This window comes from Brevundimonas sp. FV1ye28 (assembly GCF_058681135.1).
Genome location: NZ_CM178731.1, coordinates 1,688,035 through 1,745,705 on the forward strand (window position 1 = coordinate 1,688,035; position 57,671 = coordinate 1,745,705).

Consider the following 57,671-nt stretch of genomic DNA (forward strand, 5'->3'; position numbering starts at 1 on the left):
ACGACGGCGGCCTGTTCACGGGCGGCGGCCTCGGCGGCGCGCTGGTTGCGGGCGCGCTCCTCGTCCGACTGGCCGCGCAGGGCGGCGCCCTCGGCTTCCAGACGGGTCTTGTCGATGGCGGCGTCACGGAAGGCCAGAACCGCGCGGCCCATCTCGCCGAACTCGTCCTTGCGAACACTCTCTGCGACTTCGAAGGCGGTGTCTCCTCCGATCAGCCGACGCATGTGGCCGATCAGGACGTTGGTCGGGCCGACGATGCCCCGGGTCAGGGTGAAGGCGGCGCCGATCGCGATCAGCAGGGCCGCGACCAGCCCGACCACCAGGGCGATCAGGGCGTTCTGGGCCGCAGCCGCCTGGGCATCCCTAGTCTGGGTCAGACTGGCCGCCTCCTCAACCTTCAGTTCCTCCAGGGGCGCCTCGACCTGGCCCATCAGGGTATCGGACAGGCTGTCGGGTCCGACCATCGTTCTCGCCTGGGCAAGGGTCGCCGGATCCGCGGCCAAGGCGGGAACCTTCGCGGCGATCTCCTCGAACCATTTGTCGCCGGCGGCTTCGATCGTCTGGACATGAGCGTCGACCGCCGGCCCGCCCGTTTCGCGGATGTCGGCCAGGCCGGACTTGAAGTCCGCGCGGTGAGCGTTCAGCCGTTCGATGTAGAAGTCGTCCAGAGAGATCAGGTAGCCTCGAAGGGAGTTCTCCTGTTTCGCCAGCTTGAGTTCGACCTGGGCGGTGTCACGCACGATCTGGTTCGCGGCGCTGCGCGCCTCACCCGCCTTCGCCATCGCCTGCAGATTGAGGAAGATCGTAGCCCCCATGGCGCCGATCGCCAGCAAGACGGCGGCGAAGGCGATCGCCAGTTTTTTGCCGATGGGAAGATTGGTGAAGAACACTGCGGGATTCCTTGGGGTATCGGACAGGAAGTATGGCGAGAGAGTTAGAAGCTAATGCTTAACGAACCGACCAATCGGCCTTCATAGGGCTCGCCGAAATCGTGGCTGTCGGTGTCGTACCAACGCAGGTCCGCAGAGACGTTGTCGGTCAGCTTGCGCTTCACGCCGGCGTTCCAGGCGACGTATTCCGCGCCGCCGTCAGCCGAGCGATCGGCGACCGCGATACTGGCCTTGGTCTTGGCGTCCAGCGCCACCGTGCCTTGCAGCTCGATCCACCAGGCTTCGCGCGTCGCGGCGAAACCGTCGGGCGTGTAGTTGACGCGAAGACGGGTGGTGACGGGGCCGAAGGCGCGGGTCGCGTCCGCCTGGTACTCGAAATAGTTGTTGTCGACGCCGGCGCGAGTGCCGGGCAGGTCGCGGTTCAGAACGGCGAGGTCGAACTTGACCGTGCCGACGGTCGGCCGCCAGCCGATCTGTGAGACGGTTTCGGAATCGGCGCCGGACGAAATTTCCGCCGTCGAGACGAAGACGCTGGCGTAGACCTGGCCGGTGCTGACTTCGACCGAGCCGTAGGGGGCGACTTCGCCGTTCGACTTGCCGAGGCCTTTGCCCGTGTATTGGCTGGCGACGCCGACGGTCCAGCTGATGTCCTGCGCGGAGGCGGCGGCCGGGGCGACCACTGCTACGGCGGCCAGTAGGGTCGATGCGAACCGGGCATTCTGCACGCGGTTGCGGATGGAAGAGGTCATGGAAAGGGTTCCTTGGATGATGATCCAAGGATGGCCAGCGTCACCGTATTATTGGTGAATCTTCACCTAGGTAGGACTACTTATCACCGGAAAGGCCCGCCGGGCGGGGATCCAGGCCCTTGTCCGGTCGCCGATTTTCATTCTGGAATGAAATTTAACGTCCAATATTGACGTTGATTACACACCGATGACGGTGCGAATCATCACAAGACCGACGAACTGGGCACTTCGACCCAGGCTGATTGAGGCGGCTTGATGTCGCGAGGGGACGCATCCGCGACGATCCGGGAGAAGGCGGCCAGGCTGCTGCGATCGCCGTGGGCGGGCTATCCGGTGGCCTTGATCGCAGTTCTGGCCGCCCTCGGAATCCGGGCGGCGCTGGAGGGCTTCGGCAGCTTCTACTATCTGCCGATGTTGCCTGCTGTGATGGCGACCGCCTTCCTTGCCGGACGGCGCGAGACCGTCTTCGCCATCGTCCTGGCCATCGGTGCCAACGTGGCCCTCGTCCCTCGGGACCACAGCATCGACACCATAGCCAATGCGGTTCTGTTCGCCGTCGTCGCCTGGACGGTGGCGGAAGGCTTCCGTCGTCTGCGCGACTACCGGACAAACGCAGGCGAACTGGCGCGACGGCTGGCCCGTCGGGATCACATGCTGAAGACCATTCTGGCGTCGGTGCCGGTCGTGACGCTGGACCGGCAAGGGATGGTGCGGTCGTTGACCCCGTCGGCGTCCTGCATTCTCGCCGCCCCAGAGAGCCTGGCGATCGGCGAGCCGTTCAATCTGTTCGTCGATGATTTCGATCTGGCCGAAATGACCGCCCAGGACGGTCATCTCAATGCGCAGAGGACATGGGGCGGGCGCAGGGGCGACGGCCGGCGGCTGGACCTCAACATTCAGCTGGGGCTGAACGAGGACGAGACCGATCCGGATCATGCCATTCTGTGCCTGACGGACCTGACGGATTCCCACGCCGCCGAAGCTCATGCCCGCGACATGCACGCCCAGTTGAACCGGGTCTGGCGCCTGAACTCCCTGGGCGAGATGGCGGCGTCGCTGTCGCACGAGTTGAACCAGCCCCTGAGCGCGGCGGTCACCTATCTGCATGCCGCTCAGAGCGACATGAAAACGGCGGGCCCGGCGGCGGAGAGCGCCAGTCGGACGACCGATCTGGCCAAGGCGCAGCTGCTGCGGGCGGGCCAGATCATCCGGCGCATGCGCGAGCTTCTGGCCCACGAGAGCCGGGGTCTGGACGTCGAGAGCGCCCGTTCGATGATGGCCGATATCGACGGGGTCCTGGCGATGATCGGGCGCGCGGCCGGCGTATCGATCGAGTTGAACATCGAGGCCGGTAGCGACGCCGTCTGGGCCGAACGGATCCAGTTTCAGCAGGCGATGGTCAATCTGATCCGGAATGCGGTCGAGGCGCTGGAGGGCAAGTCCGATCCGCGGGTGGTCGTCACCGGCCGGGCGATCTCGCCCGAGGCCTATGAGATCCGCGTCGAGGACAACGGCGTCGGGATCGCGACGGCCGATATGGAATCGATCTTCCGCCCGATGATGAGTACGAAGTCCGGGGGAATGGGCCTGGGCCTGTCGGTGACGCGTACGATCATCGACAGCCACGGCGGGACGCTGAAGGTGGAGGCCAGCCCACTGGGCGGGGCCGCCTTCTCGTTCTGTCTGATGCGTGAGAGGGAGCTTGTGGAGGCATGAATTCAATCACCGTCCTGATCGCCGAAGATGACGAGGACGTCCGCGATTCGCTGCTGATGCTTTTGCGCGCCGAGGGCGTTCGCGCCCGCGCTTTCGCGAGCGGCACCGAACTGCTGGCCAATCTGCCCGAGGTCGATTCGGCCTGCGTCATCACCGACGTCCGCATGCCCGACATGGACGGGACGGAGGTCGTGCGTCGCCTGACCGAGTTGAAAGGCCACGCCTGGCCGGTCATCGTCATCACCGGCCACGCCGATGTGCCGATGGCCGTGCAGATGATGAAGGCGGGCGTCGTCGACTTCATCGAGAAGCCCTTCGATCCCAATCGACTGCTGGAGGCCGTGCGCGGCTGCCTGGGGCATCTGTCCGCACAGAAGACCGCGCTTCAGACGCGCGCCGAGGTCGCCGAGCGCATCGCCCTGTTGAGCCAGCGCGAAAACCAGGTCTTCCGCGCCTTGGTCGAGGGACGATCGAACAAGGAGATCGCCGCCGAGCTGGCCATCAGCCCGCGCACGGTCGAGATCTTCCGGGCCAAGGTCATGAGCAAGATGCAGGCGACCAGCCTCTCGGCCCTGGTTCGAATGGGACTGGCCTCCCCCGCCGAATAGGCCCGGATCAGGGGGCGACTGCGGCCAAGGCCGACACCGATCCTCAATACCTGATGTGCAACCTATGAGTGCGAACCGTGAAAGGCGCACCCATGACTGCATCTCCCGTCGCAGCTCCGCATCGCACCGAACTGGTCTCCATCCAGTACCTCCGCGCGGCCGCCGCGCTCGGGGTCGTGGTCTGGCACGCCCAGGGTCAGGCGGGACTTGCCGAGACCCAGGTCCTGCAGGCCGGGATCGAGGTCTTCTTCATCATCTCCGGCTATGTGATGTGGCTGATCCTCAGCGAACGTCCGACCTCGCCCTGGGTGTTTCTGCGCAAGCGGCTGGCGCGGGTCGTGCCGCTCTACTGGCTCTTGACCACGGTCATGGTGATCCTGCTGCTGGTCGCGCCGCAGCTGTTGCAGAGCACCCGGTTCGACCTGCCCCATGTGGTCGCCTCCTACCTGTTCGTCGCCTGGCCCAACCCGGTCGAGGCGGCGGGTCTGAAGCCGGTGATGATCCCCGGTTGGACGCTGAACTACGAGATGGCCTTCTACCTGCTGCTGACCGTCGGCCTGGCTCTGAGCGCCAGGTCGCGGGGTGCCTTCGTGATCGGTGCGCTTCTGGTGCTGGCGGCGATTTCTCCCCTGCCCCTGCCTGAAATCGCCCGCTTCTACGCCTCGCCCTTCATGGCTGAAATGGCGCTGGGCGTGGGGCTGGCGATGGTGATCCCGCGTCTGCCGAAGGCCTGGCTGAAGCATGGGGGCGCGGTCTTCGGCCTGGGCGTCGCGCTGCTGCTCGCGGGCGGCGCCGTGATCGATGCGCAGGCCAGTGGAAGACTGATCCTGCTGGCCCTGCCGGCCGCGCTGATCGTGGCCGGTCTGGTCGCGATCGAACAGACCGGCCGGCTGGCGTCCATCCCGGTGCTGAAGGCGATCGGGGATGCGTCCTACCCTCTCTACATGATCCATCCGGTCCTGCTGTCGGCCATGGCTCAGGGCCTCGTTCTGGCGGGCGTCGAAGTCTCACCCTGGCTCTATGTCGCGAGCGCCGTCGTGGTCACCTCCGTCGTCGGATGGTTCGCTCATCTTTGGCTGGAGCGCCCCCTGATCGCCGCCTTCAAGCCCCGCCCGCGCGTGCCGGATTCCATCGCCCCCGCCCTGACCACCGTCCCGAACGAAGTGCGCCCGTGACCACTTCAGATTGCATTCGGGTGTTCCGGCCGTGACGCTCCAGATCCTCTCCGATCCGTCCGTGTCGGACGGTTCCCGAAACCGGCCAGTCCCCGATCGCCGTCGTCGGCCCCGCCGTCAGGCGGCGACCACCACGCCCTTCGTCCGCGTCTCCATGGGAATGATGAACCGGATGGTCGGAGCCGTGGACGCGGCGGTGATCTTCGGCGTCGCCCTGATCTTCCATTATCTCGACATCGCGGGCCCGCCGCCGCTCTCGATCTGGCAGACGGTGATCGCCGGGCTGGTCGGCGCCGTGGTCTTCGTGGCGTCGCTCGCGACCTGGGGCGGGTATCGGGTCGAGCGGTATCGTCGGGTGCGCGGCCAGGCGCTCGACCTCATCGTGGGCGTGACCCTGGCGGCGCTGTCGAACCGCGCGGTCGTCTGGGCCTTCGAGCCCGATGTGCTGGCCGCCAACCTGTGGCTCTCATTGTGGCTGCTGGCGGTGTTGCTCGGACTGGGGATGGGCCGCCTGGCCTGCGCCCTGGTCGTCGACGCCCTGTGGACACGCGGGTCGCTCCGGCGGCGTGTCGCAGTGGTCGGCGCGACCCTGATGGCGGGCGACCTGATCCGTCGCATCCGCCAGGACGCGTGGCATAGAGACCTCGAACTGGTCGGCCTGTTCGACGATCGGTCTCCCGGCGTCACCGGCACGGTCGAGGATCTGCGGCGTCTGGCCCAGACGCGGCGGGTGGACTTGATCGTCCTGGCCCTGCCGTGGAGCCGGTCGGAAGATGTCTTCGCGCTCGGCGACCGGCTGCAGTGGATCTCCGCCGACGTCGTGACCCCACTGGAGCGGCCCGGCTTCCTGTCGCGCTCGAACGCCCTGACTCAGGTCGCCGGCATCCCCGCCCTGCAGCTGACCCGCCACCCGTTCCGGGGCACGCAAGGGCTGGTCAAGCAGGCTCAGGACTATGTCGTCGCCGCCTGCGCCGTCGTGCTGACGGCCCCGATCGTCGCCGTCGCCGCTGCGGCCGTCGCCCTGTCGGGTGGGGGGCCGGTGCTGTTCCGCCAGGACCGGATCGGCTTCAACGGTCGCCCGTTCTCGATCTACAAGCTGCGCACCATGACCGTCGATCTGACCGACGACGGCGCGGGTGGACAGATGCGCGGCAATCCCCGCATTACGAAGATCGGCGCCCTGCTGCGGCGCACCTCCATCGACGAACTGCCGCAGTTGCTGAACGTCCTGCGCGGAGAAATGTCCATCGTCGGGCCACGCCCGCACGTCGCCGGAATGCGCATCGGGTCGGACGCCTATGCCGAGGCGGTGCGGACCTATGCGGCGCGTCACCAGATCAAGCCCGGCATCACCGGCTGGGCCCAGATCAACGGCATGCGCGGCGGCATCGACACGCTGGAAAAGGCCCAGAGAGGGGTCGAGCTCGACCTGGATTACATGCGCAACTGGTCGCTGCAGCTCGATCTCAGCATCATGGCGCAGACCCTGACGCGGCACCTGATGGGGCCGGAGGTCTTCTGACCAACCACCAGGACAGGGCCAGGACCGTCGCCAGCTCTCCCGGCGACAGCACCACCGATACCACGGGCGACACGGCCAGCAGGAAGATCGCATAGTCGAACACGGCGGCGCCGATCAGGAGCCCGCGTTGCATCGCCTCCCACGCCATCCGGATCGCGAGTAGGTGGAGCGCCAGCATCAGTCCGGCGCCGATCACCCCGTACTCGAACACCACACCCAGCCAGCCGAGATCGGACGGGAAGAAGAAGGGGGTGCCGACGATGTCGCCGAGCGTGACATTGCCGACGCGTGTCGCACTGCCGACGCCCGTGATCCAGCGCCAGGGCTCGTCGTTGAGGAAGGCGAGCGCGTGTTCCGCCTCGATCTGTCGCATCGAGAGCGAGCCGCCGAGACTGTCGACCGCATCCTGACCCAGCCACAGCACCACCGGAAGCGCCGCCGCGATCACGATCGCCGTCGCCATCATCATCGCCGGCCCCTGCCAGCGGCGCAGGCCGAGAAGGGCGCCGAGGCCTAGACCGACGATCGTTCCACCGATCTGGGCGCGCTGCTTGTAACCCAGGATCATGGCGACGAGGCCGAGGCCGATCAGCAGGGCCTTCCAGATCGCCGGCCTTCGCCAGAACGAGCGGTTGATCAGGAACAAGGCCAGGATCCCGAACATCATCGGTGCATTGATGCGACGGCCACGCTCGGCATCGCTGAGGAAGACCTTGGTGTCCTCGATCCCCTGCTGGAACAGGGCGTCGGGCGCGAACAGCCAGGCCCCGACCAGAAAACCGAAGGTGACGACCGCGAGGACGACGATCCCCTTCGTCAGGTCACGCGAACCCGGACGGATGAGCCAAAGGCAGGCAGCGGCCCCCAGGGCGCCGGTCAGGGGCCAGATCTTGGCGGTAGAGGCCAGTGCGCCGAAGACGTCGTTGCCCAGCTGGGTCACGCTGATGAAGGGCGTTACGCCCAGGAGCCAGGCGCAGGCGGCCAGCACAAGCGGCTGATAAGGCGGGTTCAGCCTCCAGATCGCGAACAGGGCCAGAGGGGCCGTCAGGACCGGCCAGGCCTTGGCCAGCAGGTAAAGCGGCAGCGCGTCGACGACATAGGCGAAGACCCCGCCGAACATCGGCAGGGCGAGGGTCACAAGGGCCGCGGGCCAGATCGGCTCAGCCGTCCCGACGATTGCCGACGGGGTCGGTCCAGCCCGAAGGACCCGACCCCTGCGCGCCGCCGTCATGCCGGACGCCGGGCCGTCCGCAGTCGCTCGACCAGGGCGATCCAGAGGATGGGGGCGGACTCGATGAAGACCCGGCGGAAATGGCCTCTCGGGTTCAGCGCCAGCCGCCAGGCCCATTCCAGCCCCCCCTCCCGCATCCATCGGGGTGCGCGACGGATGCGGCCGGTGAGGAAGTTGAGCGCGCTGCCGACGCACAGGCCGATACCGGTGACGTCGGGCGTCTCCGTCAGGCGTCGGGCCAGGTCCTCCGACTGGGGCGCGCCGGCGATCAGGAAGACGTAGCGGGCCGGATGGGCGCGAACGAAGGCGAGGCATTGTTCGACCTCCACCGGGTCGCGCCAGAAGCCGAACGATGGGGTCAGGCGGGCGACGTGGCGAAGGCCGAACCGGCGCCGGAGGGCGGCCTCCACCTCGGCGTCTCCGCCGATCAGGGTCACGGTCGCCTCGGCCGGAACCCCGATCTCGAACAGGCGGGCGACGAGATCGCTGCCCGCCGCGACGGGCAGGTCGCGGCCGAACAGAACCCGCGACAGGAGGCGCAGGATGCGGCTGTCGTTCAGCACCATCCACGCCCTTTCCTGTGGGCCTGCGAACCGGTCGTCGCCGGAGCGGGCGGCGACCACATGCTGGGCGTTGGGGGTGACGACGAAGGCGAAGGCGGCGGCGGGGTCGCGGGCGACGATCTTTGCGACGGCCGTCTCCAGAGCCAGAGGCGTGAACTCGACGCCGAGGAAACAGCGACGCGCGAAGACGCTCATGGCACGGCACCGAAGGTGTTGGCGTAGGAGACCGATCGGCTGAACGGCAGCAGCCGATTGACGTACTGGTCGATCCACAGATCAAGCTCGGCGATGCGGCTACGGGGCACGAAGACGATATCCTCCGAGGCCAGGGCGATGCCGTCGCCCGCCTCGCCGCGCTCGACGAAACGGCGCAGGTCGACGGTGCGGAGCATGGCGTCGGCGCCCGGCCTCTGGCGGATGACCACGACCTGGTCCATCCGGCTTTCGGGCGAGAAGCCGCCCGCCAGCATGACGGCCTCCAGCGTCGAGGCGCGGGCCGGGAGGGGATAGACGCCGGGCCTCTGAACCGCTCCGCCGACGATGATCCGCGCGGCGCGGGCCTCGGCGACCGAGAGGCTGACGATCGGCTGCCGCAGGCGTCGGGCGGAGGCGATCTGGATCGCCGTTTCCAGCTCGCTCGGCGTCAGGTTCTGGGCCGGGAGGCGTCCCGCCACGCGCAGGCTGACGAAGCCGTCCGGTTCGACCACGACGTCCTGGGTGAGCTCCGGCGTCAGCAGATAGTCCACCTTCAGGCGATCGCCGACGCCGAGGCGGTAGGCGGGCGCAGCGTCGCTCCAGGGCGCGAAGCGACGGGGCTCGCGCTCATGCGGACGCAGCGACTGGGTCGTGCCGCAGCCGGTCGCCATCAGCGCCAGGCCGATGACGGCGAGGCGGCGAGAGGAGATCATAGCCATCGGTAGATCGCCCCCGGGACATGATGTTTGCGGCCAGTGAAGACGAAGCCCAGCAGGTCGCCGCCGGAGGCCAGAACGACCTCACGCATGCGTCGCGCGGTCGGGGCGCGGGTGGCCTCCGCCTGGACGATCAGGAGGCTGGCGTCGGCCAGGGCATGGAGACGGCGCGCCTCGGGCATATCGAAGTCACGGGCCCCGACCAGCACGATCCGGCTGAAAGCGCCACGCATCAGGTCCAGGAAGGCGCGAGCTTCGTCCCCCGTCGCGCCAGGCGAGCCGAGCGGCGTCTGGAGCGGGTTGAGGGCGGCCCAGAGACCGGCGGAGGCGGAACGGGCGACATCGAGGCGCGACGCACCGGCGGACAAGGTCTGCACCGCCTCCCCGGCCTTGCGGCGATAGTGATCGGCGGCGTCGAGGTCGATCAGCAGGACCGGGCCGTCGGCGCGCGCGGCCATGGCCTGGGCGACGCCGAGAGCCAGCCGACATTTGGCGCCCGCGTCATCGCCGACGAACTGGAAGACCTGCAAGGAACGGCCGTCGATCTCGAGATCGAGAAGAAGACCGGCCAGCCGCGCCATGGCCGTCAGCCCGGCGTCGGAGCGAAGGTTCGAGGCGGTGGCGTCGAGGGTCATGACCGCTTCGAGGCCGAGCGAAGTTTCCGCCTCTCCCGGCGCGATGAAGACCTGTCGCAGGACGATGCCGACCGCCGTCGCAGCGATGGCTAAGGCGACCCCCAGGGCGAGGCCGGCGAGGATGAGGGTGGGGCGCAGGTCACGTCCCGTCAGGGGCGCGGTCGGCGGCTGGACGACGCGGACCGTGGTGTTGCGATCGTCGACGGCCTGATCCTCGAGCGCGGCGCCGGCGCGGCCGATCAGCAGGCTGCGATGAATAGTCTCGGAGGCGGAGCGGCTGCGCTCCAGATCGTGCAGCCTCATCTCGGCGATGCGCAGGTCGGCGACGCGGGCGCGGGCGGCGGCCAGCTGCGTCGCCAGTTCGGCCGACTGACGCTGCAGGGACGCAAGCTCGATGCCGAGCGAGGCGCGGCGCTGGACCAGCAGGTCGGCGACGGGGTTGCGGACGGTGCGGTCGCTCGATCGGATGTCCTGGGCGTTCTCGACGATCTGGGCCTGGGCGGCGGCGATCCGGGCGTCGATCTCGGCCAGTCCCGGCCAGTCCTCATTGTACTGTTCGACGATGTGGGCGCGGTCCTGACGCAGGCGCAACAGGGTGTTGCGCGCCTCGTCATTGGGGGTCGAGTTGGTCCGCTCCTGACTGTCCAGAACGCGCTCCGGCGCCGTCGCCAGCTGACGGGTCACGGCGGCCAGTTCGGCGGAGACGGCGCCGCTCCGTTCCTGCGCCTGACCCAGGCGCTGGGTCAGGGCCTCGTGCCGATCCGAGGCCAGGGCGATATCCTTATCGATGTCGAGCACGTCGTGATCGAGGCGGATCTGCTGTATCTCCCCTTCGGTCTGGCCCAGCGCGGTGTCGTAGCGGGCGATCTCGCGGTTCTGACGGTCCCGCGAAGCGTTGACGTAGAGTTCGGCGCGGCGGTCGATGTAGGCGTCGATCACGGCCTGGACCGCCGCCAGCGCCTGCTCACGATCCCCGCTGACGAAGGCGATGCGAAGGACGTTCGAGCCGTCCTCGATCTCGACCTTCAGGGCTTTGGCGAACTTCCCCATGGCCGCCGGTTCGACGTCGGGATCGCGGCCGCTCGCCTCCGCCAGTTTCATCATCGCGGCCTGGATCACCGGGTCGCTGCGGACGATCTGAACCTCGGACTGAAGCGCGCGCAGTATGGCTTCGCCGCCCTGATAGGTCTGGGGTCCGTTCAGTCCTTCCTGAGCAGCCTCGGTCGCCCCGATGCGGAGGAGAACCAGGCTGGCGGCCGTGAACTTCGGCGGGGTCAGGACCGCCGCGCCGACGCCCAGCGCCAGACCGATCAACAGACAGACCAGGATCGCCTTCAGATTGTAGAAGACATGGATCAGGGCGTCGCGCGGAGACAACAGGCCCCTCGGCGTGGCGGGCGGCTCGTCTATGGTCTGGACCAGTTGGCTCAACGCCCGACCTCAAAACATCGCCTGCGGTCCGGCGACCTCAATACACGTTTGGGTAGCATGTGATTGGTAAACGAGATGCGACCACGATCCGGAGTCCGCATGTCGCCCGCGACGCTATTCGCCCGTCTGAGAACCGCCATGCCCGTGGCCCGGATCGTCGGCTTGCTGGCCGGAGCTCGGCCGGCCGTGATCGTTTCGCTGGGCTCGCGCGGACTGGAGGCGGCCGCCAAGTTCGCCCTCTATGCTCTCGCCGCACGGGCGCTGGGCGGGCATGACGCGGGGCGGTTCTTTCTGGCGCTGGGCGTCATCCAGATCGTCTCGACACTGGCCCGGCTCGGCCTGGAGAAGCCGGTGACGCGACATGTCGCGGCCGAGCTGGCGGTGGGCGATGTCGATGCCGCGCGGCGAGCGGCGATGACGGCGGGCGGGGCAATCCTGATGGCCAGCACGGCGGCGGGGCTGGCGCTCGCGGGCGCGGCGCCGGTCATCGCCGAGCACTGGACGGGCCAGGCGGACATGGCGTCGGTCCTGATGCTCGCGGCCCTGATCATCCCGGTGCAGAACCTGGCCTTCGCCGTGGCCCATGTGCTCATCGGCCTGGAGCGGGGCGCGGCGGGGCAGATGGTGATGAACGCGCTGCCACCGGTGCTGTCCCTCGTCGCCCTCAGCCTGGGGGCGGACACCCTCAATGGGCTGCTGCTCGCCTATGCCGGGTCGTTCGGAGCTTGCGCCCTGCTGGGTCTGGGGCTGGTTGTCGCGACGCGCTGGTCGCGGCGATCTCCGCAGGTGTCGTCGGCCAGGACCCTGGACAGCCTGTGGAGCGGCGCGCGACGACTGGTCGTGGTCGATGTCTGCCAGGCGATGCTGATCACCCTCCCGGTCCTGATCCTGGGTGCGTTCGCCGCGCCGGAGGCGGTCAGCACATTCTCTCTGTGCAGCCGGCTGGCCATGCTGGTGACCATCGTGGTGCTGAGCCTGGGCGCGATGTCGGCGCCGCATTTCGCGCGGCATCATCGGCTGGGCGACTGGGCGGCGCTGAAGGCGTCGGCGGTCGAGAACCGCAGAGCGACGATCGCCCTGTGTCTGCCTCTGATCGCGGCGTTGGCCCTGGGGTCGGAGCCGTTGCTGGGCCTGCTCAGCGTGCCCGTGACGCAGGGTTTGCCGGTGCTGTTGATCCTGCTGGCGGGACAGCTGGCCTATTGTCTGTTTCCGTCGCGCGACCTGTTGCTGGCGATGGCGGGCGAGGAGCGGGTCTTGCGCCGGAACAGCCTGTGGCAACTGGCCTTCTGCATCGCCCTGTGCTTCGCGCTGACGCCCCCGTTCGGCGCGGTCGGGGCGGCCCTGGCCAGCGCCATGATCTGGATCGGCGGCGCGCTGGCGATCGCCTCGGCCGCGCGCCGGAAACTGCCTCAGCTAGACCTGTGACACAAAAGGCGGGCGACGCGCCGCATGGACGGCGATGAGGTTGCAGAAATCGTTCGGCGGTTCGGCGATCAGGACGAAGGTCTGGTCAATCAGTCGGTGGAACCGATAGCCGGCCTCGGCCAGCCGCCTCCAGGTCTCGGTCGCCGCCGCGTCCGTGCCGCCGCCAGCATTGATGTGGGCGTTGCATTCGAAGATCACGGCCGGCTTGAACCGTGCCAGAAGTCCGCGCGCACCGGCGACGACCATAGGCTCGGCGCCCTCCACGTCGATCTTGATCAGGTCGACGCGTGTGAGGTCGCAGCGCGCGATCAGGCTGTCCAGCGTCAGGGTCTCGACCGTCTCGCCCGCCTTCGCGCGGTCGTTGGCGATCAGGGAAAAGGCCTGGGGGTCGTTGCCGAGCGGGACGTGGTGCAGGATCGCCTCGCCGGCCCGGTCGGAGGCGGCGACCTTCATCGCCTCGGCCCAGCCGAAATCGTTCAGGGCGAGGTTTGCGGTCAGATGGCCATAGGCCTCGACGCCCGGCTCCAGGGCCAGAACTCGGCCGGTCGGGCCGACCAAACGCGCGGCCTTCAACGCGTAGAGGCCGATGTTGGCGCCGACGTCGATGAAGACGTCGCCCGGCGACAGCAGACGCTCCAACTGGCGCAACTCCGGCTCGACCCAGTCGCGCAGCAAAAAGGCGGTGATGGTGGTGTAGCGCAGATCCGCCGGCGCACGCATCCGCTCGCGCCCGTCGCGGGTCAGATGGAAGGTCGGATTGCGACCGCTCGCACCGGCGACCGCAAGGTGAGCGGCGCGCGACAGGACGCTGACGGGCTCGGCCCGGAAGGCGGGCTGGCTCGTCAGTTTGCGGATACGGCGGATCAAGGTCATCGGCGCTCACCATGCGGGTCGCGACCGGTTCTACAGCCCGTCGATTAACTTTAGGTTGTGTTGCAACTTCTCTTACGGCGCGAAACCGATCCGCCACGACAGGCTGGCGTGGTCCGTGATCTCGGCGCGGCAGCGGATCAGGGTGCGGAAGGCGCCGATCGGGCTGGCGTAGATGGCGGCGTCGAAATTCTCGGTCGGGGCGCAGGTCATGCCGGTCGCCTCGAAGGACGCGACCTCGCCCTGAGCGAAGCGGATGACCTGGCCGTCCGTCGTCGCGCCGCGCGAGAAGACGGGGAACTCCAGATCGATCACGGCGGCGCCCGTTACTGCGATCTCGTCGCTTCGGGTGATGGCGCCGGGCTCGAGGACATAGCGGGTCCGGATCTGCGCGCGCGCGTCGGGCCGCGGGGCCTCCTCTCCCATCCGGTCGAGTTCGTCCTGGCGATAGGAGACGGTCGTGCGTTCGCCGGCCTCCTCGATCTCGACGTCCTTGAAATAGGACAGGGGTTGCAACACCGCGCCGTCGGCCAGGGTCAGGCGCGGGATCATCTGGGGGAAGGTCTCGTCCGCCGAGCCGGACAGAACGCCGGGCGAGAAGGGGATCGGGAAGTAGGGCGTGTGCATATGCTGCGTCGGGCCGCCGTTGATCAGGGGCAGGCCTATGACCCGGTCGCCGTCGCGGTAGGTGACCAGCACGCGGTCGTGGTCCCCGCGCGCGAACCAGGTCGTCATCGAACGCGGCTGCCCGTCCAGCCACGCCGCGAACCCGGCGTCCGGGGCGGTGTTCGTCAGGCCCAGCCGGTTCCAGATCGCATTGGTGTAGATCAGCTGGTGCGACAGGCTGAGGTTCTCGCCGAGGATCCGGTGCTTGCCGCGATAGGCGTCCGTCTTTCGGCCATGGTCCCACAGGTTGACCGACCCGGTCCCGCTATCCAGCCAAAAGTCGACGTAACGGGCCGCGACGCGCGAGGAAAAGGCATAGGCCATCGCCTGCTCTTCGTCGGTCAGGACGTCGAGCGCGGCGGCGGCCGTCAGCACCTCCAGAAAGGCCGTCTCGCCATAGACTCCGATGCTGCGGCCGTATTCGAACCCCTCGCCGCGCAGGTTGAGGCGGGGCAACATCAGGTCGACGGACTTACGCAGCCACTCGCGCACTTCCGGCGGCGGCTCCACGCCGGTCTCGATGAACCGCTGGGCGATCTCGCCGATCAGCAGGACGGAGTAGCGGTCGAACCGACCCTCGCCAGAGGTCTCGTCGGCGAAACCGTATTCGCCTGAATAGTCGCGGAAATGCTGGAGGGTTTTCGCCAGCAAAGCCTCCGAGGCGGAGGCGTCCTCCCAGCCCAGGAGGAACCGCAGCCGGGCGATGCTGAAGGCCACGCCATAGTAGTTGTTGGGCAGGTCGATCAGGGTCAGGTCCGGTTCGCGCACGAAGGCGCGCCAGTCCAGCCTTTCGCGCAGACGCGCCAGTGTTTCCGGACTGATGGCCTCGTCCAGCAGGCCGGCGGTCTCCAGCTCGTGCAGGGCCGAGATAAAATAATAGATTCCCCAGCTGTCGTTGACGTCTTCCAGCGTCAGGTCGGACAGCCGACGAAACGCGGCCAGCCGCTCCGCAAAGGCGGGGTCGTCGCGCGAGGTGGCGACCAGAAGATGCGACATGCCGATGGCGATCTTGCCCGGAAGGAACTTGTCCTGGGCCTCGAAGACCTCGACCCCGTCCAGACGATAGTCCCTCCCCTCGGCGGCCAGGGCTTCGAGCAGAAGCTCGATCTGGGGACGGACGCGGTCCTCGACCGTTTGGTTCATCGGCGGCGCGGTGCGGTAGAGGACGCCGCGCTCCTGGGCGAAAGTCGCAGCCGGGACCGCCGCGATGCCGAGGACGAACGCGGCGAGAACGGGGACACGACGCATGGGACACTCTTGGAATGAAAAGGGGGGACGGCCTGCAGGCCGCCCCCCGGAGGCGTCTGCCTTAGGAGAGCAGAGGTTCACGGTATGGCGGCCTGACCGAAGCGTCAACTGGCCTTACCAATCATCTCGCAGGGCGACCTCCGATGCGGCCATCAGCAGGGCGCCGACGCCATAGAGCTGGGTGTCGGTCGCCGCGACCTGATCGGGCGCATAGCCGACCTGCTGCACCCAACCCAGACGACCATCAGCCTGGACCGCGCGATCCAGGGCCTGCCAGCCGCGCGAGACCGAAGGGCCGAAGGTCGCCTTGTCGAGCAGGCCGTGGTTCACGCCCCATGCCATGCCGTAGACGAAGAAGGCCGTGCCGCTGGTCTCGGGCGGACCGCCGGCGTCGAGCAGGGAGACGGGCCAGTAGCCCTCGGCCCCCTGCAGGCCGCGAATGCGCTCGGACATCTGCTGGAAGAGTTCGACGTAGGCGGCGCGTGACGGATCGTCGGTCGGCAGGACCTCTAGGATCTTGGCCAGACCGGCGTAGGACCAGCCGTTACCCCGGCTCCAGAAGACCTTCTCGCCGCTGGGCCCCGGCCGCCCGATGAAACGGCTGTCGCGATAGAATAGGTGATCTTCTGCGTCATAGAGCTGGGCGATCGTGGCCTGCATCTCGCGGTCGGCATGTCGCCAGTAGGCCTGTTCGCCCGTGACGCTGGACAGGGCGGCCCACACCGGCGGCGCCATGAAGACCGCGTCCGACCAGCACCAGCGGACCTGGCAGGACCGCTCGCCCCGCTCCTCGCCGAAGATCAGGGAGGCGTCGCTCGGCGCGGCGAGGACGGCGTCGAACCGGGCGCGGATCGGCGCCAGACGCTCGGCGCGCGCCTCGCCCTCGGCCCTGGCGGCCGACCAGACCCAGGCGTGACCGATGGCGTCGGCGTCGGCGTGACGCGGTCGGGGTCCGAAACCCCAGCCGTTGGCCTGGCCGTGAGCGACGACCGCGTCCGCGTAGCGCGCGTCACCGGTCAGGTCGGACAGGTCGGTCAGCCCGGCCCAGAAGGTGGCCTGGATCCAGTCGATGGGGTCTTCGGTGTGGTCTCGGAAGGTCGAGACGTAGTCGAACCTGTCCATGTGCGCGAGCTGCCAGTCGGCCACCCGACGCGCCTGGGCGACGACGGCGGGATCGGCCGCAGCCGGGCTGGCTTGGGCGCTGTCTGCGATCGCCAAAGCGAGCGCCGCCTGCGCGACGACGAGCACCTGTTTCAGTCCGAACATCTTCATCTCCCAATGCCGCTCCCGGTTGCTCCGGGATATTTTGGCCAGACCAATCTTGTCACCGGTGTCATTTCCGGTCTAGCCTGTTTTCAAGATCGCCCGGCCAACGGGCGCAAAGAAACGTCCTAGAGGGGAAATCACCATGACCACCGTATCGCTCCGCGCGGGCCGCGTCCTGCTTCTGTCGTCTGTCGCCTCGATGGCGATCACCACCGCCGCCTTCGCGCAGACCGCGCCGGACACGGCCCCCGCGCCGCAGGACGAGGAGTCCTCGGTCGACGAGGTCGTCGTCACCGGCATCCGCGCCACCCAGCGCAACTCCATCGCCGTGAAGCGCGAGACGGCGACCATCGTCGACGCCATCGTCAATGACGAGATCGGCTCCCTGCCCGACAACTCCGTCGGCGACACGCTGGAGCGGATCACGGGCGTCACCGCCGACCGGTTCAAGGGCAACGCCAATGAACTGTCGGTCCGGGGCCTCGGCCCCACCCTCTCCTTCTCGACCTTCAACGGCCGCGAGGTCTCGACAGCGGGCCCCGACCGTTCGGTCGCCTTCCAGCAGTTCCCGTCCGAGCTCGTGAACGGCGTTCTGGTCTACAAGTCGCAGCAGGCGGACTTCGCCGAGGGCGGGATCGCCGGCGTCATCGACCTGCGCTCGATCCGTCCGCTGGAAGCCACGCCGCGGCTCCAGGCCGAATACCGCGCCGTCTATCAGCCGAAGGACGACGCCATCCTGGGCCGCGACGGCATGGGCTACCGGGCCAATATTTCCTGGACCAACCGCTGGCTCGACACGGGCATCGGCGACCTGGGACTGAGCATTGGGTATCAGCATCAGGACCAGGCGGTGCCGGAGGACTATTACACCACCAACTCCGCCTTCATTCCCTGCGACACCTCGGCCAACAACCCGACCCTGATCACGGGCGCGGCGGCCCAGCAGACGGCGGCCGGAACCAGCTTCAACTGCGCCCTGCGCCCGAACCTCAGCGCCGCCAACCAGGCAGGGACCACGCAAGGCCCGCTCTATTTCGGCACCACCTCGCGGACCTTCCGCCAGATCAACACGTCCGAGACCCGCGACGGGCTGCTCGGCGCGATCCAGTGGCGTCCGACCGATCGCCTCGACTTCACCCTGGACGGCCAGTACTCGAACCGCTCCAGCCTCGAGAACCGCAACCAGCTCGCCATCACCGAAGCCGCGCGCGGCATCCGCCCCCTGATCATCGGCGGCCAGGGCAACGGTTTCTCGGACGGCGCCCTGATCAGCTACACCGGCAACTCCAACCTGGAGATTCAGCTCGAGGATCGCCTGCGCGAAGAGGAATACATCGGCGGCGGCCTGTTCACACGCTGGCAGGGTGATCGCCTGACGCTGACGGGCGATATTTCATACTCGCAGTCGCACCGCACCGAGCTGCAGAAGGCCACCAACATGCGGTCCAACCGTCGGGCGGTCTATACGCTGGACGGCACGGACGACGCGGTCCCCAGCGTGAACTTCGTCGATTTCGACGTGAACAACTCGGCGAACTTCCTGGTCGCCACGCCCGCCGCCAACACCAACTATGCCCGCTATCGTCTGGTCACCGACCGCGAGGACGCGATCGCCGCCGCCCGCGTCGACGGGACCTACGACCTGGGTGACGAAGGCTTCTTCCGCTCGATCGGCTTCGGCGCCCGGGTGTCGGAACACACGCGTGAGACAGACCTGAGCAACAACGCCGACGTCTCCATCCCGATCGCCCGCGACGGCATGACGGCCGCCCAGATCGTCGCCCAGGCCAACAGCCAGTGCCGGGTTCCGTTCGCCACCACCGACTTCATGAGCGAGTCCTCGACCAACATCCGGTCCTGGGCCCAGTTCGACAACGACTGCCTGTTCCGCGCCTATACCGGCCGCGAGACCAACCCACTGCTGGCCGACTCGCGCGGGCCGGAGGACATCGACGTCACCGAGACGATCAGCGCCCTCTATGCGATGACTTCCTTCGGGACCGACTGGGGCAATATCCCCGTCAGCGGCAATGTGGGCCTGCGCTACGTCTCGACCCAGGTCGAGGCGCGAGGCTTCCGTTCCGCCGTCACGGTCACGCCGTCGATCGCCGGTTCGGCCGCGACCATCGTCGTCGTGCCGGGCACCCTGACCCAGATCACGGGCGAGGGCGACTACGACTACTGGCTGCCGAGCGCCAACCTCAACTTCGACCTCAGCGACCAAGTCCGTCTGCGCTTCGGCGTGTCGCGCGCCATCGCCCGCGTCGGCATCGAGGAGTTCAACGTCGGCATCAACCCGATCGTCGATGCGACCGCGACCACCGTCGCCGGCGTCCTGGCCAACTCCCAGACAGGCAACCCGAACCTGAAGCCGCTGGAAGCGTGGAATTTCGACAGCTCGCTGGAGTTCTATCTGAACGCCGACACCAGCTTCTCGATCGCGCCCTATTACAAGCTGGTGAAGGGCGCCGCCTTCGATGCGGTGCAGCCGTTCACGACCTCGATCATCGCCAACGGCGTCGAGGTCACCTTCAATGCCGTCGCGCCGGCCAACGACACCGAGCAGCGCCACCTGTACGGGGTCGAGCTGTCGGCCAGCCACGTCTTCACCAATCTGCCGGGCCTGTGGAGCGGCCTTGGCGTCTCGGCGGGCTATAACTATGCCGAGGCCGATTTCGAGTTCCCCGACCCCTCGGCGGTCGCTCCCTATGTCGATCCGGCCAACCTGCGCGGCCTGTCGCGTCACAGCGGCAACGCCTCGGTCTTCTGGGAGGGCACCGGGCTCCAGCTGCGCGCCGCCTACCGTTACCGTTCGGACTATTCCAAGCCCAACAGCTCGACCAACCGGGGCGTCCAGGGCGCAGGCTATCTGAACCTCTCGGCCAGCTACCGGATCAACGAGCACATGCAGCTCAAGGCCCAGGCCCTGAACGTGCTCAACGAGCGGGACATCCTCTACAAGGCCGGCGAGGACTCGATTACCGAGGTCAGCGAAAGCACGCCCCAGATCTATGCCGGCATCGTGTTCCGGTACTGATCGCGACAGGCCGATGATCCGCTCATCCCTCCTCGCCGTCGTCATGGCCGTCGTCGCAACCGCGACGCCGGTCCTGGCGCAAACTCCGGTCTGCGAAGGCTCGATGGGCTATGCCTCGGCCTTCGACGGCCGCCGCACTTTCCTGTGGCGGCCCGACTGGCTGGAGACGGTCAAGGCGCGGATCGCCACCGACGCGACGCTCCAGCCCGCCCGCGCGGCGATGCTGGCACGCGCGAACGCCGCCCTGGCGCGGGGGCCCTACACGGTCGTCGACAAGACCCAGATGCCCGCCAGCGGCGACCGGCACGACTATATGAGCATGGGCCCCTACTGGTGGCCCGACCCGGCCCAGCCGGACGGCCTGCCCTATGTCCGGCGCGACGGTCAGTTCAATCCGGAACGCGCCACCAACGCCTTCGACCTGAGCGATCTGGAAGACATGAGCCAGGACGTCCAGGCCCTGTCGCTCGCCTATTACTTCACCGGCGATGAGCGTTACGCGACCCAGGCCGCGGCCTTCATCAAGGTCTGGTTCCTGACGCCCGAAACCCGGATGAACCCCAACTTCAACCACGGCCAGGCGGTGCCGGGTCGCGTCTCCGGTCGCGCCGAGGGGGTCATCGACGCCACCCGCCTGGTCAAGGTGGTCGAGTCGCTCGGCCTGCTGGATACGTCCACCGCCCTGACCGACGCGGATCGGGCCTCGCTGCGCGACTGGTTCGCCGACCTGGTCCAATGGATGGCCACCAGCGAGATCGGCCGCGCCGAGAAGGCCGCCACCAACAACCACGGCATCTACTACGACATGCTGATCTCGGAGTTCGCCCTCTACGCCGGGATGGACGAGGTCGCCCGGGCGATCGCCGAGCGGTTCAAGACCGCCCGCATCGCGCCCCAGTTCGCCACGGACGGCAGCCTTCCGCAGGAGCTGACGCGCACCCGGTCGCTGCACTATTCGACCTGGACGCTAACGGCCTCGTTCGACCTGGCCCAGCTCGGCCAATGCGTCGGCGTCGATCTGTGGAACTGGCAAGGCGACGACGGCCGGTCGCTGAGGAACGCGACGACCTTCATGGCCCAATGGGCCGGTCGCGAGACCGAATGGCCCTGGCCCGAACTCGACAAGACCGAGACCATGGGCCTGTACGAAGTCTTCCAGCGCGGGGCATGGGCCTGGGGCGACGCGGGGCTTGCAGCCGACGCGGCCCTGTATCGCGAACGGAACGCCGAACTCGACCTGAACCTGCGACTGCCTGCCTATGCGCCCTGAGCGATCAGATCGCCGAGCGGCGGGCCATTTCCTGGCGCCGCGCCGCGACGTCGGAGCGGGTGCGTTCCAGGGCGTCCATCTCGGTCGCCGTCAGCAGGCCCTCGATCACGCGTCCCAGATGGCTGTGCATCGCGGCGCGGGCCGCCTTCGGATCGCGCGCGATCAGGGCGTCCAGTATCTCGCGGTGATCCTCGATCAGGGGACGAACCCCAACCTGACGCGCGCGGGCCAGCATGGCCGCGCACAGGGGCGAGCGGTAGCGCAGGTCCCACAGGTTCTCGACCACCATGACGATGGCGGAGTTGCGGGTCGCCTGGGCGATGGTCCGGTGGAAGGTCCGGTCCGCCTGTTCGCCGATCGGCGAGGCCAGGGTGTTCTCGCCGACCATCTGGGCCAGGATGACTTCCAGCTCGGCCAATTCGTCATCGGTGATGGCGCTGGCGGCGAGCGCACAGGCTTCGCCCTCGAACAGGCGCCGCGCCTCGGTCAGTTCGAAGGCGCCGATATCCAGTTCCGGCGCAGGCCCCGTCGCCGGCGCTTCCGTCACATAGATGCCCGACCCCGGACGCGCCTCGACCAGGCCGCGGATTTCCAGCGCGATCATGGCTTCGCGCACTGTCGGACGACTGACGCCGAACTCTTCGGCCAGGTCCCGTTCGGACGGGAGCCGCGCCCCGACGGTGTACTGCCCTGCGGCGATCCCGGCGGCGACCGAGGTCGCGACCTGCTGATAGAGTTTGCGGGTGTCTGCGGTCGATGTGGTCATGCCGCTTTCGTTCTAGTGTCCTTGTCCGGGTCAGACCAGTGCGTCCGATCCGCTCCCCTGCTTTCGAGTATCCGATGATCGACCGTTCCCTCGCCGCCGTCCCCCCGACTTCGCCGCGCACCGCTCGCGCCACGGCGACGATCACCGACGCCCGCGTCGTCGTGACCTGCCCCGGCCGCAACTTCGTCACCCTGAAGATCACCACCGCCGACGGGACCTATGGCCTGGGCGATGCGACGCTGAACGGGCGTGAGCTGGCCGTGGTCGCCTATCTCGAAGAACACATCGTGCCCCTGCTGATCGGCAAGGACGCGCACCGGATCGAGGACATGTGGCAGTTCCTCTATCGCGGGGCCTACTGGCGCGGCGGGCCGGTCGGCATGACCGCCATCGCCGCCGTCGACGTCGCCCTGTGGGACATCAAGGCCAAGATCGCGGGCCTGCCGCTGTACCAGCTGCTTGGCGGCGCCTGTCGCGACGGGGTCACCGTCTACGGCCACGCCAACGGCTCCAACATCGAAGAGACGGTGGCCGAGGCCCTGCGCTACCGCGAACTGGGATATCGCGCGATCCGGCTCCAGTCCGGCGTGCCGGGGCTGAAGAGCACCTACGGCGTGTCGCACGACAAGATGTTCTACGAGCCGGCCGACGCCGACCTGCCGACCGAGAATGTCTGGTCGACCGAGCGCTACATGAAGACGGTGCCCGAACTGTTCGCCGCCGCGCGTGAGGCGCTCGGCTGGGACGTGCATCTTCTGCACGATGTCCACCACCGCCTTACCCCGATCGAAGCCGGGCGGCTCGGCAAGGATCTGGAGCCCTACCGCCCCTTCTGGCTTGAAGACGCCGTCCCGGCCGAGAACCAGGCCGCCTTCCGCACCATCCGCCAGCACACCACCACGCCGCTGGCCGTCGGCGAAATCTTCTCGAACATCTGGGACTGCAAGACCCTGATCGAAGAGGGTCTGATCGACTTCGTGCGGGCGACCGTGGTCCACGCCGGCGGCATCACCCACCTGCGGCGGATCGCGGCGCTCGCCGATCTGCACCATGTCAGGACCGGCTGTCATGGCGCCACCGACCTGTCCCCGGTGACGATGGCGGCGGCGCTCCATTTCGGCATGTCGATCCCGAACTTCGGCCTGCAGGAATACATGCGTCATACGGCTGAGACCGACGCCGTCTTCCCGCACGAATACGGCTTCGAAGGCGGAATGCTGCACCCCGGCGACGCGCCGGGCCTCGGCGTCGATCTGGACGAGGCGCTGGCCGCCGAACATCCCTATCGCCGGGCCTACCTGCCGGTGAACCGCCTCGAAGACGGGACGATGTTCAACTGGTAGGCCGGCCCCGGATGCCTGCCGTCGCTCCCGTACGAATTTATTCATTCCTGGTTCTTGCGGCCGTCCACGGCGTCGCCATCTTCCGCGCCGGTCTTTGACAAGTCCGCCGCCGTCTTGAGCCACGATCGTGCGCGACTCTGTCGAGTCTATTTTGGAGTCGCGCAAGGCCCATCCGGGACTTGGCGACACGGCCGCATGTGTCATGGTCGCTGCACGCATCGGGGACATCGGCCGGAAGCCCTGCTGATGACCTGTCGTTCCAATGTGAAAGACGCCTGATCCATGCCCAGCTTCGAGATCACCCGCGACGGTCCGGTCGCCCACCTGCGTTTCACCCGGCCCCAGGCGTCCAACGCCATGGACATGGACTTCTGGCGCCGCTTCGGTCCCGAGCTGAAGGCGCTCGATGCGTCGGGCCAGGTCCGCGCCCTGGTGATCTCCGGCGAAGGCAGGAACTTCTGCGCGGGGATGGACATCTCGATCTTCTCGGACGGGGCGATCCTGAACGCCGACAAGGCCAGCGACCGCCAGGCCTTCCACCAGACGGCGCGCGATCTGCAGGACACCCTGACCACGCTGGAGAAGGTGCGCTTCCCGGTCATCGCCGCGATTCAGGGGGCCTGCGTCGGCGGCGGCCTCGACCTGATTGCCGCCTGCGACATCCGGCTGGCCAGCGCCGACGCCTACTTCCGCATCGAGGAGATCAACATCGGCATGATGGCCGATATCGGAAGCCTTCAGCGCCTGCCCAAGCTGATGCCCGCAGGCGTGGTGCGAGAGCTGGCATTCACGGGCGCCACCCTGGGTGTCGAGCGGGCCGAGCGGTTGGGTCTGGTCAACGCTATCCACCCCGATGCCGAAGCGGTCGTGGCTGCCGCCCTCGACATGGCCCGGGCGATCGCATCGAAGGCGCCGCTGGCCGTCTCCGGTTCAAAGGCCGCTCTGAACCACGCCCGCGACCACACTGTCGCCGAAGGACTGGAATGGATCGCGGTGATGCAGGGTTCGCTCTGGAGCCCCGCCGACGTCATGGCCGCGATTCAGGCCCGCATGGCGCGAACCGAGGGCGAGTTCGCGCCGCTGGCGCCGCTGCGACCGTTTGACCCTGCAGTCTGAAAGCCCCGCCGACACTGAAGCCGGCGTTAAGAGTTCGTAATGATCGGCCAGAACGGCGCCCAGGGTTTGACCTGTGTCATCCGCCTGTCAAAGATGCCGCCCGCGTGACGAGGGGGCTCCATGCGATGCCCGCTCACCCCGCCTGATCGCCCTCGCGACAGGCCCTTCGGTGGAGAGAAGCCTTGGATAGACGTTCATTCCTCGCCGCGTGCGGCATTGGCGCGGGGGGGCTTCTGTTGCCCGGGTTCGCCGGACAGGCGATCGCCGCGTCGCAACTGACCGAGACGATCGAGATCGCGGTCAAGAAGCGTCTGGCGGATGCAGGCCTCAGCGCGGCAGCGGCCGCCGGTGCCACCTACTGCGACGTTCGCGTGGGCCGCTACATGCGCCAGTTCGTGATCACACGCGAAGCCAACGTCCAGAACATCGTCAACACCGAATCGACCGGCACGGGCGTGCGCGTGATCGCCGACGGCGCCTGGGGCTTCTCGGCCACCAACACCATGACGCCTGAAGCCGTGGCCGAGGCGGCTCGCCTCGCCGTCGCCATCGCCAAGGCCAACGCCAAGAACCAGACCCAGCCGGTCCAGCTGGCCCCGACGCGCGGCGTAGGCGAGATCGCCTGGAAGACGCCGATCCGTCGCAACGCCATGGAAGTGCCGATCGCCGAGAAGGTCGAACTTCTGCTGGGCGTCAACGCCGCGGCGATGAACGCGGGCGCCAACTTCGTCAATTCCCAGCTCTTCCTCGTGAACGAGCAGAAGTATTTCGCCAGCTCGGACGGGTCGTACATCGACCAGGACGTGCACCGCATCTGGGCGCCGTTCACGGTCACGGCCATCGACCAGACGACCGGCAAGTTCCGCACCCGCGACGGCCTCTCGGCCCCGATGGGTCTGGGCTACGAATATCTGGACGGCAACGCCGCCGACCAGATCGTCGCCTCCAACGGCGTGGTCAGTTACGGCATGTCCTATGACATGACCAAGGACGCCGTCGCCGCCGCCGAACAGGCGCGCGAGAAGCTGACGGCCACCTCTGTCCGCCCCGGCTCCTACGACCTGGTTCTGGATCCGAACCACCTCGGCCTGACCATCCACGAATCGGTCGGTCACCCGCTCGAGCTGGACCGCGTCCTGGGCTACGAGGCCAACTACGCCGGCACCTCCTTCGCCACCCTCGACAAGCGCGAGAGCCGCTTCCAGTACGGCTCGGACATCGTCAACCTGTTCGCCGACAAGACCCAGGTCGGGTCGCTGGGCGCCGTCGGCTATGACGACGAAGGCGTTCAGTGCAAGGAATGGAACCTGATCGAGGCCGGCAAGCTGGTCGATTATCAGGCCACGCGCGATCAGGCGCACATCCTCGGCAAGACCGCCTCGGATGGCTGCTCCTACGCCGACAGCTGGTCGACGGTTCAGTTCCAGCGGATGGCCAACGTCTCGCTGAAGCCGGGCACGACGCCGATGAAGGTCGACGACATGATCTCGAACGTCGAAAACGGGATCTACATCCTGGGTCGCGGCTCGTTCTCGATCGACCAGCAGCGCTATAACGCCCAGTTCGGCGGCACGCTCTTCTACGAAATCAAGAACGGCGAGATCACCCGGCCGCTCGAAGACGTCGCCTACCAGATGCGCACGCCGGAGTTCTGGAACGCCTGCTCGGCCATCTGCGACGAGAGCGACTACCGCATGTTCGGCTCGTTCTTCGACGGCAAGGGCCAGCCGAGCCAGGTCTCGGCCGTCAGCCACGGCTCGTCGACGACCCGCTTCGACGGCATCAACGTCATCAACACCGCGCGTTCGCTCGGTTGATCGGACCTCGGGGAAAAATCCAATGACCATCATGACGGAAGCCGAGGCCAAGACCATCCTCGACAAGGTGATCGCACTGTCGACCGCCGACGAATGCACCGCCCAGCTGGGCGGCGGCACCGAGGGCAACATCCGCTTCGCCCTCAACAACGTGTCCACCTCGGGCGTGGTCTCCGACGTCGAGCTCGGCGTCCAGGTCGCGTTCGGCAAACGGGTCGGGACGGCCACGATCAACGAGTTCTCGGACGAGGCCCTCGCCCGCGTCGTCAAGCGCGCCGAGGACCTGGCCAAACTGGCCCCTGAGAACCCCGAGTTCGTCCCGGCGGTCCAGAAGCAGACCTATCGCGCCACCGACACCTACAACGCCGCCACCGCCGCGATCACGCCGGAGAACCGGGCCGAGATCGCCCGCGCCTCGATCGATCCCTGCAAGTCGCAGAACCTGATCGCGGCCGGCTTCCTGAACGACAGCAAGGGCTTCACCGCCTTCGCCAACTCGAACGGGAACTTCGGCTACCAGCGCGCGACAAGCCTGAACTACACCTGCACGGTGCGCACCGAAGACGGTCGTGGCTCCGGCTGGGTCGGGCGCAGCCTGAAGGACGCCGGCGACTTCAACGTCGACAGCGACATCCAGATCGCCATGCGCAAGGCCTCGGCCTCTTCCGAGGCTCAGGCCCTGGAGCCCGGCAAATACACTGTCATCCTGGAGCCCGTCGCGGCCGCCGGCCTGATCTCCTTCATGTTCAACTTCTTCGGCGCCCGTCAGGCCGATGAAGGCCGCAGCTTCCTGTCCAAGGCCGGCGGCGGCAACAAGATCGGCGAACAGGTCTTCGACCCGCGCGTCACCTTCACGGCCGACCCGTGGCACGACGAAGCCCCGGTCCTGCCGTGGGACGGTGACGGCCTGCCGCGCGAGCGGATGGAGTTCGTCAAGGACGGCGTGGTCACCAACCTGAACTACGGCCGCTACTGGGCCGAGAAACAGGGCAAGACCGCCAACGCCACCCCGGGCAACCTGATCATGTCGGGCGGCACCAAGTCGATCTCGGACCTGGTTCGCGAGACCGAGCGCGGCATCCTGGTGACGCGCACCTGGTACATCCGGATGGTGGACCCGCAGACGGTGCTGCTGACCGGCCTGACCCGCGACGGCACCTTCTACATCGAGAACGGCGAGCTGAAGTATCCGCTGAAGAACTTCCGCTTCAACGAGTCGCCGGTGATCATGCTCAACAACATCGATGAGCTGGGGCGTCCGGTTCGTGTGGCGGGCGACGAGAGCAGCCTGGCCATGATGATCCCGCCGATGCGTCTGCGCGACTTCACCTTCACCTCCCTGTCCGACGCCGTCTGACTTAGGAGAGCGTGTGTCGAGTTCGAGTATGACACGCGCCGAGGCCCTTCGACTGCTGACCGGCGGCGCGCTGGGAGCCCTGCTTGCAGGCCTCCCTCGCGCCGCCGACGCGCAGGCGACCTATGATTTCTGGTTCACCCGCCTGCGCTACGATTCCGGCGACTGGGATGTGGATCAGAGGATGCCGGCCAACATCCTGACGTCCCTGGTCGACTACACCAACCTGCGGGTCGATCCCGAAGAGAGGATCGTAGCCCTGGCCGATCCGGCCATGCTGACCGCCCCCTTCTGCTACCTCGCCGGCCACAAGCTGGTGGAGTTCAACGCGGCCGAGGCGCGCAACTTCGAACGCTATGTGCGAAATGGCGGCTTCGTCTTCGTGGACGACTGCAACCACGACATCGACGGCCTGTTCGCCACCTCGTTCGAGCGTCAGATGGCCTCGATCTTCGGCACCGACGCCCTGAAGAAACTGCCCAACGACCACGGAATCTATTCGAGCTTCTTCGAGTTCGAGGACGGCCCGCCCGCGACCAGTTTTGAACTGAACGGCTGGGGCGACGACCTCATCCACGACTACCTCAAGGGCATCGAGATCGATGGCCGGCTCGGCGTCCTGTATTCCAACAAGGATTACGGCTGCGAGTGGGACTACGACTGGCGCAACAAGCGCTTCCTGGCCGAGGACAACACCAAGTTCGCGGTCAACATCATCCTCTACGCCCTGACAGCGTGACCCGCTTACCCTCCTCCCCGGAACTTCTATGACCACGCCCACCCAATCCGAGATCGACGCCAGGCTGGCCCAGCTCGGCAAGCTCAAGGCCGCCATCGGCCAGGCCATCGTCGGCCAGAACGAGGTCGTCGAACAACTGCTGATCGGCCTCCTCGCCGGCGGCCACTGCCTGATCGAGGGCGTGCCCGGCCTCGGCAAGACGCTTCTGGTCCGCACGCTGGGTCAGGCCCTGCATCTGGAGTTCCGCAGGGTACAGTTCACCCCCGACCTAATGCCGTCGGACATCTTGGGCACCGAGGTGCTGGAGGAGGATCACGGCACCGGCCATCGATCTTTCCGTTTCCAGCCGGGCCCGGTCTTCACCAACCTGTTCCTCGCCGACGAGCTGAACCGCACCCCGCCCAAGACGCAGGCCGCCTTGCTCGAAGCCATGCAGGAGCACACGGTCTCCTACGCCGGCGTGACCCACAAGCTGAACGAGCCCTTCTTCGTCTTGGCGACCCAGAACCCGCTCGAACAGGCCGGCACATACCCCCTCCCCGAAGCCCAGCTTGACCGCTTCCTGCTCAACATCCGCGTCGGCTATCCTACGGCCGAGGAAGAGCGCGCCATCCTGGTCGCGACGACGGGCTCAGGCATCGGCGCCGTGCCCCAGGTCATGGTCGGCGAGGACATCGTCGCCCTGCAGAAATGGGTGCGCGACGTCTATGTCGGCGAGGCCCTGCTGACCTGGATCACCGATCTGGTCCGCGCCACCCGCCCCTCGGCCGAAGCTCCCAAGGCGGTTCAGGACTACGTCCGCTGGGGTGCCGGTCCGCGCGCGGGTCAGGCCCTGGTCCTGGCCGCCAAGGCGCGCGCCCTGCTGCACGGCCGTCTCGCCGCGACGCGCGAGGACGTCGTCGCCTTGGCGGCCCCGGTCCTGCGTCACCGCATCCTGCTGTCCTTCGCCGCCGAGGCGGAACGCAAGACGGCCGACGACGTCGTCGCCGCCCTGGTCGCCGCCCTGCCCGCGCCCAAGCCCGACTGATCAGGCATGTCGCCGCTCGACCTGCCCCCGGAGTTGCGCAGCCGGCTACGCCGCCTGTCCATCGTCCCGCGTCGCGCGGCGGTGCTGTCGGCGTCCGGGATGCACGACAGCCGCAACAAGGGCGGCGGGCTCGAGTTCGCCCAGTACCGCGCCTATGAGCGCGGCGACGACCTCAGAGCCATCGACTGGAAGCTCTACGCCCGGTCGGACAAATTCTTCGTCCGCGACGCCGAGCGCGAGAGCCCGGTCGCCATCTGGATCGTCCTCGACGCCAGCGCCTCCATGGCCCAGGTCGACATCGCCCGCCCCGACTGGTCCCGTTTCGACGCCGCCCGCCGCCTGACCGCCAGCCTGATGGAAATCGCCCTCTATCAAGGCGACCGGTTCGGGCTGGTTGTCGAGAGCGCCAGCGGTCCCATGGTCCTGTCGCCCGGCTCGGGCGGCCGTCACCGCGACCGGGTCCTGATGAGCCTCGCTCCGCTGAAGGCCTCGGGCGCCGCCGACTGGACCCGCGACGTCGGCGTGTTCGGCGAGCAGATGGGCGCGCGCGACATCATCGTCGTCCTCACCGACGGCTTCGACGAGGGCTGTATCGCCACCGCCGAACGCCTCGCTGCCTCGGGCCGCGACATCTGCCTGATCCAGATCCTGACGGGCGACGAGCGCGACTTCCCCTTCGAGCAGGGCTACCGCTTCCACGATCCGGAGACGGGCGCCGAACTGTTCGGCGACGGCCGCGCCCTGCGCGCCGACTTCATCGCCCGTTTCGCCGCCGCCCGCGCAGCCCTCGCCGCCCGCCTCGAATCGCGCGGCATTCGCCACGTGGAGCACTTCATCGACGAGAGCCCGGACATTCCGATCCGTACCCTGTTCCGCCCGACCGGTCGCTGATGAGCCCGGCCCTTCTCCTCCCCGCCGGCCTCGCCGCGCTTCTGGCCCTGGCGATTCCGGTCGTCATCCACATCGCGCGCCGCACCGAGAGCCGCACCGTCGACTTCGCCGCCCTGCGCTGGCTCGACGCCGCGCCCAAGCCGCGTCGCAGCCTGATGATCGACGAGCGGCTGCTGCTCGCCGCCCGCCTGATTCTGCTTACGCTGATCGCCCTGTGGCTGGCCGCACCGGTGCTGTGGAATGCCGCCGACGATCGTCCCGTCGTCGCCATTGCGCCCGGCTCCGACGCCGCAACCATCGCCGCCGCCACGGAGAAGGGCGACCGCGTCGTCTGGCTGGTGCCCGGCTTCCCTGAGCACGGTGCCATTGGCCCCGCCGCACCCGATGATGTGGTCAGCCTGATCCGCCAGCTCGACGCCGAACTGCCGCCGGGGGCACCGGTCAAGCTGGTCGTTCCCGCGACCCTGGACGGTGTCGACGCCGAACGCCCCCGACTGTCCCGCCGCGTCGAATGGACCATCGGAGCCGGGGTCCCCGCCCGCCGCGTCCCCGCGCCTCGCCCCATCGCCCTGACCGTCCGCTCTGCCCCGGAAGCCGAGGACGCCGTCCGCTATTTCCGCGCTGCCGTTGCGGCCTGGACGCCCGCCGACGCCACGCCCGACTTCGACGCCGAGCCGATCGATCGCGCCGTGCCCGGCAGCGCCCGCCACCTGATCTGGCTCGGGGCCGGCCCCGTCCCGGCGCCCGTCGAAACCTGGGTCCGTGACGGCGGCGTCATCCTGACCGCGCTCGAAGCCCGCATCCCCGTCGAGGGCGAGACCGTCCCCGTCTGGCGCGGCACGGCGGGCGAGCCCCTCGCCGTCGCCGGTCGCCTCGGACGCGGTCGGGTCATCCGCTTGACCCGCGCGCTGGAGCCTGCCGCCATCCCGCAGCTGGTCGAGCCCGGCTTCCCGGACGTGCTCGCGGCCATGCTCGACCCGCCCCCCGCGCCCGCCCGCGTCGCCGCCGCCGACCACGCGCCCCTGACCGGCGCGGCCCCCTACGATCAGCCGCCGCTCGACCTGCGGCCCTGGCTGGCCTTGCTGATCGCCCTGGTCTTCGCCGGTGAGCGGTATCTGGCCACCCGTCGCCAGAGGGCGGTCGCGCCATGACCGCCGCGCCCGTCCTGCTGAACCACCAGAGCGCGGCCCGCACCCGCGCCGGTCTGGACACGGCCGCCCTCGGCCTGCCCGCCGTCCTCGTCGTCGTGGCCCTCGGCTGGCGCCTGTCCGGCGGGACCGGCGCAGTCGTCGTCGCCGTCCTCGGTCTGATCGTCCTCGCCGCCGTCGCCGTCTGGCGTTCGCGCCGCTTCGACCTCCGTTGGCTGATCGGCGAACTCGATGCCCGCATCCCCCGCTTCGAGGACTCGACCAATCTGCTGTTCCGGGACCGCGCCGACCTCGCGGGGCTCGCCGCCCTCCAGCGCGACCGCCTCGAAAGCCGGGTGCACGAGGCCGCAGCCGTCGACCTCCGCCCCGGCTGGTCCCAGCGGCCCATCGCCGTCGCCTGGGGCGCGGCCGTCATCCTGATCGCCGTCATCCTGTTCTGGCCGGCCTCGAACGGAGCCGACACCAGGTCAGCCGCCGCCGCCCGTCCCGCCACCGCCGCCAATCCTCCCGTCCTGACCGGCGCCCGTCTGCGCATCACCCCGCCCGCCTACACCGGCCTGCCCGTGCGCGAGCAGACGGCGCTCGACGCCCGCGTGCCCGAGGGCTCCCGCGTCGAATGGCTGATCGACTTCGCGCCTCAGCCCAGCTCCGCCGGTCTGGAGTTCCCGGAGAACACGCCCGTCTCCCTGATCCGTGACGGCGCCCGCTGGACCGGCGCCCGGATCGTTGATCGGCCCCTGCTCTACCGGATCGAGGCGCCGGGTCTGGCCCAGCAGCGCCTCAACCGCCTGGACGCCGTCGCGGACGCCGAGCCCGTCGTCCGTCTGGTCGAGCCGCAAAGCCAGCTGATCCAGCTGACCCCCGGTCAGACGACCTGGACCCCGGTGTTCGAGGCCAGCGACGACTACGGCGTCATCGAGACCGGGACCCTGCGCATCACCGTCACCAAGGGCGACGGTGAGAACATCACCTTCGAACAGCGCACCATGCCAGTGCGTGGCCAAGGCTCGGCGAAACAGATGCGGTTCTCGACCGCGCTGAACCTTGCGCGCGAAGGCATGGCGGCGGGCAGCGACCTGATCGTCCAGCTGGTGGTCACCGACAACCGCAACCCCGAGCGCCACACGGTCGAGGGCCCCAGCGTCATCCTGCGTTGGCCCACCAACCTCGCAATGGCCGAGGGGCTGGACGGCATGGCGATGCGCGTCATGCCCGCCTATTTCGCCAGCCAGCGCCAGATCATCATCAATGCCGAGGCTCTGATCGCGCGTCGCCGCACCCTGACGGGCGATCCTTTCATGGACGCCTCCAACGTCATCGGCGAGGAACAGGCCGTGCTGCGCCTCCGCTACGGCCAGTTCATGGGCGAAGAAGCGGAGGGCGGCGGTTCGAGCGGCGGCAGCATCGCCCTGCCCACCGCCGACGAACCGGCTCGGCCCGCCTTGCCGACCGCCGATGATCCCGCGCCCGCCCGCCCCGCCGCCCATGACGATCACGACGACCATGAGGGCGAGGACCACGCCGACGAACCGGCCGGAGGGGCCATGGGGGCCGAGGTCGATGTGCTGCACGAGTTCGGTCACGCCCACGACGACCGGGACGTGGCGACCGTGTTCGAACCCCGCACGCGCTCGGCCCTCGCCCGCGCGCTCGACGCCATGTGGGCCTCCGAACGCGAGCTGCGTCAGGGACGACCGGAGCAGGCCCTGCCCCACGCCAACGAGGCGCTGGAACTGCTGAAGGAGGCCCAGCAGGCGACGCGTATCTTCCTCGGCCGGGTCGGATCGGACCTGCCGCCGGTGGACTTCTCGCGGCGTCTGACCGGCGAGCGCGAGGGGATCGTGGCGCGCGACCCCGAACGGCCGGACCGCCCCGCCGCCGACGCCGTGGCCGCCGACGCCTGGCGGGCGCTCGAGGAACGGCCGGGCTCCAGCGCGGCGCCGCTCGCCCTGGGCGCTCTCGACCGCTGGGCGCGCGAGAACGGCGGCCGCCTCGCCGACCCGCTGGCCCTGCGCGCCGCCATCGACACGGTGCGCAACGAGCCCGCCTGCCTCGCCTGCCGCCGTCGCCTGCGCGCCCTGTTGTGGACCGCCCTGCAGCGCCCGGCCCCCGCGCCCGGCCGTCGCGAGGCCCCCCGGGCCCGCGGTGAGCGCTATCTGGACGCCCTGCGATGAACCTCGCCAGCCCCACCTTCTGGACGGCCCTGGTCATCGTCGCGGCGGTGATCCTGAGCATCGTGCGCCTGATTTTGTGGCACAGGAGGGCCGAGACCCGGGGACCGCGCTGGCGGACCGCCGCGCTGATCGGGCTCAATGTCCTGGCGGGTGCGCTGCTGTGGCTGACCCTGAACCCGCCCGCGTCGATCGTGCGCACCGGGACGCTGATCGTCGCCACGGCGGGAAGTCCCGGAACGATCCCGACCGCGTCGGGTGATGTCCTGGTGGCATTGCCCGAGGCCGGGCCGATCCCCGGCGCGACCCGCGTTCCCGACCTCGCCACGGCCCTGCGCCGCTATCCGACCCCGGCGCGCATCCGGATCCTCGGGCAGGGTCTGACGCCGCGCGACCAGTCGCCCCTGCCTGTGCCGGTCGCGTTCGCGGCGCCGCCCCTGCCGCGCAGCTTCACCGACCTGTCCATCCCCGAGCCGACCGCCCCCGGCGCGACCTTCGTGGTCGGCGGACAGGTGGGGTCGGTCGCCGCCGGGAGCGTCGAACTGATCGATCCTGCCGACGAGGTCGTGGACACCGCCCGCATCGTCGCCGGAGAGCGGTTTGCGCTGACGGCCGCCACCCGCGCGCCCGGTCTGGCCTTGTTCACCCTGCGGCTGCGCGATCCGTCGGACGTCGTGATCGAGCAGATCGCCGTGCCGGTCGAGACCGTGGTCCAGACCCCGCCCCGTGTCCTGGTGCTGGCCGGAGCGCCGGGCGCGGAGACCAAATACCTGCAGCGCTGGGCCGAGGATTCCGGGATCGAACTGAGCGTCGATATCGACATCGGCGGCGGGATCCAGCTCGGCGATCCGCCCCTGCCGCTGACCGCCACCACGTTCGGCGACCTCGACCTGGTCGTGCTCGACGACCGTCGCTGGGAGGCGCTGAGCGGAGGGCAACGCGCGGCCCTGACGGCGGCCGTCAATGGCGGCATGGGGCTGTTGCTCCGTCCGACCGGCCCGCTTTCGGCCGCGACGCGTCGCGACTGGGCGGGGCTGGGAGCCAGGCTGACGGGCGGCGACGAGGCCGTGCCCTTCCGGCTGGATCCGCCGGAGCAGGCCGCTGTCGATACCGACGTTCCCGCCGATCTCGAGGAGGCCGACGCCCTGCCTGAATTGGCCCGCCGCGACCTGACCGACGAAGGCTCCGGTGCCGTCGCCTTGCTCCGTGACGCCGACGGAAACGCCCTGGCCAGCTGGCGCACGCGCGGGCGTGGTCGGGTGGGGGTCTGGACGGTGACCGACAGCTATGCCCTAGTCCTGATCGGACGCCCGGATCGCTATGGCGAGATGTGGAGCGCGCTGTTCTCGGAGATCGGGCGCGCCGGGGATGACAGCCGGGCCGAGGTCCTGGGCATGGCCCGCGCCGGCCAACGGATCGCCCTGTGCCGGCTCGACGGCGAGGCGAACGTCCTGGGCCAGGACGGCCGCGCCCACGGCCTGCGGATCGACCCGGCGACCGGCGACCGCGCCTGCGCCGCCTTCTGGCCGGAGCAACCGGGCTGGCACGTCATCCGCGACGGCGAGGACCGCCAGACGCCCTTCTATGTGCAGCCTGCCGATGCGGCCCCGTCGCTGGTTTTGGCCGCCGATCGGTCGGCGACCCTGGCGCTGGCGGGGACGGCGCCCACGCGGGCGGCGCCGGCTTCGACCTCCCAAGCCCCCGGTTCGCCCTGGCCGTGGTTTGCGGGACTTCTGGTGGTGCTGTCAGGCCTGTGGTGGCTCGAGCGGAACAGGGACATCGGCGGCTGGGTCCGGTCCCTGCGAGCACGGCTCACGCGTCGCTAGACCGGACTTGCCGCGCGACTCCGAAAATAGACTCTACAGAGTCGACAGAGTCGCGTCGGTTCCGATGGGGAGACGATGAGACCTGTCAAAGACCACACGCGTCAGATGGGAGGATCTGCTCCGGGTGCAAGGCAGATCGCGGAATAAATTCGCAGATGTCGGTTTCGCACCGTCGCCTCCGGCGGGTAAAAGTTACCCGCCGGAGATCGATCGGACCTAGTGGGAACCGGCTGCCGGAGCGGTCGGGCTCTTGATCGTCTGATCGAGCCAGCGGGTCATCTCCCACAGGGTGTGACCGACGGATTCCCGTGCGCGATAGCCGTGGGCCTCCAGCGGCAGGACCACGTAGCGGACCGTCGCGCCATTGCCCTTCAGCGCCGCATAGAAGCGTTCCGACTGGATCGGGAAGGTGCCCTGGTTGTCGTCCGCCTCGCCGTGGATCAGCAGGATGGGCTCGTTGATCTTGTCGGCATAGGCGAAGGGCGACATGGCGTTATAGGTCTCCGGCGCCTGCCAATAGGTCCGCTGCTCGGCCTGGAAACCGAACGGCGTCAGGGTCCGGTTATAGGCACCCGAGCGGGCGATGCCGGTCGCGAACAGGTCGGTGTGGGCCAGGAGGTTGGCGGTCATGAAGGCGCCGTAGCTGTGGCCGCCGACGGCGATCCGGCCGCGTTCCGCCACGCCCATCTCGACCACCGCATCGACCGCCGCCTTGGCCGAGGCGCTGAGCTGCTGGATGTAGGTGTCGTTCGGCTCGGCCCCGTCCGCGCCGACGATCGGCATGGAGGGGTCGTCCAGCACGGCATAGCCCTGGGTCAGCAGGAACAGGTGGCTGGACCCGCCGGGCCGCACGAAGCGGTTGGCGGTATCGACGACCTGACCGGCCACGGCGGCGTCGGTGAACTCCGCGGGATAGGCCCACATGACCAGAGGCAGAGGACCGTCGCGGTCCTTGTCGTAGCCGGCGGGCAGATACAGGGTCCCCGACAGCTGCACCCCGTCGTCGCGGGTGTAGGTGATCAGCTGCTGGGTCACCCCGGCCAGCTGTGGCGCGGGATCGGGGAAATTGGTCAGCGGCGTCACGTCGCCGTCCAGATCGCGGATGCGCAGGTTGGCGGGTTCGGTGCGGCTCTCGCGCACGGTCACCAGACGACGACCGTCCTCGTCCAGCAGGCCCACGACGCTCTCGTACTCGCCGCTGGCCGATTGCCAGATGCGCTCGGTCTGACCGGTCGCCAGATCGAGCGTGCCGAGGAAGGGATACTCGCCCTCTCGCGTGGCGCCGTCGCCTTCGACGAAGACCCGCGAGCCGTCGGGCGTGAAGGCGATCACCTGACGCCCGGCGGCGTTGGCCTCGGTCGCGATCGTGCCCGGGTCGTTGTAGCGGTCCTGATAGTTACGATCGACGATGACGCGGCCGGTTCCCGGGTTCGACGGATCGACGACCGAGCGGGTCTCGTGGCGGGTGTTGAACCACTGGGTCCCGACCACGGCGACGTCGGAGCGGCCCCAGGTCACGCCGGCATAGCGTTCGGGCAGGTCGATCAGGGTGGTCGGCTGGGCCGTGAAGGGCGCGTCGAGCATCAGGACGCGGTCGCGGACCGCCGCCTGCGTCCTCGGATCGCCGCCGTCCTGAGCCTCGGCCCAGACCAGGGTGGCGGGGGTGTCGGCGCGCCACTGGGCCGCGCGGGGGCCGGTCTCGACCGCGTCGAAGGGCGGCGGGATGTTGTCGCGCAGCGGCAGTTCGGCGACCTCATGCACGACCCGGCCGGTCATGTCGGTCACGGTCACGTCGCCCGGGAAAAGGCGCGCAGGCACGACGTAGGAGTAGGGCCGCTTGGCCGTCGTCTGCAGCAGATACTGACCGTCCGGCGACACCGAGGCACCCAGGATGACGCGGGGTTCGCCGATGGTGCGGGCCGCGCCGCTCAGCGGAACGACGGTCAGTTGCGCGGTGAAGTAGTGGTCGAACAGGGCCTCGTCTCCGGCGTTGCCCAGAAGGTCCTGATAGGTGCGCACCGCTGCGGCCCGGCCGCCGCTGGTCTCGGCCACTGTAGGCCCGGTCGGTGCGACCGTGACGTCGGGCGCCGCTCCGCGACCGGCGGGCACCGCGCGGACCAGAAGGCCCGAGCTGTCGGGCAGCCAGCTCATGCCCGCACCCGTGGCGGCATTGACCCGCGCGCCGAAGACCTCGCGCGCCGTGGCCGTCGCGACGTCGGCGACCCACAGGGCGAGGCCTTCGGGCTGATCCATCAGGAAGGCGACCGACCTGCCGTCCGGCGACCAGGTCTGGCCGGTGATGCGCGCGCCGGCCGGCAGGGCGACAGGCCGGGCCTGTCCGCCTTCGACCGACTGGAAGCTGAGCCCCGTGACCCAGGCGATGCGGCTGTTGGCCGGTCCGTTGTTGCGCGGATTGATCCGGTAGCCGCCCAGACGCAGCATCGGCTCGGCCAGTTCGGCGATCGTCGGCAGGTTGGAGCGCTGGAACAGGGCCAGGGTCTTCTGGTCCGGGCTGACGCTGGCGGCCGGCGTCGGGCGGGCATCCAGGATGTCGGCTATCGGCGCCGGCGGCTGTTGATACGTCAGAGCGCCTGGAGCCTGGGCCCCACCGGCGGTCTGGGCCAGAGCCGGCGATGCGAACAGCATCAGCACGGCGGGCGCCACATGGCGCATCAATCGCATCTTCATCGGAAACTCCGGGCCTGGAAAAGGGTCGGGCGGGACACTAGCGGGGCTTTTCAGCGCGGTCATCACGGCAAACCATCCTTCCCGTGCGATCAAAGAGTTTCTAAAAGCGGCCCACAAAAGATGGAGGCGCCGCCCCGTGCCGATTTCGCCCGACGTTCTGTCCCTGATCGGCTCCACGCCGATGATCCGCCTGCGCGCCGCGTCCGAGGCGACGGGTTGCGAGATCCTGGGCAAGGCAGAGTTTCTCAATCCCGGCGGATCGGTGAAGGACCGCACGGCGCGCGGCCTGATCCTGGATGCAAAGGCGTCCGGCGCGCTGCGACCCGGCGGGACCATCGTCGAAGGCACGGCGGGCAATACCGGCATCGGCCTGGCCCTGGTCGGCGCCGCGCTCGGCCACCCGGTCGTCATCGTCATGCCGCGCAGCCAGACCGAGGAAAAGAAACAGGCCGTCCGCCTGCACGGCGCCAGGCTGATCGAGGTCGATCCCGCGCCCTTCGCCAGCCCCAACCATTTCGTCCATTTCTCGCGCCGCCTCGCCGCCGAGCTGAACGACAGCGAACCGCATGGCGCCTGGTACGCGGATCAGTTCGACAATACGGCCAACCGCCGCGCCCATGTCGAAACCACCGGCCGCGAGATCTGGGACCAGACCGGCGGGCGGATCGACGGCTTCGTCTCGGCGGCGGGATCGGGCGGGACCCTGGCCGGGGTGTCGGAAGCGTTGAAGTCCCGCAACCCCGCCATCCGCATCGCCCTGGCCGATCCGCCCGGCGCCGCCCTGTTCAGCTGGTTCACCGAAGGCGTGCTGAAGGCCGAAGGATCGTCGGTGACCGAGGGCATCGGCGTCAACCGCATCACCGGCAATCTGGAAGGCCTGGCGATCGATCACGCCTTCCGCATCGAGGATGCCGAGGCCCTGTCGATCGTCTTCGCACTGGCCAGGGACGAGGGCCTGACCCTGGGTCCGTCCAGCGGCGTCAACATCGCCGGGGCCATGCGCCTGGCGCGCGAGATGGGGCCGGGCCACACGATCGCGACCCTGCTGTGCGACCACGGCCAGCGCTATGCGGGCAAGATCTACAACCCCGCCTTCCTCCGCTCGAAGGGCTTTGAGGTTCCCGGCTGGCTGGAGGGGGCGTGAGCGCTTCCGACACCGACGCCCGCCGTCTGCCGCCGCTCAATGCGCTGAAGGCGTTCGAGGCCGCGGCCCGGCGGCTGAGCATCTCGCTGGCGGCCAAGGAACTCGGCGTCACGCCCGGCGCCGTCAGCCAGCAGATCAAGGTGCTGGAGGATCATGCCGGGGCTCCCTTGTTCCGCCGCGAAGGCGGGGCGGTGGCCCTGACCGAACTCGGCGTCCGGCTCCTGCCGGTCCTGCGCGACGCGTTCGAACAGCTGAAGCGGGCGGCCGACATCGTCTATGGCCCGGCCGGGCGTCGGTCCCTGGCCGTCAGCGTGCCGCCGTCCTTCGCCGCCCGCTGGCTGGCGCCGCGCATGGTGCGGTTCTCGGCCGATCACCCGGAGATCGAGGTCTGGGTCTCCGCCGACATGCAGCTGGCCGATGTCGCCGGGGGTCGGGTCGACGTCGCCGTCCGCTATGGCACGGGCGGCTATCCGGGCGTGCGGTCCGAGGTCCTGCTGGAGGCCGGCGTCATTCCTGTCTGCAGCCCCGCGCTCCTCACCGGCAAGCGGCCGCTGCGAAAGCCCGCCGATCTGGCCGATCACACCCTGATCCATGTCGGCAACGGGCAGGTCGAGGAGCCGCGTCCCGATTGGAAGGCCTGGCTGAAGACCCGCGGCGTGACCGGCGTCGACGCCTCCGCCGGCTCCCGCTACGACCAGACCGCCTTCGCGATCGAGGACGCCGCCAACGGCCGCGGCGTGGCCCTGGCGCCCCGCGCCTTCGTCGCCGCCGACCTGGCCTCGGGGCGGCTGGTCACGCCGTTCGCCGACGGCTACCTGGCCACCGACATGGCCTATCACGTCCTGACCCGGCGCAACGGCGGCCGCGATGAGGCCCGCACCTTCGTCGCCTGGCTGCGACGCGAGGCCGAGGACGATGACGGCGCCGTCGACGAACTGTAGGAGATGCCCATGACTGTTCCGGATCGAGGCGTCGTCATCGTCGGCGCGGGCCATGCGGGCGGCACCGCCGCCGCCCTGCTGCGCCAGTACGGCTATGACAAACCTATCGTCCTGATCGGCGAGGAGCCGCTGATCCCCTATCAGCGCCCGCCCCTGTCCAAGGCCTGGCTGAAGGGAGAGGCGGATGGCGACAGCCTCGCCCTGCGCCCGCTGGAATTCTACGCCGAGCACGGCATCGACCTGCGCCTCGGCGTCGAGGCGAACGGCATCGACCGCACTCACCAGTCGGTCAGCCTGTCGGACGGGTCGAGCCTCGCCTACGACCACCTGATCGTGGCGACCGGCGCGCGGGCCCGTAGGCTCGACGTCCCCGGCGCTGACCTGACCGGCGTCCACGTCCTGCGCACCGCCGCCGACGCCGAGGCGATCAAGGCCCAGCTCGGCGAGGGCCGCACCCTGGCCGTCGTCGGCGGCGGCTATGTCGGGCTGGAAGTCGCCGCCTCCGCCCGCGCCCTGGGGGCTGAGGTCGTGGTGCTCGAGCGGGAGCCGCGCTTGCTGGCCCGCGTCGCCTGCGATGTCCTGTCGACCTTCTTCCAGACCTATCACGAGGATCGCGGCGTCCGCTTCGAACTGGCCGCCGACGTGACCGGCTTCATCGGCGACGGACCGCGCGTCTCGGGCGTGACCCTGGCCGACGGCCGCACCATCGTCTGCGACGCGGCCGTCATCGGCGTGGGCGCCATCCCCAACGACGAGCTGGCCCTCATCGCCGGGCTGGAGGTCCAGGGCGGCATCCTCGTCGATCTGGAGGCTCGCACCTCCGACCCCGCCATCTTCGCCATCGGCGACGTGACCCGCCGCCCCATGCCGATCTACGACCGCCTGTTCCGCATGGAGAGCGTCCCCAACGCCCTGGAACAGGCCAAGCAGGCCGCCGCCGCCATCACCAGCCGCCCCGCCCCCGCCGGCGAAACGCCCTGGCAATGGTCGGACCAGTACGACCTCAAGCTCCAGATCGCCGGCTATCCGTTCGACAGCGACCGCATCATCGTCCGCGGCGACCCCGCGACGGCCAGCTTCGCCGTCTTCCACCTGTCAGGCGACAAGGTTCAGGCGGTCGAGGCCATCAACGCCCCGCCCGAGTTCATGATGGGCAAGAAGCTGATCGGCGAGCGCAGGGCGGTGGATGTGGAGAAGCTGGCGGACAAGGCTGTGTCGATGAAGGAGGTGGGGGTCTAGCGTTCCGCTGTATCGCTCTTGCCCGCGACGCGGCCTGTCGTTAGCGCTGCCGGACACGGGAGACTTCGCTGTGCTGGACGCCACGCGGGCCTATGGCCTCGACTTCATCTTTCCAGAGCGTGACACCGCCGTCGGCGCTTCGCTGAAGGGTTTCGGCGAGTTCGCCCGAGCCGAAAGCGATCTGATCAGCGAGTATCTCGCCGTCGGCAATGGCGGGCTCGTCGATGTCGGCGCCAACATCGGAGCGGTCTGCCTGCCGGTTGCAAAGCGACACCCCGATCGGCCCGTGCTGGCGATCGAGGCGCACCGCGGCCTGGCCCAGATCCTGTCCGCCAACGCCTTCGGAAACCGTCTGCACAACGTCCAGGTCCTGAACGCGGCCGCAGGCTCGGGACGCGGCATCATCGACTTTCCCAGCGCCCCTTTGAACGCAGCCGGCAATTTCGGGACCCTGGCCGTCAGCCAGGCGACCGACGAGACAGCTCAGGCGACCCTGATGCTGCCGCTCGACGAACTGGTCCCGTCGGACACGGCCTTCATCAAGATCGACGTCGAGGGCTTCGAGGCCGAAGTTCTAAAGGGAGCCGACGGGACCCTGGCCGAGACGAAGCCTGTCTGGCTGATCGAGATATCTCATATGAACAAGCCCGCCAGCCGCGCGACGATCACGACGATGCGAAACGCCGGCTACAGCCCGCATTGGCTGTACTCGCCGTTCGTCATGGCCCAGCCGCTGAAGCACAGCAGTCAGACGCCGCCAAACAAGGGCGACTACAGCGTCCTCGCCCTGCCTCCGGGCGCGCCCAACCTATGGGACTTGCCCGCGATCGAAGGCGAAACCCCCGAGTGGCCCACCAGCCGCAAGGCCTTCTCCTTCTTCAGCCGCTACGGCTACTGACGTCGGTCGGGAGGCCTCACAGCCCCTTCACGATCCCCTCGACCATCTTCTTGGCGTCGGCGAACAGCATCATCGTGTTGTCGCGGAAGAACAGTTCGTTCTCGACGCCCGCGTAACCCGCCGCCATGCCGCGTTTGATGAACAGGACGGTGCCGGCCTTCTCCACGTCCAGGATCGGCATGCCGTAGATGGCGCTCGTCGGATCGGTCTTGGCCGCCGGGTTGGTCACGTCGTTGGCGCCGATGACGAAGGCGACGTCGGCGGTGGCGAACTCGGCGTTGATGTCCTCCAGCTCGAACACCTCGTCATAGGGGACGTTGGCCTCGGCCAGCAGGACGTTCATGTGGCCCGGCATGCGGCCGGCGACGGGGTGGATGGCATATTTTACCTCGACGCCCTCCTCCTTCAGCTTGTCGGCCATCTCGCGCAGGGCATGCTGGGCCTGGGCCACGGCCATGCCGTAGCCGGGCACGATGATGACCTTGGACGCGTTCTTGAGGATGAAGGCGGCGTCGTCGGCCGAGCCCTGCTTGACCGGCCGCGTCTCGACGCGCGCCTCGCCCGCCGGTCCGGCATCGCCGCCGAAGCCGCCCAGGATCACCGAGATGAAGCTGCGGTTCATGCCCTTGCACATGATGTAGCTGAGGATCGCGCCGGAGGACCCGACCAGGGCGCCGGTGATGATCAGGGCGATGTTCTCGAGCGTGAAGCCCAGCGCCGCCGCGGCCCAGCCGGAGTAGGAGTTCAGCATCGACACCACGACGGGCATGTCCGCCCCGCCGATGGGTATGATCAGGGTCGCGCCCAGGATCAGGCTGATGGCGAACACGCCCCAGAAGGCCCAGATCGCCGTGCCGCCCGTCCCGATCAGGATGCCGATCAGGAAGACCAGCCCCAGCGCCAGACCGATGTTGATCAGGTGCCGCGCGGGTAGGAGGATCGGTGCCCCCGACATGTTGCCGTTCAGCTTGGCGAAGGCGATCACCGAGCCGGTGAAGGTGATGGCCCCGATGGCGACGCCGAGCGACAGCTCGACGATCGACAGCGTCTTGATGCCCACGCCATCGGCGTTGAGGATGCCGAAGGCCTCGGGCGCATAGACCGCCCCGATGGCGACCAGGCAGGCGGCCATGCCGACGAGGCTGTGGAAGGCCGCGACCAGCTGCGGCATGTCGGTCATGGCGACGCGCTTGGCGATCAAAGCCCCGCCGCCGCCGCCCACGATGACGCCGCCGGCCAGCAGCGCCAGGGTCACCGGATCCAGAGCGCCCGACGTTCCGAGGGTCAGGAGGGTGATCCCGACCGCCAGGGCCATCCCGACCATGCCGAAGGTGTTGCCCTGACGGCTCGTCTCCGGGCTCGACAGGCCGCGCAGCGACAGGATGAACAGGACGCCCGACGCCAGATAGGCCAGCGCCGCGATGGATGCGTTCATGTCGTTTCCCCCGAAATCGTCTTCGTCGTTCGTGTCATCACAGGAAGCCCACCGCCGCCGGACGGGCCGGGTCGTTGGTGCCTGCGGCCTGAATCTCTTCGCCGCGCACCATGGCGACGCCGACCGGCCCCGGCCCGCCCGTCTTGGTCACCGTGCAGCGGCCGTCCTGTTGCGGCAGGCGCCCGCGCGCGGCCCCGGTCCCGGTCGTCGCGATCTTGTTGGTCCAGCGGTTCTGCTCGAAGGTGCTGGCCACATAGGTGACGGGGGCGAAGCGACAGACCAGCGACCAACTGGCGCCCTGGGGCGCGGCGACGGACCAGTGCAGTCCGCCCTCGACGTCGGCAACATGAGTCTGAGCTGCGGCAGGACCGGCGGCCGCGCCGAACAGGGCCAGGGAGATGGCGAGCGCGCGCATCACAGGCGCGCGCATCACAGGCGCGCGCATCACAGGCCGTCCGCCCCGGCGCCCTTTGCCGTGCGCGCCAGTCGCCACAGCGCGGCGGCGATGAACAGAGGGCCCAGGAAGACCATGGCCCAGTCCACGGCCATCATCGGCCGCTCCTGGATCACCACCCGCGTCAGGATGCCGGAGAACAGCAGCACAACGCCGCAGTCGCGCAGGCGCAGCTTCTGGATCGGATTCTTCTCGCCGAACCAGCTCCAGATCCATAGGCCCAGGCCGATGCCCGTGGCGATCCACGAACCGGTCCAGGCGATGCTGGCGGGGGCGAGGTTCAGCGCCTCCATCAGGTGCGCGTCCCGTCGGCGCGGATGTGCTTGCGCACCATGACAACGCCTTGCCAGACCATCAAGCATGCCAGGGCTGCGCTCAAGGCGATGCTGATCCAGTCCTCGGCTTCCACGACCAATTGGACGGTGCGCCAGGCGAAATAGAGCGCCATTCCAGGATAGAAGACGCCGATCATTCCCCACTCGAGGCGACGCCGGAGTTGAGGCCGCACTGGCCCGGCGAGCAGCACGAAGGCGATGATGCCCATGATCCCGATCGGGATCGCCAGCATGAATATGACGTTCTCCGTCGTCATGCGATCAGGCCTTGGCCGCCTCTGCGGGCTTCGCGGGCCGTTCCTTCTTCTTGTACATGGCCAGCATCCGTCGCGTGACCATGAAGCCGCCGAAGATGTTGACGCTGGCCAGGGTCACGGCCGCCACGCCCGCGCCCTTGGCGATCCAGGCGTTCGGCCCCGTCGCCTCGCCCGACACGGCCGCCGCCGCGATCAGGCCGCCGACGATGATGACGCTGGAGATGGCGTTGGTCACGGCCATCAAGGGCGTGTGCAGGGCCGGCGTCACCGACCAGACGACATAGTAGCCGACGAAGATCGCCAGCACGAAGATGGCCAGGCGAAAGACGGTGGGATCGACGTGTTCCATCAGCCTTTGACTCCTTCATGCACCACGGCCCCGCCGTTGGTGACCACCGACGCCTTGAGGATTTCGTCCTCCAGATCGATCGCCAGCGCCCCGTCCTTGATCAGCAGCCCGGCGAACGCGACCAGGTTCTTGGCGTACAGTGACGACGCGTCCGACGGAATCCGGCCCGGCAGGTTGGTGTAGCCGACGATGCTCACGCCGTTCGCCGTCGTCACCACCTCACCCGGCTTCGAGCCCGCGACATTGCCGCCCGCCTCGACGGCCAGGTCGATCAGCACGCTGCCCGGTTTCATCGAGGCCACCTGTTCGGCGCTGACCAGGACCGGCGCCGCGCGGCCGGGGATCAGGGCGGTGGTGATGACGATGTCTTGTTTCTTGATGTGTTCGCCGGTCAGAGCCGCCTGCTTGGCCTGGTATTCCGCCGACATCGCCTTGGCGTAGCCGCCGGCGGTCTGGGCGTTCTTGAACTCCTCGTCCTCGACAGCCAGGAACTTGGCGCCGAGGCTTTCGACCTGTTCCTTGGTCGCCGGACGCACGTCGGTGGCCGTGACCACCGCGCCGAGACGCCGGGCCGTGGCGATGGCCTGAAGCCCCGCGACGCCGACGCCCATGATGAAGACCTTGGCCGGGGCGACCGTGCCCGCCGCCGTCATCATCATCGGGAAGCCCTTGCCATAGGCATAGGCCCCTTCGATCACGGCGCGATAGCCGGCCAGGTTGGCCTGGGACGACAGGGCGTCCATGACCTGGGCCCGCGTGATCCGGGGCACGAACTCCATGGCGAAGGCAGTGACATTGGCCCCGGCCATGGCCGCGACCGTGTCCTTCTCGCGATAGGCGTCGAGCAGGGCGACGACGATCGCGCCCGGCTTCATCGCGCTGATCTCCTGCGCCGTCGGCCCGCGCACCTTCAGGACCAGGTCGGCGCCGTCCAGCACCGCGCGCGTGTCCGGCTTCACCGCCGCGCCGGCATCGACGTATTCGCTGTCGGGAATGGACGAGCCGAGCCCTGTGCCCGCCTCGACCACGACGATCGCGCCCAGGCCGACGAATTTCTTCACGGTCTCGGGCGTGACGGCGCAGCGGGTTTCCCCTTCGCGGCGTTCACGGGTCACGGCGATCGTCAGGCCCACGCGAATCTCCCCATCCGTCGTTGTTGGGACAACGTTAGGCGTAGGGATGCGGATGCGTCAAAGCACGAGCGTGCATTTCGCCATCAAATTCGGCACGATGAGCGCAAAATCTCGCCCGCCATCGCCGCTCGCGCGCAATCCGCGAGCACGAACCGGCGTCGGGATTGCCGCCTTTTAGTGGCTTTTGCCGCTCTTCAGGAAGACGAAGCCGGCCACGAACAGCACCACGCCGCCGATCAGGCCCAGCATCAGATTGCCGCCCGGCTGGAACCACAGCACCAGGAACAGCAGCAGGGCCGCGATGGCCAGCGAACCCCACTTGGCCATGTTCATGAACAGCGCATAGGTCGAGGTCTGTTCCTCGATCGTCATCGTGCCGTGGACATAGGCGTCCGCGTCATGATCGGCGTGTTCGGTCGGGGCGTGAGGGTCGGCCATGGTCTTGCGTCCGTCGAAGGGGCGTTTGGGCGGTCTTATAGCGATGCGGGGGGCGGGCTCAAGCGGGATCAGGCGACTTGACGTGCGACAGCATATACTCGCGCAGCACCCGGTTGACGGCGGTCTGGTATTTCGGCTCCGCGCCCTTGAACCAGGCGACGACGTCGGCGTCGAGACGGATGGTCACGGTCTGCTTTTCGGGGCGATAGAACTTGCCGCGGACCGCACCGGTCCAATCCGTGATCTCCGGTGCATCGCTGAAGTCGATGTCCTCATCACGGATCGCGTCGATCGCAGCAAGTTCAGCGGAGATATCTCTCGTCGCCGGTTTCATATCCCAGGATTTCATGTCTGCTCGCCTTTCGGGCCGTGATCACTCTGACAAAAACCTCGCCATCGTCGTCCACCCAGGTGTGTCCGACAAAAAGGATCGTGGTGAAGCCAACCCGGCCCACCGTTCTCCATCGCAACTCGCCATCCACGATCCGATCGGGCACGAAAAGGGCTTCGCCGTCTTCGAACACCTTGATCGCAACGTCGAACGCGACACCATGCTTCGCCAGATTGCTTCGCGCCTTCTCCGGATCCCAGTCAAACTTCATCCGCGCCCCGTTGTATTTACATTTTTGTATTTACAATTTCAACCCAGCGCCTCGAACTGATCGATCAGCCGCTCCAGCCGCTTCGTGCCGATGGTCCAGAAGGCCGGATCGCGCGGGTCGAGGCCGAACGGCTCCAGCGCCTCGACGTAGGTCTTCGTCCCGCCGGCCGCGAGCAGCTCGCGATACAGCGGCGCAAACCCGTCCGGATCGGCCCGCCGCGTCTCCATCAGGGCCGCCACCAGGAGGTCGCCGAACGAATAGGCGTACACATAGAAGGGCGAATGGACGAAGTGGCTGACATAGCTCCACCAGGCCTCATAGCCGGGGTTCAGCGTCACGGCCGGACCGAGCGAAGCGCCCATCTCCTCCAGGAACAGTTCGCCCAGCCGGTCGGCGGAGACCTCGCCCTTGGCCCGCTCGTCGTGGAACCGGGTCTCGAACCGGTGGAAGGCGATCTGGCGCACCACGGTGTTCAGCCCGTCCTCGATCCGCCCGGCCAGCAGGCCCTTCTGCTCAGCCTTGGGCGCCGTCGCCAGCAGCCGGTCGAACGTCAGTCCCTCTGCGAAGATAGACGCCGTCTCGGCCAGGGTCAGCGGCGTATCGGCCAGCAGCGTGCCCTTCTCGGCCGCCAGGGTCTGGTGCACACCATGCCCCAGCTCGTGCGCCAGGGTCAGCACGTCCCGTCGCTCGCCCATCCAGTTCAGGAAGACATAGGGGTGGCGATCGGCCGTCACGGGGTGGGCATAGGCGCCCGACTGTTTCCCGGCCCGCGCCCGTCCGTCGATCCACGGCTTGTCGAAGAATCGCCCGGCGCGTTCGGCGAACTCGCCGCCCAGATCGCCGAAGCTTTCCAGCACCAGTTCGCGACCCTGGGCCCAGTCGAACCCGCGTGGCGCGGTCGTCTCCAGCGGAGCATTGCGATCCCACTGGTCCAGCTTCGCCTTGCCCAGCGCCCTGGCCTTCAGCGCGTAGTAGCGGTGCGACAGCTTCGGATAGGCGGCGGCGACCGCATCGGCCATCGCGTCCACCGCGTCGCCGTCGACCTCATTGGCCAGGTGGCGGCTGTCGGCGGGGCGTTTGAAGCCGCGCCAGCGGTCCTCCATCGCCTTCTCGGCCGCGACAGTGTTCAGCGTCAGCGCCAGGGTCGAGACCCGCGCCGCCAGCGCGGTGTTCAGCCCGACGGCCGCCGATTGCCGCTTGGCCTCCTTGGGATCGGACAGCTGGTTCAGCGCCTCGGCCAGCGTCAGGCTTTCCTTGCCGCTCTCGACCCGCAGCGCGGCCAGGGTCTCGTCGAACAGCCGGGGCCACTGGGCCGCGATCGGCATCCGTTCGGCGATGAAGGTCTCCAGTTCGCTCGACAGCTCATGCGGCTTCATCGCCCGCACCCGCCGCAGCCACGGCCGCCATTTCGCGGCACCCGCATCGGCCGCCAGCGCGGCCTCGATCTCGGCCTCGTCGAGCTGGTTGATTTCCAGCGTCAGCCAGACGGTCGGCGTGGCGATGGCGGTGATCTTCTCGCGCAGATCGGCCTCGAACCCCTGCGCGCCGGCATCGGCCCGGTTGGTCGAGGCCGCGAGGAAGGCGTAGGCGCCCAGCGCGCCCAGCTTCTCCGAGGCCTGTTCGTAGAGGGTGATGGCCCGATCCAGCGTCGCGCCAAGCGCCCTGGCGTCGGCGCGCTCGGCCACGAACCGGCCCCGCAGCCCGTTCAGCTCGGCGACCACCGTCTGCGCCGCCTCCAGATCGGCGGCGATCCGTGCGTCTTCGCGCGACGCATAGAGATCGGACAGGTCCCAGAGAGGGGGTTCGGCGGCGGGGGTCTTGAAGGGCGCGTTCATGCCTTCCGTTGTGGGGTTGCGGAGCCCGTGGCGCAACGGCCGAAACCCGCCAGACGCCCCGCGCCGTTCGTCGCATTGTCCCGGCGAACACGGAGACCGACCCATGACTTGGCGCATCGAAGCCCTGCCGATCGAACCCTTCACCACCTATTTCGCCATGACCGACGCCGAACTGGCCGAGGTCGGCGCCCGTCGCTGGGTCGCCGACGCGCCTGGCCGCGCCCCCTGCCGCGTCAGCTTGCGGGACGCCGACGCGGGCGAGGCCCTGGTCCTGGTCAGCCACGCCCACCTGACCGACGAGACCTCGCCCTATCGCGCCGCCGGGCCGATCTTCGTGCGCGAGGCCGCTGCCCGTGTGGAACCGCTCGCCGAAGCCCCTGAGATGCTGACAAACGCCCGCTGTCGCTTCGCATCTACGACCGCCGCAACATGATGATCGAGGGCCAGGTCATCGACGGCGCCGACCTCGACGCCCGGCTGGCCGAGTGGTTCGAGAACCCGGCCGTCGAACAGGCGCACATCCATTTCGCTCCGCGCGGCTGCTACCTCGCCCGCGCGGTCCGTCAATCCTGAGCCCCCCTCTCTCCGTGCGCCCCGGCGAAGGCCGGGGTCCAGATCACGCACGCTGAGAAACGGGGCTGAGCGCCGGTCTCCGAGTTCCCGCGTTCAGGCTCGCCATCTGGACCCCGGCCTTCGCCGGGGTGCACGGATGTTGAGGACGCGGCGGCCGCGCGCGGTCCGTCAGGAAACAGAACTTCCCCGACGTCGCGCCCCGGTTCATGGTCACGCTTCGGGAGAGACGCGCCATGACCGACACTAACCACGCCTACGCAGGCCGGGCCGACCTGAAGGGGAACGACGACCGCATCGTGGGCCTGATCCGCCTCGTCATCGGCCTGGTCCAGGGCGTCGCCCTCTACCTTCTGTTCCGCACGACTCAGGGCGAGACCGGCGAGACCTGGTCGTCGCTTCATCCCGAGACATTCGCCCCCCTGTTGCTAGTCGGTCTGTTCTTGCCGCCGGTTCTTCTGGCCGGGGTCGGTCGGCTGCGCTGGCGGACGCTGGGCGCATGGGGCGTCACCGCCGCCGCCGCCCTCGCCTTCCTCGCCTGGCACGACGTCGCCCGTCAGGTCGAGGAGGTCGGCCGCCAGCCCACATTCCCCCTGTTCGCCTTCTCGGCTGCGGCCCTGTTCATCGCCCATCACCTGATCGTTCCGGCGGATCGGGAGCGCCGGTTGATCGCCAGCTTCCCTGCCTATTTCGACGCGGCCTGGATGGCGGGCGTGCAGCTGGCGCTGTCGGTCGCCTTCGCCGGCGCCTTCTGGTTGCTGCTGTTCCTCGGCGCCGCCCTGTTCAACATCATCGGCCTCAGCTTCCTCGGCGACCTGATCGAACAGCCCTGGTTCTCCTTCCCCCTGACCGGTCTCGCCTTCGCCACCGCCGTCCACCTGACCGACGTGCGAGACGGCCTGATCCGGGGCGTGCGCACCGTCGCCCTGACGCTTCTGTCCTGGCTGCTGCTGGTCCTGACGGTGCTGGTCGGAGGCTTCCTGGCGGCTCTGCCTTTCACTGGCCTCGACGGCCTGTGGGAGACCGGCAGCGCGACCGCCCTCGTCCTCGCCGCCGCCGGAGGCCTGATCATCCTCATCAACGCCGCCTATCAGGATGGCCGTCCCGACAACCTGCCGCCCGTCGTCCTGCGCATCGCCGTCCGCGTCGCCTCGGTCCTGTTGACGCCTCTGGTCATCATCGCCTTCTGGGGCCTGTCTCTGCGCATCGGCCAGCACGGCCTGACACCCGACCGGATCATCGCCGTGGCCTGCGCCCTCGTCGGCTTGGCCTATGCCGTCGGCTACGGCCTCGGCGCCCTCGTGCCCTTCGTCCGCAAGGGTTCGCCATGGATGAAGGCGCTGGAGATGACCAATATCGTCACCGCTGTCCTCGAAGTCGCCGTCATCCTCGCCCTGTTCACGCCGCTAGCCGATCCCGCCCATCTATCGGTCGCGGATCAGGTCGCCCGCCTGAACAGCGGCAAGGTCGCTGCCGACAAGTTCGACTACGCCTTCCTCCAGAACGGCAGCGGCAAGACCGGCCGCGCCGCCCTCGCCCGTCTCGCCGCATCCAGTGACGCGGCCATCGCCGCCCCGGCCAGGCAGGCGCAGGCTGGAATCTTCACCACCGACGAACCCGCCGAAGCAGACGTCAAGCCGATCATCGGCACGCTTCCGGGCGCCCCCGCCCTGCCCGAGCCCTTCTTCCAGATCGTGGGCGGCCCCGGCGATGCGCGCGCGTCCTGCCTTGTCGCAGGCGACTGCATCGCCGCACTCGGCCCCTCGCTGGGCTTCCCGCAAGGCGACGTCCTTCTGGTCCAGCGCGGCATGATCTCGCTGTTCACCGAGGACGCCGAATACGGCACCTGGTGGCCTCAGGGCTTCTATTCGCCCGTGACCTGCGAAGGGCAGCCGGCCGTCGACGCCCGCGACCTTCTGCGTCAGGGTAAGCTCAGGGCCGCCGACAACTACCGCCCGGCCCTGGACACCGGCAGCGGCGTCCCGTCGGAACGCATCGCAGTCCCGGATCCGAAATGCTGAGCCCGCCCCGTTAACCCACCGCACACCACACCCTCTCACCCGATCTTCACCGCGCCGGGCCTAAAACCGTCCCGAAACGAGCCAGTTCCGCTTCCAAGAGGACCGGCCGATCGGTGATGAACAAGGGTGTCCGCACATGGCCAAGACCGTCCTGGTGGTCGATGACGATCCGACCCAGCGCCGCCTCGTCCAGGCGGTTCTGGATCGCGAAGGCTATATCGTCGCCCACGCCGAATCCGGCGGCGAGGCGATCGATCGCCTGACCAAGGGCGGCGGCGCCGACGTCGTCCTGCTCGACCTCGTCATGCCCGGCATGAGCGGCATGGAGGCCCTGGCCGAGATCCGCACCGCCGGCGTCACCACCCCTGTGATCGTCCTGACCGCCAACGGCGGCATCGAGACCGTGGTCAAGGCCATGCAGGCCGGCGCCCAGGACTTCTTCATCAAGCCCGCCAGCCCGGAACGCATCCTGGTCGGCATCAGGAACGCCCTCCAGCTGACCCAGCTGACCGCCGAGGTCGGGCGGCTGAAGAAGCACGTCGCCGGCCGCGTCACCTTCGCCGATCTGGTCGGCGACAGCCGCCCGATGCAGATGGTCAAACAGCTCGGCGCCCGCGCCGCCAAGTCGTCCATCCCGGTCCTGATCACCGGCGAGAGCGGGGTGGGCAAGGAAGTCATCGCCCGCGCCCTGCACGGCGCCTCGGACCGCGCCGGCAAACCGTTCGTGGCCGTCAACTGCGGCGCCCTGCCCGCCAACCTGGTCGAGTCGATCCTGTTCGGCCACGAGAAGGGTAGCTTCACCGGCGCCTCCGACAAACACCTCGGCAAGTTCATGGAGGCCAACGGCGGCACCCTGTTCCTCGACGAGATCGGCGAACTGCCGCTGGACATGCAGGTCAAGCTGTTGCGCGCCCTTCAGGAGGGCGAGATCGATCCGGTCGGCGCCAAGCGCGCGATCAAGGTCGACGTCCGCATCGTCTCGGCCACCAACCGCGACCTGTCCACGGCAGTGGCCGAAGGCCGGTTCCGCGAGGACCTGTTCTATCGCCTGAACGTCTTCCCGATCGAGGCCCCGTCCCTGCGCGAACGCCGCGAGGACATCCCGGCCCTGATCGACCACTTCATCGGCCGCTTCAACGTCGAGGAGGGCAGGCGGATCGCCGGCGCCGCGCCCGAGACCCTGGCCCTGCTCACCGCCTTCGACTGGCCCGGCAACGTCCGCCAGCTGGAGAACACCATCTATCGCGCCATCGTCCTGGCCGACGCGCCCTTCCTGCAGCCGCACGACTTCCCGGCCATCTCGGGCGTCGCCATGCCGCTGGAGACCGAAGCCCAGCCCTCGGCCGCGATCATGAACTACGCCGACCTGCCGCCCCTGCCGGACCAGCCGATCAAGATCCTCGACGACCGCGGCCATCTGCGCACGCTGGAAGACATCGAGCGCGACCTGATCCAGCACGCCATCGAGGTCTATGCCGGCCATATGTCCGAGATCGCCCGTCGCCTCGGCATCGGCCGCTCGACCCTGTATCGCAAGGTCCGCGAACAGGGTCTGGAAGGCGCGCTAAAGGAAGCGGGATAGGCCTTCCGCGCCCTCCCTTGCGACCGGAAAACCACAGTTTTCAGCCGCGACGTGGAGTTGCATCAAACCGCCTCATTCAGGCCGCGACGGATCGTGAAGACTGGCCCGTATAAACAGGCCGTCGGATCGATCGCGTCGTCGCGCGTTCGGGGACCGACGGGCGTCTCCCCGCGCCTCTTCCGGATTGCTGAATGACCATCGCCGCTGCCCTGATCTACGCCCTCGCCTCGGGCGCCATCCAGACTACGCCCACGCCGCAGACAGTGCAGCCGGCCGCCCAGGCGACGCCCCAGGCCACGCCAGCGATCCAGGACGACGAGCAGGACGACATCCCCACCGGCGCCTCCGCCGGGGAGGCGGACGTGGTCGAGGACATCGTCGTCGAGGGCGCCCGCCTGCGCGGCGCGGTCCAGGGCGACATCCCGCCCGACCTGACGCTGGATGCCGACCAGCTGCGCGCCTACGGCGCCTCCAACATCGCCGAACTGCTCGAGGCTCTGGAGCCCCTGACCCGCTCTTCGCGCAGCTCCAGCGGCCCGATCGTCCTTCTGAACGGCCGCCGGACCTCCGGCTTCCAGGAAATCCGCAACATCCCGTTCGAGGCCATCGAGCGCACCGAAATCCTGCCCGAGCAGGTCGCCCTGACCTATGGCTACACCGCCGACCAGCGGGTGGTGAACATCGTCCTGAAGGCCACCTTCCGCCAGGCGACCGCCGAGATCAGCAATCGCGCCCCGACCCAGGGCGGCCGCAACTCGACCGAGGTCGAGACCGGCTATTTCAGCATCATCGACGGCACTCGCATCAACGCCAGCCTCGAGCACGAACACAGCACCGCCCTGTTCGAATCCGAGCGGGACATCACCCGCTCGCCAGGCTCACAGCCCTTCGATCTGATCGGCAACGTCGCCGGCATTCCCTACAGGACCCAGATCGACCCGGCGCTGGCCGCGACCGTGGCCGCCAACCCCGGCGTCGCCAATCCCACGCTCGCCCAGTTCGCCGCCGGCGCCGATGCGCCGCGCGCCGGCAATCTCAGCGACTACCGCACCCTGCTGCCCTCCGGCGACACCACCACCCTGAACGCCTCGATCGCGCGCGACCTGAACTCCACGACCAAGGGTACGGTCAGCCTGAACCTGGTGGACGCGTCCAGCTTCTCCTACGGCGGCCTGCCGGGTGTGACCCTGACCGCCCCGGCCGGTCGGAACGGCTCGCCCTTCAGCCGCGACGTCGCCGTCTATCGCTTCATCGACGACGGCGGCGCCCTGACGCGCGACACCGACACCAGCACCGCCAACCTCGGCCTGCTCCTGGACGGCTTCCTCGGCGAGAACTGGCGCTGGACCCTGTCGGGTGCCTACGACCGGGTCGAGACCGACACCACGACGGGCCGGGGCCTCGACGCGACGGCCGCCCAGGCCGCCGTCACGGCCGGCACCCTGAACCCCTTCGGCGCCCTGGCCCCGTCCAGCTTCACCCGTCTGGTCGATACCGCCAACTCGGTGGCCAGCGGCGGCAATCTCGAAGCCGTCTTCATGGGCAACCTGTTCCAGGCGGCCGCCGGGGGCCTGTATTCGACCTGGAAGGTCGGCGCCGACACCCGCGACCTGACCTCGGAAAGCACCCTGTCGGGCGTCTTCTCCGAACGGGCCATCGGCCGCGACCGCGCCTATGGGTCGGTGAACTTCTCCCTGCCGATCGCCAGCCGCCGCAACGAGGTGCTCAGCCGCTTCGGCGACCTCTCCGTCACGGCCAACGCCGGCTATGACGAGGCGTCCGACATCGGCGGTCTGGTCACCCTCGGCGCCGGCGCCAACTGGTCGCCGATCGAGCCCGTGTCCTTCAGCCTCAGCTACAAGAACGAGGATGGCGCACCAACCATCCAGCAGCTGAACGACCCGACCATCTCGACGCCCAACAGTTCGGTTTTCGACTTCCGCACCGGCACGACGGTCCTGATCACGCGCGTCACCGGCGGCAATCCGAACCTTGACCCCGAGAACCGCCAGGTCCTGGCGCTCGGCGTCAACCTGCGCCCCTGGTCGGAGCGGGACCTCTCCTTCAGCTCCAACTACACCCGGACCGTGGTCGAGGATGCGGTCATTTCCTTCCCGACCATCACCGCCGACCTCGAGGCCGCCCTGCCCGAGCGGTTCACCCGCGACGCCGCAGGCAATCTGCTCGCCATCGACGCCCGCCCGCTGAACTTCGCGCGCACCGAACGGGCCGAGTTGCGCACAGGCTTCAACTTCTCGCGCGCCTTCGGCACCCCCACGCCTGTGGCGGCGCCGGGGGCGGGCGCTCCCGGCGGCGGCAGGATCACAATGGGCGGCGGACGCCCCGCCGGCGGCCCGCCTCCGGGCGGCGGCGGTCAGGTCCGCGTGGGCGGAGGCCCCGGCGGTGGCGGCGGACGCGGCGGCGGCATGCAGCCGGGCCAGGGACGTTTCAATCTGTCGGTCTATCACACCGTCCGCTTCACCGATGAGGTCGTCATCCGCGACAACCTGCCGGCGCTGGATCTGCTGGACGGCGACGCCACCGGCGCGCGCGGCGGCACGGCCAGGAACGAGCTTCAGGTTCAGTCCGGCGTCTTCCGCAACGGCTTCGGGACCTTCCTGAACGCCAACTGGACCGAGGGCACCCGCGTCGACGGCGGCCTGGGCGGTTCGGACCTGGAGTTCAGCGACCAGTGGACCGTCAACCTGAACGCCTTCGCCGATCTGTCGCAGCGTACCGCCTGGGTCGAGCGCTTCCCGATCCTGAAGGGGACCCGCGTCAACTTCGGCATTCAGAACCTGTTCGACAGCCGCACCGAGGTGACCTCCTCGACCGGCACGGTCCCGCTGAACTACCAGCCCGACTTCCTGGACCCGCAAGGCCGCGTCTTCCGCATCAGCCTGCGCAAGATCCTGTTCTGATCCGGATCACCCGGCGTCCCGACAACCGTCGGGGCGTCGGGGCCGCCGTGGTGCACGACCAGGGTCATGCGCCCGAGCGTCCCCTCCGCTGACGATCAGCGGGAAGACAGCCAGCCCTCGTCGCGTAGAACACCGACCCGGGCCCGAGAGACCGGGGCTTCCAGCCCTCCGACAAGCCGCAGCCGAGTGTTGCGGCCATCCTCGACCACGCCGACCACCGCGTCCCTGGCCACCCACCATGACCGGTGGGTCTGCGTCCCTTCGATATCTTTCAGGCCCGCCATCGCCTGTGACAGGGACATCAGGACCAGCGCCGACCCCTGGGAGGTGTGAACCCGGACATAGTGATCCTCGACCTGGAGGCAGAGCACGGCGCGCCCGATCCGGATAGGCAGACGCTCTCGCGGGTCGGCGGAAAGAGGGCTGGAGGTCTCCACGGCCGGGGCGGGCGCGAGGCGCGTCATGACCACCGTGGCCAGTGTGCTGATCACCAGCCCCTGTCCGTACCATTCCAGGTAACCGACGCTTTCGACCACCGGCCAAATGCGCACCGCGAGCAGGCGGCTGAGACTGGCGGGCAGAAGCGTCAGCACCGCCACCGCCGGCGGCATCCAGACCCAGGCCGAGATGTCCCGCGCCTTGGCCCAGCGCGTCAGGATCGGCAAGGCGACGCCGAACGACAGCCACCCGGCCCACAGGCAGCCGACCCAGTAGGCGATCCGGACAGGCGCGGACCCGCTGAGATAACTGCCGAACGGTCCGATGACGCCCAGCGCCGCACCGATGGCCGTCGACACGGCGAGGCCCAGAACGGCCGACCGCCATCGCGTGATTTTCAGTCCCCTCATCATCCCTCGGGACTAGCAAGCCTTGACGCAAATGGCATCCGTTCGCCCGACCACGAACCCGTTCGCCCATTCGCCCATCGGCGCTGGCGTTGTGCCGGCGCCCCGCTTCACACAGCCTCATCTCCTATCGCCATGAGGCATCCGACATGAAGACCGCCGCCCTGATCGCAACCGCCGCCCTCCTGCTGGGCGCGAGCGCCGTGACCGCAGCCCCCGCCCTCTCGTCCCCGTCCCAGGCCGCCGCACCGGGTCCCGTGGTCCGCGACGGCGTCGTTCTGTCCCGTCTCACCATGCCCGACGGCGATCAGCCGGCGATCGAGATCGGGATCTGGGTTTCAGATCGCGCGCCGCCGGGGCCACGCCCCCTCATCGTAATGTCCCACGGCAACGGCGGCGACTTCCGCAGCCATGTCGACACGGCGATGGCCCTGGCGAAGGCCGGCTTCGTCGTCGCCGCCCTGACCCATACGGGCGACAACTGGCGTGACCAGAGCCGCGCGACGGACCTCGGCGGCCGGACGCGGCAGATCTCGGTCCTGATCGACTACATGACCCAGGCATGGGAGGGCC

47 protein-coding genes and 1 pseudogene (2 of these 48 only partly in view) are annotated in these 57,671 nt (G+C 68.6%); 26 read left to right on the top strand and 22 right to left on the bottom strand.

The window, feature by feature from the left end:
* Together ACW171_RS08370 and ACW171_RS08375 are read right to left on the bottom strand one after the other, a co-directional pair.
* Positions 1–890: the start of a methyl-accepting chemotaxis protein gene (locus ACW171_RS08370; RefSeq protein WP_492092717.1), read on the bottom strand. It extends 1,033 nt beyond the left edge of the window; the window shows 890 of its 1,923 coding nt (coding positions 1–890); the start codon lies at positions 888–890; its stop codon lies beyond the left edge, outside the window.
* A 44-nt stretch (positions 891–934) separates the two neighbouring features.
* Positions 935–1,639: a TorF family putative porin gene (locus tag ACW171_RS08375; protein WP_492092718.1), complete on the bottom strand. Its 705-nt coding sequence runs from the start codon at positions 1,637–1,639 to the stop codon at positions 935–937.
* A 255-nt stretch (positions 1,640–1,894) separates the two neighbouring features.
* Here ACW171_RS08375 and ACW171_RS08380 point away from each other — a divergent pair, with 255 nt between their 5' ends.
* The 4 genes from ACW171_RS08380 (at position 1,895) to ACW171_RS08395 (ending at position 6,660) form a co-directional block, all read left to right on the top strand.
* Positions 1,895–3,355, top strand: a complete 1,461-nt coding sequence (locus ACW171_RS08380; RefSeq protein ID WP_492092719.1) for an ATP-binding protein — start codon at positions 1,895–1,897, stop codon at positions 3,353–3,355.
* Positions 3,352–3,963 (top strand): response regulator transcription factor, encoded by a 612-nt coding sequence (locus tag ACW171_RS08385; RefSeq protein WP_492092720.1) that lies wholly within the window; start codon positions 3,352–3,354, stop codon positions 3,961–3,963. Before ACW171_RS08380 ends, ACW171_RS08385 begins: the two co-directional genes overlap by 4 nt.
* 92 nt (positions 3,964–4,055) lie before the next feature.
* The gene (locus ACW171_RS08390; RefSeq protein WP_492092721.1) at positions 4,056–5,138 is read left to right on the top strand and encodes an acyltransferase family protein; all 1,083 of its coding nucleotides are present in this window, start codon (positions 4,056–4,058) and stop codon (positions 5,136–5,138) included.
* Between the two features lie 31 nt (positions 5,139–5,169).
* Positions 5,170–6,660: an exopolysaccharide biosynthesis polyprenyl glycosylphosphotransferase gene (locus tag ACW171_RS08395; protein WP_492092722.1), complete on the top strand. Its 1,491-nt coding sequence runs from the start codon at positions 5,170–5,172 to the stop codon at positions 6,658–6,660.
* Here ACW171_RS08395 and ACW171_RS08400 read toward each other — a convergent pair.
* The 4 genes from ACW171_RS08400 to ACW171_RS08415 all read right to left on the bottom strand — a co-directional run bounded on the left by ACW171_RS08400 (position 6,611) and on the right by ACW171_RS08415 (position 11,431).
* Complete coding sequence (locus tag ACW171_RS08400) at positions 6,611–7,798, bottom strand: hypothetical protein (RefSeq protein WP_492092723.1); 1,188 nt, start codon at positions 7,796–7,798, stop codon at positions 6,611–6,613. The genes ACW171_RS08395 and ACW171_RS08400 overlap by 50 nt on opposite strands.
* Before the next feature lie 89 nt (positions 7,799–7,887).
* Complete coding sequence (locus ACW171_RS08405; RefSeq protein WP_492092724.1) at positions 7,888–8,649, bottom strand: WecB/TagA/CpsF family glycosyltransferase; 762 nt, start codon at positions 8,647–8,649, stop codon at positions 7,888–7,890.
* Entirely contained in the window at positions 8,646–9,368 is a 723-nt protein-coding gene (locus ACW171_RS08410; protein ID WP_492092725.1) for a polysaccharide biosynthesis/export family protein, read from the bottom strand. The genes ACW171_RS08405 and ACW171_RS08410 overlap by 4 nt, the downstream gene beginning before the upstream one ends.
* Positions 9,359–11,431: a GumC family protein gene (locus ACW171_RS08415; protein ID WP_492092726.1), complete on the bottom strand. Its 2,073-nt coding sequence runs from the start codon at positions 11,429–11,431 to the stop codon at positions 9,359–9,361. The genes ACW171_RS08410 and ACW171_RS08415 overlap by 10 nt, the downstream gene beginning before the upstream one ends.
* Positions 11,432–11,530: 99 nt before the next feature.
* Here ACW171_RS08415 and ACW171_RS08420 point away from each other — a divergent pair, with 99 nt between their 5' ends.
* Complete coding sequence (locus ACW171_RS08420) at positions 11,531–12,856, top strand: lipopolysaccharide biosynthesis protein (protein WP_492092727.1); 1,326 nt, start codon at positions 11,531–11,533, stop codon at positions 12,854–12,856.
* On the opposite strand, the gene ACW171_RS08425 is transcribed toward ACW171_RS08420, so the two are convergent.
* The 3 genes from ACW171_RS08425 to ACW171_RS08435 form a co-directional block, all read right to left on the bottom strand.
* Positions 12,845–13,729, bottom strand: a complete 885-nt coding sequence (locus ACW171_RS08425) for an FkbM family methyltransferase (protein ID WP_492092728.1) — start codon at positions 13,727–13,729, stop codon at positions 12,845–12,847. The two genes, ACW171_RS08420 and ACW171_RS08425, sit on opposite strands and share 12 nt — an antisense overlap.
* Positions 13,730–13,801: 72 nt before the next feature.
* Positions 13,802–15,640: a hypothetical protein gene (locus ACW171_RS08430; protein WP_492092729.1), complete on the bottom strand. Its 1,839-nt coding sequence runs from the start codon at positions 15,638–15,640 to the stop codon at positions 13,802–13,804.
* Positions 15,641–15,754: 114 nt separating this feature from the next.
* On the bottom strand, positions 15,755–16,906 hold the full coding sequence (locus ACW171_RS08435) for a glycoside hydrolase family 88/105 protein (RefSeq protein ID WP_492092730.1): 1,152 nt from the start codon (positions 16,904–16,906) through the stop codon (positions 15,755–15,757).
* Between the two features lie 142 nt (positions 16,907–17,048).
* Here ACW171_RS08435 and ACW171_RS08440 point away from each other — a divergent pair, with 142 nt between their 5' ends.
* Positions 17,049–19,943, top strand: a complete 2,895-nt coding sequence (locus tag ACW171_RS08440; RefSeq protein ID WP_492092731.1) for a TonB-dependent receptor — start codon at positions 17,049–17,051, stop codon at positions 19,941–19,943.
* Between the two features lie 13 nt (positions 19,944–19,956).
* Entirely contained in the window at positions 19,957–21,213 is a 1,257-nt protein-coding gene (locus ACW171_RS08445; RefSeq protein WP_492092732.1) for an alginate lyase family protein, read from the top strand.
* Between the two features lie 4 nt (positions 21,214–21,217).
* On the opposite strand, the gene ACW171_RS08450 is transcribed toward ACW171_RS08445, so the two are convergent.
* Positions 21,218–21,979, bottom strand: a complete 762-nt coding sequence (locus ACW171_RS08450) for a FadR/GntR family transcriptional regulator (protein WP_492092733.1) — start codon at positions 21,977–21,979, stop codon at positions 21,218–21,220.
* Between the two features lie 74 nt (positions 21,980–22,053).
* Between ACW171_RS08450 and manD the strand changes: the two genes are divergently transcribed.
* The 10 genes from manD (at position 22,054) to ACW171_RS08500 (ending at position 35,411) form a co-directional block, all read left to right on the top strand.
* Positions 22,054–23,322: a D-mannonate dehydratase ManD gene (gene manD / locus ACW171_RS08455; protein ID WP_492092734.1), complete on the top strand. Its 1,269-nt coding sequence runs from the start codon at positions 22,054–22,056 to the stop codon at positions 23,320–23,322.
* Positions 23,323–23,604: 282 nt separating this feature from the next.
* Positions 23,605–24,438 (top strand): enoyl-CoA hydratase-related protein, encoded by an 834-nt coding sequence (locus tag ACW171_RS08460; protein ID WP_492092735.1) that lies wholly within the window; start codon positions 23,605–23,607, stop codon positions 24,436–24,438.
* A gap of 182 nt (positions 24,439–24,620) precedes the next feature.
* On the top strand, positions 24,621–26,255 hold the full coding sequence (locus tag ACW171_RS08465) for a TldD/PmbA family protein (RefSeq protein ID WP_492092736.1): 1,635 nt from the start codon (positions 24,621–24,623) through the stop codon (positions 26,253–26,255).
* Between the two features lie 22 nt (positions 26,256–26,277).
* Positions 26,278–27,612 carry a TldD/PmbA family protein gene (locus ACW171_RS08470; RefSeq protein WP_492092737.1) on the top strand — a complete coding sequence of 445 codons (1,335 nt, stop codon included), beginning with the start codon at positions 26,278–26,280 and terminating at the stop codon, positions 27,610–27,612.
* 28 nt (positions 27,613–27,640) lie between these two features.
* Positions 27,641–28,348 carry a DUF4159 domain-containing protein gene (locus tag ACW171_RS08475; RefSeq protein ID WP_492092738.1) on the top strand — a complete coding sequence of 236 codons (708 nt, stop codon included), beginning with the start codon at positions 27,641–27,643 and terminating at the stop codon, positions 28,346–28,348.
* Between the two features lie 28 nt (positions 28,349–28,376).
* Entirely contained in the window at positions 28,377–29,375 is a 999-nt protein-coding gene (locus ACW171_RS08480; RefSeq protein WP_492092739.1) for an AAA family ATPase, read from the top strand.
* Between the two features lie 6 nt (positions 29,376–29,381).
* Entirely contained in the window at positions 29,382–30,266 is an 885-nt protein-coding gene (locus ACW171_RS08485; RefSeq protein WP_492092740.1) for a DUF58 domain-containing protein, read from the top strand.
* On the top strand, positions 30,266–31,417 hold the full coding sequence (locus ACW171_RS08490; RefSeq protein WP_492092741.1) for a BatA domain-containing protein: 1,152 nt from the start codon (positions 30,266–30,268) through the stop codon (positions 31,415–31,417). Before ACW171_RS08485 ends, ACW171_RS08490 begins: the two co-directional genes overlap by 1 nt.
* On the top strand, positions 31,414–33,588 hold the full coding sequence (locus tag ACW171_RS08495; RefSeq protein ID WP_492092742.1) for a DUF4175 family protein: 2,175 nt from the start codon (positions 31,414–31,416) through the stop codon (positions 33,586–33,588). The genes ACW171_RS08490 and ACW171_RS08495 overlap by 4 nt, the downstream gene beginning before the upstream one ends.
* On the top strand, positions 33,585–35,411 hold the full coding sequence (locus ACW171_RS08500) for a hypothetical protein (RefSeq protein WP_492092743.1): 1,827 nt from the start codon (positions 33,585–33,587) through the stop codon (positions 35,409–35,411). Before ACW171_RS08495 ends, ACW171_RS08500 begins: the two co-directional genes overlap by 4 nt.
* 216 nt (positions 35,412–35,627) lie before the next feature.
* On the opposite strand, the gene ACW171_RS08505 is transcribed toward ACW171_RS08500, so the two are convergent.
* Positions 35,628–38,099: an alpha/beta hydrolase family protein gene (locus ACW171_RS08505; RefSeq protein ID WP_492092744.1), complete on the bottom strand. Its 2,472-nt coding sequence runs from the start codon at positions 38,097–38,099 to the stop codon at positions 35,628–35,630.
* Between the two features lie 136 nt (positions 38,100–38,235).
* On the opposite strand from ACW171_RS08505, the gene ACW171_RS08510 reads away from it, so the two are divergent.
* From ACW171_RS08510 to ACW171_RS08525, 4 genes are all read left to right on the top strand, one after another.
* On the top strand, positions 38,236–39,243 hold the full coding sequence (locus tag ACW171_RS08510) for a cysteine synthase A (protein WP_492092745.1): 1,008 nt from the start codon (positions 38,236–38,238) through the stop codon (positions 39,241–39,243).
* Complete coding sequence (gene gcvA / locus ACW171_RS08515; protein ID WP_492092746.1) at positions 39,240–40,184, top strand: transcriptional regulator GcvA; 945 nt, start codon at positions 39,240–39,242, stop codon at positions 40,182–40,184. The genes ACW171_RS08510 and gcvA overlap by 4 nt, the downstream gene beginning before the upstream one ends.
* Before the next feature lie 9 nt (positions 40,185–40,193).
* A complete protein-coding gene (locus tag ACW171_RS08520; protein WP_492092747.1) occupies positions 40,194–41,423 on the top strand; it encodes an NAD(P)/FAD-dependent oxidoreductase in 1,230 nt (409 codons plus the stop codon).
* 70 nt (positions 41,424–41,493) lie between these two features.
* Entirely contained in the window at positions 41,494–42,321 is an 828-nt protein-coding gene (locus ACW171_RS08525; RefSeq protein ID WP_492092748.1) for an FkbM family methyltransferase, read from the top strand.
* 16 nt (positions 42,322–42,337) lie between these two features.
* Here ACW171_RS08525 and ACW171_RS08530 read toward each other — a convergent pair whose 3' ends face one another.
* The 10 genes from ACW171_RS08530 to ACW171_RS08575 form a co-directional block, all read right to left on the bottom strand.
* Entirely contained in the window at positions 42,338–43,756 is a 1,419-nt protein-coding gene (locus ACW171_RS08530) for an NAD(P)(+) transhydrogenase (Re/Si-specific) subunit beta (protein WP_492092749.1), read from the bottom strand.
* A gap of 37 nt (positions 43,757–43,793) precedes the next feature.
* Positions 43,794–44,201, bottom strand: a complete 408-nt coding sequence (locus ACW171_RS08535; RefSeq protein WP_492092750.1) for a hypothetical protein — start codon at positions 44,199–44,201, stop codon at positions 43,794–43,796.
* Positions 44,201–44,503, bottom strand: coding sequence for a hypothetical protein (locus ACW171_RS08540; RefSeq protein ID WP_492092751.1), 303 nt, complete (start codon positions 44,501–44,503; stop codon positions 44,201–44,203). Before ACW171_RS08540 ends, ACW171_RS08535 begins: the two co-directional genes overlap by 1 nt.
* The gene (locus ACW171_RS08545) at positions 44,503–44,802 is read right to left on the bottom strand and encodes a hypothetical protein (protein WP_492092752.1); all 300 of its coding nucleotides are present in this window, start codon (positions 44,800–44,802) and stop codon (positions 44,503–44,505) included. The genes ACW171_RS08540 and ACW171_RS08545 overlap by 1 nt, the downstream gene beginning before the upstream one ends.
* 4 nt (positions 44,803–44,806) lie before the next feature.
* Positions 44,807–45,151: an NAD(P) transhydrogenase subunit alpha part 2 gene (locus ACW171_RS08550; protein ID WP_298160825.1), complete on the bottom strand. Its 345-nt coding sequence runs from the start codon at positions 45,149–45,151 to the stop codon at positions 44,807–44,809.
* Complete coding sequence (locus ACW171_RS08555; protein WP_492092753.1) at positions 45,151–46,284, bottom strand: Re/Si-specific NAD(P)(+) transhydrogenase subunit alpha; 1,134 nt, start codon at positions 46,282–46,284, stop codon at positions 45,151–45,153. The genes ACW171_RS08550 and ACW171_RS08555 overlap by 1 nt, the downstream gene beginning before the upstream one ends.
* Positions 46,285–46,458: 174 nt before the next feature.
* Positions 46,459–46,722 carry an aa3-type cytochrome c oxidase subunit IV gene (locus ACW171_RS08560; protein WP_492092754.1) on the bottom strand — a complete coding sequence of 88 codons (264 nt, stop codon included), beginning with the start codon at positions 46,720–46,722 and terminating at the stop codon, positions 46,459–46,461.
* 58 nt (positions 46,723–46,780) lie between these two features.
* Entirely contained in the window at positions 46,781–47,071 is a 291-nt protein-coding gene (locus ACW171_RS08565; protein WP_492092755.1) for a BrnA antitoxin family protein, read from the bottom strand.
* A complete protein-coding gene (locus ACW171_RS08570; RefSeq protein ID WP_492092756.1) occupies positions 47,025–47,324 on the bottom strand; it encodes a BrnT family toxin in 300 nt (99 codons plus the stop codon). Before ACW171_RS08570 ends, ACW171_RS08565 begins: the two co-directional genes overlap by 47 nt.
* A 38-nt stretch (positions 47,325–47,362) precedes the next feature.
* Positions 47,363–49,159 carry a M3 family oligoendopeptidase gene (locus ACW171_RS08575; RefSeq protein WP_492092757.1) on the bottom strand — a complete coding sequence of 599 codons (1,797 nt, stop codon included), beginning with the start codon at positions 49,157–49,159 and terminating at the stop codon, positions 47,363–47,365.
* A 157-nt stretch (positions 49,160–49,316) separates the two neighbouring features.
* Between ACW171_RS08575 and ACW171_RS08580 the strand changes: the two are divergent.
* The 4 genes and pseudogenes from ACW171_RS08580 to ACW171_RS08595 all read left to right on the top strand — a co-directional run bounded on the left by ACW171_RS08580 (position 49,317) and on the right by ACW171_RS08595 (position 56,253).
* A pseudogene (locus ACW171_RS08580) lies at positions 49,317–49,732 on the top strand (DUF1203 domain-containing protein).
* Between the two features lie 233 nt (positions 49,733–49,965).
* Entirely contained in the window at positions 49,966–51,750 is a 1,785-nt protein-coding gene (locus ACW171_RS08585) for a DUF4153 domain-containing protein (protein WP_492092758.1), read from the top strand.
* A 136-nt stretch (positions 51,751–51,886) separates the two neighbouring features.
* Positions 51,887–53,332 carry a sigma-54-dependent transcriptional regulator gene (locus ACW171_RS08590; protein ID WP_492092759.1) on the top strand — a complete coding sequence of 482 codons (1,446 nt, stop codon included), beginning with the start codon at positions 51,887–51,889 and terminating at the stop codon, positions 53,330–53,332.
* 191 nt (positions 53,333–53,523) lie between these two features.
* A complete protein-coding gene (locus ACW171_RS08595) occupies positions 53,524–56,253 on the top strand; it encodes a TonB-dependent receptor (protein ID WP_492092760.1) in 2,730 nt (909 codons plus the stop codon).
* A gap of 95 nt (positions 56,254–56,348) precedes the next feature.
* Here ACW171_RS08595 and ACW171_RS08600 read toward each other — a convergent pair whose 3' ends face one another.
* A complete protein-coding gene (locus tag ACW171_RS08600) occupies positions 56,349–57,101 on the bottom strand; it encodes a LytTR family DNA-binding domain-containing protein (protein ID WP_492092761.1) in 753 nt (250 codons plus the stop codon).
* A gap of 146 nt (positions 57,102–57,247) precedes the next feature.
* Between ACW171_RS08600 and ACW171_RS08605 the strand changes: the two genes are divergently transcribed.
* Positions 57,248–57,671: the start of an alpha/beta hydrolase family protein gene (locus tag ACW171_RS08605; protein ID WP_492092762.1), read on the top strand. The gene runs 548 nt beyond the window's last position; only the first 424 of its 972 coding nucleotides appear in the window; the start codon lies at positions 57,248–57,250; the stop codon falls past the right edge of the window.

What these genes read in the sequence shown, in the direction of transcription:
- ACW171_RS08375 (WP_492092718.1), bottom strand. Translation starts at nt 1,639, where the DNA reads ATGACCTCTTCCATCCGCAACCGCGTGCAGAATGCCCGGTTCGCATCG.
- ACW171_RS08380 (WP_492092719.1), top strand. Translation starts at nt 1,895, where the DNA reads ATGTCGCGAGGGGACGCATCCGCGACGATCCGGGAGAAGGCGGCCAGG.
- ACW171_RS08385 (WP_492092720.1), top strand. Translation starts at nt 3,352, where the DNA reads ATGAATTCAATCACCGTCCTGATCGCCGAAGATGACGAGGACGTCCGC.
- ACW171_RS08390 (WP_492092721.1), top strand. Translation starts at nt 4,056, where the DNA reads ATGACTGCATCTCCCGTCGCAGCTCCGCATCGCACCGAACTGGTCTCC.
- ACW171_RS08405 (WP_492092724.1), bottom strand. Translation starts at nt 8,649, where the DNA reads ATGAGCGTCTTCGCGCGTCGCTGTTTCCTCGGCGTCGAGTTCACGCCT.
- ACW171_RS08410 (WP_492092725.1), bottom strand. Translation starts at nt 9,368, where the DNA reads ATGGCTATGATCTCCTCTCGCCGCCTCGCCGTCATCGGCCTGGCGCTG.
- ACW171_RS08420 (WP_492092727.1), top strand. Translation starts at nt 11,531, where the DNA reads ATGTCGCCCGCGACGCTATTCGCCCGTCTGAGAACCGCCATGCCCGTG.
- ACW171_RS08425 (WP_492092728.1), bottom strand. Translation starts at nt 13,729, where the DNA reads ATGACCTTGATCCGCCGTATCCGCAAACTGACGAGCCAGCCCGCCTTC.
- ACW171_RS08430 (WP_492092729.1), bottom strand. Translation starts at nt 15,640, where the DNA reads ATGCGTCGTGTCCCCGTTCTCGCCGCGTTCGTCCTCGGCATCGCGGCG.
- ACW171_RS08435 (WP_492092730.1), bottom strand. Translation starts at nt 16,906, where the DNA reads ATGTTCGGACTGAAACAGGTGCTCGTCGTCGCGCAGGCGGCGCTCGCT.
- ACW171_RS08440 (WP_492092731.1), top strand. Translation starts at nt 17,049, where the DNA reads ATGACCACCGTATCGCTCCGCGCGGGCCGCGTCCTGCTTCTGTCGTCT.
- ACW171_RS08445 (WP_492092732.1), top strand. Translation starts at nt 19,957, where the DNA reads ATGATCCGCTCATCCCTCCTCGCCGTCGTCATGGCCGTCGTCGCAACC.
- ACW171_RS08450 (WP_492092733.1), bottom strand. Translation starts at nt 21,979, where the DNA reads ATGACCACATCGACCGCAGACACCCGCAAACTCTATCAGCAGGTCGCG.
- manD (WP_492092734.1), top strand. Translation starts at nt 22,054, where the DNA reads ATGATCGACCGTTCCCTCGCCGCCGTCCCCCCGACTTCGCCGCGCACC.
- ACW171_RS08460 (WP_492092735.1), top strand. Translation starts at nt 23,605, where the DNA reads ATGCCCAGCTTCGAGATCACCCGCGACGGTCCGGTCGCCCACCTGCGT.
- ACW171_RS08470 (WP_492092737.1), top strand. Translation starts at nt 26,278, where the DNA reads ATGACCATCATGACGGAAGCCGAGGCCAAGACCATCCTCGACAAGGTG.
- ACW171_RS08475 (WP_492092738.1), top strand. Translation starts at nt 27,641, where the DNA reads ATGACACGCGCCGAGGCCCTTCGACTGCTGACCGGCGGCGCGCTGGGA.
- ACW171_RS08480 (WP_492092739.1), top strand. Translation starts at nt 28,377, where the DNA reads ATGACCACGCCCACCCAATCCGAGATCGACGCCAGGCTGGCCCAGCTC.
- ACW171_RS08485 (WP_492092740.1), top strand. Translation starts at nt 29,382, where the DNA reads ATGTCGCCGCTCGACCTGCCCCCGGAGTTGCGCAGCCGGCTACGCCGC.
- ACW171_RS08490 (WP_492092741.1), top strand. Translation starts at nt 30,266, where the DNA reads ATGAGCCCGGCCCTTCTCCTCCCCGCCGGCCTCGCCGCGCTTCTGGCC.
- ACW171_RS08495 (WP_492092742.1), top strand. Translation starts at nt 31,414, where the DNA reads ATGACCGCCGCGCCCGTCCTGCTGAACCACCAGAGCGCGGCCCGCACC.
- ACW171_RS08500 (WP_492092743.1), top strand. Translation starts at nt 33,585, where the DNA reads ATGAACCTCGCCAGCCCCACCTTCTGGACGGCCCTGGTCATCGTCGCG.
- ACW171_RS08505 (WP_492092744.1), bottom strand. Translation starts at nt 38,099, where the DNA reads ATGAAGATGCGATTGATGCGCCATGTGGCGCCCGCCGTGCTGATGCTG.
- ACW171_RS08520 (WP_492092747.1), top strand. Translation starts at nt 40,194, where the DNA reads ATGACTGTTCCGGATCGAGGCGTCGTCATCGTCGGCGCGGGCCATGCG.
- ACW171_RS08530 (WP_492092749.1), bottom strand. Translation starts at nt 43,756, where the DNA reads ATGAACGCATCCATCGCGGCGCTGGCCTATCTGGCGTCGGGCGTCCTG.
- ACW171_RS08535 (WP_492092750.1), bottom strand. Translation starts at nt 44,201, where the DNA reads ATGCGCGCGCCTGTGATGCGCGCGCCTGTGATGCGCGCGCTCGCCATC.
- ACW171_RS08540 (WP_492092751.1), bottom strand. Translation starts at nt 44,503, where the DNA reads ATGGAGGCGCTGAACCTCGCCCCCGCCAGCATCGCCTGGACCGGTTCG.
- ACW171_RS08545 (WP_492092752.1), bottom strand. Translation starts at nt 44,802, where the DNA reads ATGACGACGGAGAACGTCATATTCATGCTGGCGATCCCGATCGGGATC.
- ACW171_RS08550 (WP_298160825.1), bottom strand. Translation starts at nt 45,151, where the DNA reads ATGGAACACGTCGATCCCACCGTCTTTCGCCTGGCCATCTTCGTGCTG.
- ACW171_RS08560 (WP_492092754.1), bottom strand. Translation starts at nt 46,722, where the DNA reads ATGGCCGACCCTCACGCCCCGACCGAACACGCCGATCATGACGCGGAC.
- ACW171_RS08565 (WP_492092755.1), bottom strand. Translation starts at nt 47,071, where the DNA reads ATGAAATCCTGGGATATGAAACCGGCGACGAGAGATATCTCCGCTGAA.
- ACW171_RS08570 (WP_492092756.1), bottom strand. Translation starts at nt 47,324, where the DNA reads ATGAAGTTTGACTGGGATCCGGAGAAGGCGCGAAGCAATCTGGCGAAG.
- ACW171_RS08575 (WP_492092757.1), bottom strand. Translation starts at nt 49,159, where the DNA reads ATGAACGCGCCCTTCAAGACCCCCGCCGCCGAACCCCCTCTCTGGGAC.
- ACW171_RS08585 (WP_492092758.1), top strand. Translation starts at nt 49,966, where the DNA reads ATGACCGACACTAACCACGCCTACGCAGGCCGGGCCGACCTGAAGGGG.
- ACW171_RS08590 (WP_492092759.1), top strand. Translation starts at nt 51,887, where the DNA reads ATGGCCAAGACCGTCCTGGTGGTCGATGACGATCCGACCCAGCGCCGC.
- ACW171_RS08595 (WP_492092760.1), top strand. Translation starts at nt 53,524, where the DNA reads ATGACCATCGCCGCTGCCCTGATCTACGCCCTCGCCTCGGGCGCCATC.
- ACW171_RS08600 (WP_492092761.1), bottom strand. Translation starts at nt 57,101, where the DNA reads ATGAGGGGACTGAAAATCACGCGATGGCGGTCGGCCGTTCTGGGCCTC.